At 68.9% G+C, this 56702-nt stretch carries 51 protein-coding genes (2 of these 51 running past the window's edge); 26 read left to right on the top strand and 25 right to left on the bottom strand.

Annotated elements, in window-relative coordinates; all coding sequences use genetic code 11:
- Positions 1-594 carry the 3' end of a DNA polymerase/3'-5' exonuclease PolX gene (polX, locus tag BLS50_RS19465; protein WP_074803553.1) on the top strand. The gene continues 1185 nt to the left of window position 1, outside the view, so the window shows 594 of its 1779 coding nt (coding positions 1186-1779); its start codon lies off the left edge, out of view; its stop codon occupies positions 592-594.
- 46 nt (positions 595-640) lie between these two features.
- Here the strand turns inward: polX and ald are convergent, their stop codons facing one another.
- Positions 641-1756: an alanine dehydrogenase gene (gene ald / locus BLS50_RS19460; RefSeq protein WP_074803552.1), complete on the bottom strand. Its 1116-nt coding sequence runs from the start codon at positions 1754-1756 to the stop codon at positions 641-643.
- 297 nt (positions 1757-2053) lie between these two features.
- Between ald and BLS50_RS19455 the strand changes: the two genes are divergently transcribed.
- Positions 2054-2470: a DUF3995 domain-containing protein gene (locus tag BLS50_RS19455; protein WP_074803550.1), complete on the top strand. Its 417-nt coding sequence runs from the start codon at positions 2054-2056 to the stop codon at positions 2468-2470.
- A gap of 19 nt (positions 2471-2489) precedes the next feature.
- Here the strand turns inward: BLS50_RS19455 and BLS50_RS36375 are convergent, their stop codons facing one another.
- The gene (locus tag BLS50_RS36375) at positions 2490-2627 is read right to left on the bottom strand and encodes an RNA 2'-phosphotransferase family protein (protein WP_256334094.1); all 138 of its coding nucleotides are present in this window, start codon (positions 2625-2627) and stop codon (positions 2490-2492) included.
- 572 nt (positions 2628-3199) lie between these two features.
- On the opposite strand from BLS50_RS36375, the gene BLS50_RS19440 reads away from it, so the two are divergent.
- The 4 genes from BLS50_RS19440 to BLS50_RS19425 all read left to right on the top strand — a co-directional run bounded on the left by BLS50_RS19440 (position 3200) and on the right by BLS50_RS19425 (position 9066).
- Positions 3200-3940 carry a gluconate 2-dehydrogenase subunit 3 family protein gene (locus BLS50_RS19440; RefSeq protein ID WP_074803545.1) on the top strand — a complete coding sequence of 247 codons (741 nt, stop codon included), beginning with the start codon at positions 3200-3202 and terminating at the stop codon, positions 3938-3940.
- On the top strand, positions 3940-5718 hold the full coding sequence (locus BLS50_RS19435; RefSeq protein WP_011547848.1) for a GMC family oxidoreductase: 1779 nt from the start codon (positions 3940-3942) through the stop codon (positions 5716-5718). The genes BLS50_RS19440 and BLS50_RS19435 overlap by 1 nt, the downstream gene beginning before the upstream one ends.
- Entirely contained in the window at positions 5715-7142 is a 1428-nt protein-coding gene (locus tag BLS50_RS19430) for a c-type cytochrome (RefSeq protein ID WP_074803541.1), read from the top strand. The genes BLS50_RS19435 and BLS50_RS19430 overlap by 4 nt, the downstream gene beginning before the upstream one ends.
- A 208-nt stretch (positions 7143-7350) precedes the next feature.
- Positions 7351-9066, top strand: coding sequence for a cation:proton antiporter domain-containing protein (locus tag BLS50_RS19425; RefSeq protein ID WP_074803539.1), 1716 nt, complete (start codon positions 7351-7353; stop codon positions 9064-9066).
- A 27-nt stretch (positions 9067-9093) separates the two neighbouring features.
- On the opposite strand, the gene BLS50_RS19420 is transcribed toward BLS50_RS19425, so the two are convergent.
- Positions 9094-10992: a peptidoglycan D,D-transpeptidase FtsI family protein gene (locus tag BLS50_RS19420; RefSeq protein ID WP_074803537.1), complete on the bottom strand. Its 1899-nt coding sequence runs from the start codon at positions 10990-10992 to the stop codon at positions 9094-9096.
- Between the two features lie 420 nt (positions 10993-11412).
- Positions 11413-11760: a DUF3564 family protein gene (locus BLS50_RS19415; RefSeq protein WP_027807850.1), complete on the bottom strand. Its 348-nt coding sequence runs from the start codon at positions 11758-11760 to the stop codon at positions 11413-11415.
- Between the two features lie 654 nt (positions 11761-12414).
- Here BLS50_RS19415 and BLS50_RS19410 point away from each other — a divergent pair.
- On the top strand, positions 12415-13629 hold the full coding sequence (locus BLS50_RS19410; protein WP_074803534.1) for an SDR family oxidoreductase: 1215 nt from the start codon (positions 12415-12417) through the stop codon (positions 13627-13629).
- Between the two features lie 72 nt (positions 13630-13701).
- On the opposite strand, the gene hpaR is transcribed toward BLS50_RS19410, so the two are convergent.
- Positions 13702-14142 carry a homoprotocatechuate degradation operon regulator HpaR gene (gene hpaR / locus BLS50_RS19405; protein ID WP_023476878.1) on the bottom strand — a complete coding sequence of 147 codons (441 nt, stop codon included), beginning with the start codon at positions 14140-14142 and terminating at the stop codon, positions 13702-13704.
- Positions 14143-14294: 152 nt separating this feature from the next.
- Between hpaR and BLS50_RS19400 the strand changes: the two genes are divergently transcribed.
- From BLS50_RS19400 to hpaI, 7 genes are read left to right on the top strand one after another with little or no spacing between them, the layout of a single operon-like run.
- The gene (locus BLS50_RS19400) at positions 14295-14981 is read left to right on the top strand and encodes a fumarylacetoacetate hydrolase family protein (RefSeq protein ID WP_069231041.1); all 687 of its coding nucleotides are present in this window, start codon (positions 14295-14297) and stop codon (positions 14979-14981) included.
- Positions 14981-15745, top strand: coding sequence for a fumarylacetoacetate hydrolase family protein (locus tag BLS50_RS19395; RefSeq protein WP_006479172.1), 765 nt, complete (start codon positions 14981-14983; stop codon positions 15743-15745). Before BLS50_RS19400 ends, BLS50_RS19395 begins: the two co-directional genes overlap by 1 nt.
- Before the next feature lie 26 nt (positions 15746-15771).
- Positions 15772-17235, top strand: a complete 1464-nt coding sequence (gene hpaE / locus BLS50_RS19390) for a 5-carboxymethyl-2-hydroxymuconate semialdehyde dehydrogenase (RefSeq protein WP_074803531.1) — start codon at positions 15772-15774, stop codon at positions 17233-17235.
- A 46-nt stretch (positions 17236-17281) separates the two neighbouring features.
- Entirely contained in the window at positions 17282-18130 is an 849-nt protein-coding gene (gene hpaD / locus BLS50_RS19385) for a 3,4-dihydroxyphenylacetate 2,3-dioxygenase (RefSeq protein ID WP_011547839.1), read from the top strand.
- Between the two features lie 44 nt (positions 18131-18174).
- Entirely contained in the window at positions 18175-18567 is a 393-nt protein-coding gene (locus BLS50_RS19380; RefSeq protein ID WP_011547838.1) for a 5-carboxymethyl-2-hydroxymuconate Delta-isomerase, read from the top strand.
- 20 nt (positions 18568-18587) lie between these two features.
- A complete protein-coding gene (gene hpaH / locus BLS50_RS19375; protein ID WP_006479168.1) occupies positions 18588-19391 on the top strand; it encodes a 2-oxo-hept-4-ene-1,7-dioate hydratase in 804 nt (267 codons plus the stop codon).
- A gap of 12 nt (positions 19392-19403) precedes the next feature.
- The gene (gene hpaI, locus BLS50_RS19370) at positions 19404-20210 is read left to right on the top strand and encodes a 4-hydroxy-2-oxoheptanedioate aldolase (protein ID WP_074803528.1); all 807 of its coding nucleotides are present in this window, start codon (positions 19404-19406) and stop codon (positions 20208-20210) included.
- Between the two features lie 76 nt (positions 20211-20286).
- Here the strand turns inward: hpaI and BLS50_RS19365 are convergent, their stop codons facing one another.
- Positions 20287-21078, bottom strand: a complete 792-nt coding sequence (locus tag BLS50_RS19365) for an AraC family transcriptional regulator (RefSeq protein ID WP_074803526.1) — start codon at positions 21076-21078, stop codon at positions 20287-20289.
- Between the two features lie 95 nt (positions 21079-21173).
- On the opposite strand from BLS50_RS19365, the gene BLS50_RS19360 reads away from it, so the two are divergent.
- Both BLS50_RS19360 and BLS50_RS19355 read left to right on the top strand, forming a co-directional pair.
- Entirely contained in the window at positions 21174-21425 is a 252-nt protein-coding gene (locus BLS50_RS19360; protein ID WP_006494967.1) for a hypothetical protein, read from the top strand.
- 32 nt (positions 21426-21457) lie between these two features.
- Entirely contained in the window at positions 21458-22420 is a 963-nt protein-coding gene (locus BLS50_RS19355) for a quinone oxidoreductase family protein (protein WP_074803524.1), read from the top strand.
- A gap of 143 nt (positions 22421-22563) precedes the next feature.
- On the opposite strand, the gene BLS50_RS19350 is transcribed toward BLS50_RS19355, so the two are convergent.
- From BLS50_RS19350 to pdxR (BLS50_RS19330), 5 genes are all read right to left on the bottom strand, one after another.
- On the bottom strand, positions 22564-23655 hold the full coding sequence (locus BLS50_RS19350) for a porin (protein ID WP_069231048.1): 1092 nt from the start codon (positions 23653-23655) through the stop codon (positions 22564-22566).
- A gap of 151 nt (positions 23656-23806) precedes the next feature.
- The gene (locus BLS50_RS19345; RefSeq protein WP_069231049.1) at positions 23807-24874 is read right to left on the bottom strand and encodes an ABC transporter ATP-binding protein; all 1068 of its coding nucleotides are present in this window, start codon (positions 24872-24874) and stop codon (positions 23807-23809) included.
- Positions 24867-26639, bottom strand: coding sequence for an ABC transporter permease (locus BLS50_RS19340; RefSeq protein WP_069231050.1), 1773 nt, complete (start codon positions 26637-26639; stop codon positions 24867-24869). The genes BLS50_RS19345 and BLS50_RS19340 overlap by 8 nt, the downstream gene beginning before the upstream one ends.
- Before the next feature lie 108 nt (positions 26640-26747).
- The gene (locus tag BLS50_RS19335; RefSeq protein ID WP_027811935.1) at positions 26748-27848 is read right to left on the bottom strand and encodes an ABC transporter substrate-binding protein; all 1101 of its coding nucleotides are present in this window, start codon (positions 27846-27848) and stop codon (positions 26748-26750) included.
- A gap of 193 nt (positions 27849-28041) precedes the next feature.
- Positions 28042-29523 (bottom strand): MocR-like pyridoxine biosynthesis transcription factor PdxR, encoded by a 1482-nt coding sequence (gene pdxR / locus BLS50_RS19330; protein ID WP_069231051.1) that lies wholly within the window; start codon positions 29521-29523, stop codon positions 28042-28044.
- Between the two features lie 101 nt (positions 29524-29624).
- On the opposite strand from pdxR (BLS50_RS19330), the gene BLS50_RS19325 reads away from it, so the two are divergent.
- The 3 genes from BLS50_RS19325 to BLS50_RS19315 all read left to right on the top strand — a co-directional run bounded on the left by BLS50_RS19325 (position 29625) and on the right by BLS50_RS19315 (position 33078).
- Positions 29625-30860 (top strand): multidrug effflux MFS transporter, encoded by a 1236-nt coding sequence (locus BLS50_RS19325; protein ID WP_069231052.1) that lies wholly within the window; start codon positions 29625-29627, stop codon positions 30858-30860.
- A 125-nt stretch (positions 30861-30985) separates the two neighbouring features.
- Positions 30986-31660, top strand: coding sequence for a response regulator (locus BLS50_RS19320; RefSeq protein ID WP_006479157.1), 675 nt, complete (start codon positions 30986-30988; stop codon positions 31658-31660).
- A complete protein-coding gene (locus BLS50_RS19315) occupies positions 31657-33078 on the top strand; it encodes a sensor histidine kinase (protein WP_074803522.1) in 1422 nt (473 codons plus the stop codon). Before BLS50_RS19320 ends, BLS50_RS19315 begins: the two co-directional genes overlap by 4 nt.
- A gap of 55 nt (positions 33079-33133) precedes the next feature.
- On the opposite strand, the gene BLS50_RS19310 is transcribed toward BLS50_RS19315, so the two are convergent.
- From BLS50_RS19310 to BLS50_RS19275, 8 genes are all read right to left on the bottom strand, one after another.
- The gene (locus tag BLS50_RS19310) at positions 33134-34000 is read right to left on the bottom strand and encodes an MOSC domain-containing protein (protein WP_074803520.1); all 867 of its coding nucleotides are present in this window, start codon (positions 33998-34000) and stop codon (positions 33134-33136) included.
- An 88-nt stretch (positions 34001-34088) separates the two neighbouring features.
- Positions 34089-35042, bottom strand: a complete 954-nt coding sequence (locus BLS50_RS19305; RefSeq protein ID WP_074803518.1) for an ABC transporter substrate-binding protein — start codon at positions 35040-35042, stop codon at positions 34089-34091.
- A 33-nt stretch (positions 35043-35075) separates the two neighbouring features.
- Positions 35076-36260 carry a c-type cytochrome gene (locus BLS50_RS19300; RefSeq protein ID WP_074803515.1) on the bottom strand — a complete coding sequence of 395 codons (1185 nt, stop codon included), beginning with the start codon at positions 36258-36260 and terminating at the stop codon, positions 35076-35078.
- Between the two features lie 50 nt (positions 36261-36310).
- Positions 36311-37132, bottom strand: coding sequence for an ABC transporter ATP-binding protein (locus tag BLS50_RS19295; protein ID WP_074803513.1), 822 nt, complete (start codon positions 37130-37132; stop codon positions 36311-36313).
- Positions 37126-38223: an ABC transporter permease gene (locus BLS50_RS19290; RefSeq protein WP_074803511.1), complete on the bottom strand. Its 1098-nt coding sequence runs from the start codon at positions 38221-38223 to the stop codon at positions 37126-37128. The genes BLS50_RS19295 and BLS50_RS19290 overlap by 7 nt, the downstream gene beginning before the upstream one ends.
- Before the next feature lie 4 nt (positions 38224-38227).
- Positions 38228-39262, bottom strand: coding sequence for an ABC transporter substrate-binding protein (locus tag BLS50_RS19285; protein ID WP_074803509.1), 1035 nt, complete (start codon positions 39260-39262; stop codon positions 38228-38230).
- A 31-nt stretch (positions 39263-39293) separates the two neighbouring features.
- A complete protein-coding gene (locus BLS50_RS19280; RefSeq protein ID WP_074803506.1) occupies positions 39294-40133 on the bottom strand; it encodes a class II aldolase/adducin family protein in 840 nt (279 codons plus the stop codon).
- A 32-nt stretch (positions 40134-40165) separates the two neighbouring features.
- A complete protein-coding gene (locus tag BLS50_RS19275; RefSeq protein WP_023476895.1) occupies positions 40166-41251 on the bottom strand; it encodes an LLM class flavin-dependent oxidoreductase in 1086 nt (361 codons plus the stop codon).
- A 246-nt stretch (positions 41252-41497) separates the two neighbouring features.
- Here BLS50_RS19275 and BLS50_RS19270 point away from each other — a divergent pair, with 246 nt between their 5' ends.
- Positions 41498-42856, top strand: coding sequence for an acyl-CoA dehydrogenase family protein (locus BLS50_RS19270; RefSeq protein WP_074803505.1), 1359 nt, complete (start codon positions 41498-41500; stop codon positions 42854-42856).
- A gap of 88 nt (positions 42857-42944) precedes the next feature.
- Here BLS50_RS19270 and BLS50_RS19265 read toward each other — a convergent pair whose 3' ends face one another.
- Positions 42945-43919: a LysR family transcriptional regulator gene (locus tag BLS50_RS19265; RefSeq protein WP_176934258.1), complete on the bottom strand. Its 975-nt coding sequence runs from the start codon at positions 43917-43919 to the stop codon at positions 42945-42947.
- Between the two features lie 17 nt (positions 43920-43936).
- On the opposite strand from BLS50_RS19265, the gene BLS50_RS19260 reads away from it, so the two are divergent.
- Positions 43937-44503 carry a cysteine dioxygenase family protein gene (locus BLS50_RS19260; protein ID WP_074803502.1) on the top strand — a complete coding sequence of 189 codons (567 nt, stop codon included), beginning with the start codon at positions 43937-43939 and terminating at the stop codon, positions 44501-44503.
- Between the two features lie 105 nt (positions 44504-44608).
- A complete protein-coding gene (locus tag BLS50_RS19255) occupies positions 44609-46234 on the top strand; it encodes a rhodanese-related sulfurtransferase (RefSeq protein ID WP_074803499.1) in 1626 nt (541 codons plus the stop codon).
- 70 nt (positions 46235-46304) lie between these two features.
- Here BLS50_RS19255 and BLS50_RS19250 read toward each other — a convergent pair whose 3' ends face one another.
- Positions 46305-47450, bottom strand: coding sequence for a glycerophosphodiester phosphodiesterase (locus BLS50_RS19250; protein ID WP_074803497.1), 1146 nt, complete (start codon positions 47448-47450; stop codon positions 46305-46307).
- A 394-nt stretch (positions 47451-47844) separates the two neighbouring features.
- Here BLS50_RS19250 and BLS50_RS19245 point away from each other — a divergent pair, with 394 nt between their 5' ends.
- Positions 47845-48912, top strand: coding sequence for a squalene/phytoene synthase family protein (locus tag BLS50_RS19245; protein ID WP_074803493.1), 1068 nt, complete (start codon positions 47845-47847; stop codon positions 48910-48912).
- Positions 48913-49392: 480 nt separating this feature from the next.
- Entirely contained in the window at positions 49393-50613 is a 1221-nt protein-coding gene (locus BLS50_RS19240; RefSeq protein WP_011547814.1) for a porin, read from the top strand.
- Between the two features lie 102 nt (positions 50614-50715).
- Here the strand turns inward: BLS50_RS19240 and BLS50_RS19235 are convergent, their stop codons facing one another.
- The 3 genes from BLS50_RS19235 to pdxR (BLS50_RS19225) all read right to left on the bottom strand — a co-directional run bounded on the left by BLS50_RS19235 (position 50716) and on the right by pdxR (BLS50_RS19225) (position 53164).
- On the bottom strand, positions 50716-51135 hold the full coding sequence (locus BLS50_RS19235; protein ID WP_074803491.1) for a cupin domain-containing protein: 420 nt from the start codon (positions 51133-51135) through the stop codon (positions 50716-50718).
- A 10-nt stretch (positions 51136-51145) separates the two neighbouring features.
- Entirely contained in the window at positions 51146-51583 is a 438-nt protein-coding gene (locus BLS50_RS19230) for a carboxymuconolactone decarboxylase family protein (RefSeq protein ID WP_006479143.1), read from the bottom strand.
- Between the two features lie 96 nt (positions 51584-51679).
- On the bottom strand, positions 51680-53164 hold the full coding sequence (gene pdxR / locus BLS50_RS19225) for a MocR-like pyridoxine biosynthesis transcription factor PdxR (protein ID WP_074803489.1): 1485 nt from the start codon (positions 53162-53164) through the stop codon (positions 51680-51682).
- Positions 53165-53330: 166 nt separating this feature from the next.
- On the opposite strand from pdxR (BLS50_RS19225), the gene BLS50_RS19220 reads away from it, so the two are divergent.
- Together BLS50_RS19220 and BLS50_RS19215 are read left to right on the top strand one after the other, a co-directional pair.
- Entirely contained in the window at positions 53331-54248 is a 918-nt protein-coding gene (locus BLS50_RS19220) for a LysR family transcriptional regulator (protein WP_074803487.1), read from the top strand.
- Positions 54249-54375: 127 nt separating this feature from the next.
- Positions 54376-55125 (top strand): SDR family oxidoreductase, encoded by a 750-nt coding sequence (locus tag BLS50_RS19215; RefSeq protein WP_074803484.1) that lies wholly within the window; start codon positions 54376-54378, stop codon positions 55123-55125.
- A 67-nt stretch (positions 55126-55192) separates the two neighbouring features.
- Here the strand turns inward: BLS50_RS19215 and BLS50_RS19210 are convergent, their stop codons facing one another.
- Positions 55193-56702, bottom strand: partial view of a glycoside hydrolase family 32 protein gene (locus tag BLS50_RS19210; protein WP_074803482.1) — the 3' portion only. Its footprint extends 128 nt past the window's final position; the window shows 1510 of its 1638 coding nt (coding positions 129-1638); the start codon falls outside the window, past its right edge; the stop codon is at positions 55193-55195.

Below are 56702 nucleotides of genomic sequence, written 5' to 3'. Positions count from 1 at the left end.
GAGATCGACCGCATCAACGCGACGTTCGACGATTTCGTGTTGCTCAAGGGCGTGGAAGCCGGCATTCGCGAGGATGGCAGCCTGGACGTGCCCGACGCGATGCTCGGCCGGCTCGATCTCGTGGTCGGTGCGGTACGCGACGGCTTCGACCTGCCGCGCGGCGCGCAGACCGATCGCATGCTGCGTGCGATGGAGCATCCGTATTTCACGATTCTCGCGCACCCGACCGGCCGCGTGCTCGGCGAGCGCGACGCGTGCGAACTGGACGTGCCGCGCGTGCTCGCGCAGGCCGCCGCGCGCGGCTGCTTCGTCGAACTCGATGCGCAGCCGCGGCGCTTCGACCTGCCGGACGTCTGGTGCCGCGAGGCCGCGAAGGCCGGCGTGCCGGTCGCGATCGGTTCGGATGCGTACGGCGCGGACGAGCTCGACCATCTCGCGTTCGGCGTCGATCAGGCGCGGCGCGGCTGGCTGACGCGGCAGGACGTGCTGAATACGCGCACGCTCGCGCAACTGCGGCCGCTGCTGGCACGCACGATGGGCGGTGCGGGCAGCGCGGGCGGCGGCGCGAAGCGGAGCCGGTCGAAGGGCGCGTGAACGCCACGCGGCCCGGCCGCGCTGCGTTCAGCTCATGCCGGCAGGGTCATGCGAGTACGCCGGTCGCCGGGACGTAGGGCAGGCCGAGCGCCAGCGCGACCGCTTCGTACGTGATGTGGCCGTCGCACACGTTCAGGCCCGCGCGCAGATGCGGATCGTCGAGCATCGCCTGCTTCCAGCCCTTGTCGGCGAGCGCGAGCGCATGGCCGAGCGTTGCATTGTTCAGCGCAAAGGTCGACGTGCGCGCGACCGCGCCGGGCATGTTCGCGACGCAGTAGTGGACCACTCCGTCGACCACGAAGGTCGGCGCCGCGTGCGTGGTCGCATGCGAGGTCTCGAAGCAGCCGCCCTGGTCGATCGCGACGTCGACGACGACCGCCCCCTTGCGCATCGTCGCGATCATGTCGCGCGTGACGAGCCGCGGCGCCGATGCGCCCGGCACGAGCACGGCGCCGATCACGACGTCGGCATCGCGCACGGCTTCGTCGACCGTATGCGCGTTCGAGCAGACGGTCGCGATCCGGTTGGCGAACACCAGATCGAGCTGGCGCAACCGGTTCACGTTGTTGTCGAGCACGGTGACGCGCGCGCCGAGGCCCACCGCCATCTGCAGCGCGCCGGTGCCCACCACGCCGGCGCCGAGCACGACCACGTGCGCGGCCGGCACGCCCGGCACGCCGCCCATCAGCACGCCGCGGCCGCCGCGCGGGCTTTCGAGGTGGGTCGCCGCGACCTGGATCGACATGCGTCCGGCCACTTCGCTCATCGGCGCGAGCAACGGCAGGCCGCCGCCTGGGCCCGTCACGGTTTCGTACGCGATGCAGACCGCGCCGGATTTCACGAGTGCGGCGGCCTGGTCGGGATCGGGCGCGAGATGCAGGTACGTGTAGAGGATCTGGCCGCGCCGCAGCATCGCGCATTCGGTGGGCTGCGGTTCCTTGACCTTGATGATCATGTCGGCGCGCGCGAAGATTTCTTCGGCGCCGTCGCTGAGCGACGCACCCGCGGCCGTGTAGTCGTCGTCGAGCAGGCCGATCGCCGTGCCCGCACCGCGCTGCACCAGCACGCGATGGCCGTGCCGCGTGAGTTCGCGCGCGCCGGCCGGCGTGAGGCCGACGCGGTATTCGTGGTTCTTGATCTCCTTCGGCACACCGATCAGCATGAGTCGCCTCCATGGCCTTCGTTATCGTCGTCGTGCGGGCAAGCCGGTTGAGCAGCGGCGTGCCGACCGCAGTACTGGAATAACAGGGTAGTAGTGCGCGGAGGGAAGTCAAGCGACTGGGCTGTGCGACGACGCATGCGCACTGCAACGCAGCATGCATCGCCGTCGGTTGCGACCGGACGTCGCAATGCGCGCGTGGCCGGGTTTCGGTATCGTCATGCGTGTCGCGGGCCGGGGCCGCGAGCCGAACATCTTTCGGCAAAACGACGAGACAACGAGACGAGGACCTTGATCGACATGACCGGTGCGTATTTCAGCGTGCCGACGCTTTGCGCCATCGCGTTCGTGCACGTCTACTGGGCGTTCGGCGGGCGATTGGGCAAGCGCGCGGCCATTCCGGAGCAGGATGGCGTACCGCTGTTGCGGCCGACTGCGCTCGGCACGCTGACCGTCGCGCTCGCGCTGCTGGGCGGGGCAGGCGTGGTCGCCGCGCGTGCCGGCTGGCTGGGGCGCAACGCGTATCCCTGCACGATCGCGTTCGCGGTCGTTGCGCTCGCATTGATCTTCGCGGTGCGCGCCGTCGGCGATTTTCGCTACGTCGGCTTCTTCAAACGGATTCGCGGGTCGCGTTTCGCGCGGATGGACACGCTGTATTACTCGCCGCTGTGTGCGGCGCTGGCGCTGTCGATCGCGTCGATGTTCTGGCCGTGGTGAGCGGGGCGCGGCGCGCGATTCAGTCCGCGCGCGTATCGATCAGCGTCAGGCATTCGGCCGGCACGGCATCGGTCAGCCGGACACCGTTTTCGGCGACGAAGAACGTGTGGCCCTGCCGGTGCATCCGGTGCGCCTCCACTGCGAGGACCGCGGGCACGCCGTGATGCGCCGACGGCCAGCGCCGTCCGGATCTCCGCCGACAGAGGCACGTGATGACGGGCGCCGGGCTCCGGCGCCGCCCGATCCTCGCTGTCCGCCATCACCTCATCCTTGCACATTCCGGCATCCGGTTTTCCCATTGTTGCTAATTTCGATGCACTGAATTGCATTGAACCCTCTAGCACTGGAACCGGTTCCATATATAATTCGCCGCACTCGTCGCCGGGCCCCGAAAGAGGGTCGTGCACGTTGCGCTTGCCGTCGGCGGACGCGACGTCTAAGTTGAACAAGGGTCATGGGCGATGAAGGAGAGATGCCGGCCGATGCCGGTATTTGTCCGACGATAGGGCCCGCCAAGAGGTCGATCCGCGCAACGCCGCCGGCACCGGGGCGAGCGCGGCTGCAATGACGGCGCCACCGCGAATCGCGGCCGGGCGCCTGCATCGAGGTTGTGCGCAACACACGAAAGAACAGGGCGACCGGCCGCCTGCGGCACGGCTGCCGTGCCGGGCACGCGGCATGCGGAATGCGCGCGTCCGAACCCCGATCCCCAACGATCAACACCCGACCATGTCCACGCCACCTGACAAACCCAATTCGCGTCGCCGTTTCCTGCGCACATCGGTCGCGCTCGTGCCGATCGCGTCGGTCGCCGGCTGCGACCTGCACTCGTCGTCGCCGTCCGCGACGACCGCCGGCAACGCGTCCGCTGCATCGGCCAGCGCCGAACGCGCGCCGTACAAGCCGACCTTTTTCGACGCGAAGGAATGGGCATTCGTCCAGGCCGCCGTCGACCGGCTGATTCCGGCCGACGCCGAAGGCCCCGGCGCGCTCGAGGCGGGCGTGCCCGAATTCATCGATCGCCAGATGGAGACGCCGTATGCGCACGGCGCGACGTGGTACATGCAGGGGCCGTTCCAGCAGGGCGTGCCCGAGCTCGGCTACCAGTTGAAGCTGGTGCCGCGCGACATCTACCGGCTCGGCATCGCGGCCTTCAACCGCTATTGCGAGAAGGCGCACGGCAAGGCGTTCGCGGATCTCGACGCGCCGACGCGCGACACGGTGCTCGGCGCGCTGGAGAAGGGCGGCGCGCAGATCGACGACGTCCCGCCCGGCGTATTCCTCGGCCAGTTGCTGCAGAACACGCGCGAAGGCTACTTCTGCGATCCGGTGCATGGCGGCAATCGCGACATGGCCGCGTGGAAGATGATCGGTTTCCCGGGCGCACGCGCGGATTTCATGGATTTCGTCAACCAGAGCGGCAAGCCGTATCCGTACGGCCCCGTCTCGATCAACGGGGAGCGCAGCTGATGGCCGCAGACAAGAAGCCGCACGTCGATGCGGTGATCGTCGGCTTCGGCTGGACCGGCGCGATTCTCGCGAAGGAACTGACCGAAGCGGGATTGAACGTCGTCGCGCTCGAGCGCGGCGAATATCGCGACACCTATCCGGACGGCGCGTACCCGAACACGATCGACGAGCTGACCTACAACATCCGCAAGAAGCTGTTCCTCGACCTGTCGAAGACGACCGTGTCGATCCGTCACGGCCTGCAGGACACCGCGCTGCCGTACCGGCAGCTCGCCGCGTTCCTGCCGGGCGAAGGCGTCGGCGGCGCGGGGCTGCACTGGTCGGGCGTGCACTTCCGGATCACACCGGAAGAGCTGCGCCTGCGCAGCCACTATGAAGAGCGCTACGGCAAGAAGTTCATCCCGGAAGGGATGACGATCCAGGATACGGGCGTGACCTACGACGAGCTCGAGCCGCATTTCGATTTCGCGGAGAAGGTGTTCGGCACGTCGGGGCAGGCGTACAAGGTCGGCGGCAAGGTGGTCGGCGACGGCAACGTGTTCGAGGCGAACCGCAGCGACAATTTCCCGCTGCCCGCGCAGCTCAATACGTATTCGGCGCAGCGCTTCTTCGATGCCGCGCATTCGCTCGGCCTGCATCCGTACCGGCTGCCGTCGGCGAACACGTCGGGCCCGTACACGAACCCGTACGGCGTGCAGATGGGCCCGTGCAACTTCTGCGGCTACTGCAGCGGCTACGCGTGCTACATGTATTCGAAGGCGTCGCCGAACCTGAACATCCTGCCCGCGCTGAAGCAGGCGCCGAACTTCGAGCTGCGCTCGAAGTGCCACGTGCTGCGCGTCGACCTCGACGACACGAAGAAGCGCGCGACCGGCGTCACCTACGTCGATCCGGCCGGGCGCGAAGTGCACCAGCCGGCCGATCTCGTGATCGTGGCCGCGTTCCAGTATCACAACGTGCACCTGCTGCTGCTGTCGGGCATCGGCAAGCCGTACGACCCGATCTCGGGCGAAGGCGTGGTCGGCCGCAATTTCGCGTACCAGAACCTGTCGACGATCAAGGCGTTCTTCGACAAGGACACCTACACGAACCCGTTCATCGGCGCGGGCGGCAACGGCGTCGCGGTGGACGATTTCAACGCGGACAACTTCGACCACGGCCCGCTCGGCTTCGTCGGCGGCTCGCCGCTGTGGGTGAACCAGGCCGGCGTGAAGCCGATCAGCGGCATCGCCACGCCGCCCGGCACGCCGCAGTGGGGCTCGGCGTGGAAGAAGGCCGTCAAGGACAACTACGCGCACACGATCTCGATGGACGCGCACGGTACCAACATGTCGTACCGCGACGTGTATCTCGATCTCGACCCGACCTATCGCGATTCGTACGGCCAGCCGCTGTTGCGGATGACGTTCGACTGGAAGGACAACGACATCAAGATGGCGCAGTACGTGACCGGGCAGATGAAGAAGATCGCGGAAGCGATGGGGCCGAAGGCGATCGGCGTGTCGACGCGCGAATTCGGCAAGCACTTCGACTCGCGCCAGTACCAGACGACCCACCTCGTCGGCGGCGCGATCATGGGCACCGACCCGAAGACGAGCGTGCTGAACCGCTACCTGCAGTGCTGGGACGTGCACAACGTGTTCGTGATGGGCGCGTCCGCGCTGCCGCAGGGCATCGGCTACAACCCGACCGGCATCATCGCGGCGCTGGCCTACTGGTCGGCACGCGCGATCCGCGAGCAATACCTGAAAAATCCCGCCCCGCTGGTGACCGTATGAAGAGGACGATGAACCACCACAACGCCGCGCGTCCGGTGTCCCCGCTGCGGCGCGCGCTGGCGATCGGCGCGGCATGGGCGGCATTCGGTCTGGCAGGCGGCGCCGCGTTCGCGCAGCCGGCGTCCACGCCGGCCGCGGCTTCGGGCGCGGCGGCTGCGCCTGTCGCCCAGTCCGCCGACGCGGCGCTCGTCAAGCGCGGCGAATACCTCGCCCGCGCAGGCGACTGCATCGCCTGCCACACCGCGAGCGGCGGCAAGCCGTTCGCGGGCGGCCTGAAGTTCGACACGCCGATCGGCGGCATCTACTCGACGAACATCACGCCGGACCCGAAGACGGGCCTCGGCGGCTGGACTTACGAGGACTTCACCCGCGCGGTGCGCGAAGGCGTGCGCAAGAACGGCGACACGATGTATCCGGCGATGCCGTTCCCGTCGTACGCGCGTCTGACCGACGACGACATGAAGGCGCTGTACGCGTACTTCATGCACGGCGTCGCGCCGGTCGAGCACGAGAACCGCAAGGTGGACATCGTGTGGCCGCTGTCGATGCGCTGGCCGCTCGGCATCTGGCGCAAGATGTTCGCGCCGTCGCCGAAGCCGTTCGACGCGGCGTCGTACACCGACCCGGTGGTCGCGCGCGGCGCGTATCTGGTGCAGGGGCTCGGCCACTGCGGCGCGTGCCATACGCCGCGCGCGCCGACGATGCAGGAGCGCGGGCTGACCGACGCGGACGGCCTCGACTTCCTGGCCGGCGGCGCGGCGATCGACGGCTGGGTGCCGACGAGCCTGCGCGGCGAGCCGCGCACGGGCCTCGGCACGTGGAGCGAAACCGAGATCGTGCAGTTCCTGAAAACCGGCCGCACGCTGCGCACGGCCGCGTTCGGCGGGATGACGGACGTGGTCGGCCACAGCATGCAGCACATGACCGACGACGACCTGAATGCGATCGCGCGCTACCTGAAGACGCTGCCGCCGCGCGTGCAGGGCGAGCAGCCGCACGTGTACGACGCGGCCGCGGCGAAGGCGCTGCAGACCGGCGACGCGAGCAAGCCGGGCGCGGCCGTCTATCGCGACAACTGCATGGCCTGCCACCGCAGCGACGGCCACGGCTACACGCGCGTGTTCCCGGCACTCGCCGGCAACCCGGTCGTGCAGGGCGACGATCCGACCTCGCTAATCCACGTCGTGCTCGAGGGCAGCGCGCTGCAGGGCACGCGCACCGCGCCGTCGACCTTCACGATGCCGCCGTTCGGCTGGCGCCTGTCGGACCAGGAAGTCGCGGACGTGTCGAACTTCGTGCGCACGAGCTGGGGCAACACGGGCGCGCCGGTGACGGCCGCGCAGGTCGCGAAGGTGCGCAAGAGCGTGCCGTCGACGCGGCCCGAGCCGCCGCCGGGCGCGCGCTTCCCGCAAGCGTCGCGCTGATGGGAGCGGCGGGGCGTCCGCCCCGCCTGCCGCCCGGCCCACGTCCACGTGCGGCCGGGTGCGCAACGCTTTTCCCTTCGCCGGGGTCGCGCCCCGCAACCCGCGCCGCCGCGCGAAATTTTCGCGGCTGCGCGCCATTTTTCCGCCTCATCCCTTATCCTTTCACTCTTGAACCTTACTAAATAGTTACAAGAGCTTGGGAGGGGGGATGCCTCATGACGTCAGCCTGATTGCGTTGCTCGCGGCCGGTTTCGGTCTCGCGATGATCTTTGGTTACCTCGCGTCGCTGCTGAAAATGCCGCCGCTCGTCGGCTATCTGCTCGCCGGGATCGTGATCGGCCCCGGCACGCCCGGTTTCGTCGGCGACCTGTCGCTCGCGCAGCAGCTCGCGGAAGTCGGCGTGATGCTGCTGATGTTCGGCGTCGGCCTGCATTTCTCGCTCGGCGATCTCCTCGCGGTGCGCAAGATCGCGCTGCCGGGCGCCATCGTCCAGATCACCGTCGCGACGCTGCTCGGCGGCGGGCTCGCGCTCACGTGGGGCTGGAGCCTCGGTGCGGCGCTCGTGTTCGGGCTGGCGCTGTCGGTCGCGAGTACCGTCGTGCTGCTGCGCGCGCTCGAAGGGCGCGGGCTCGTCGAGACGGTCAACGGGCGCATCGCGGTGGGCTGGCTGGTCGTCGAGGATCTCGTGATGGTGCTCGTGCTGGTGCTGCTGCCGCCGGTGGCGGGGCTGCTCGGCGGCACGCCGCCCGGCGACGCGCATGCGGCCGGCGGCAGCGTGTGGGGCACGCTCGGCGTCACGATGCTGAAGGTCGCCGCGTTCATCGCACTGATGCTGGTGGTCGGCAAGCGCGTGTTCCCGCGCATTCTGTGGCTCGTCGCGCGCACCGGCTCGCGCGAGCTGTTCACGCTGTGCATGATCGCGGCCGCGGTCGGCATCGCGTTCGGCGCGGCGAAGCTGTTCGACGTGTCGTTCGCGCTCGGCGCGTTCTTCGCCGGGATGATGATGCGCGAGTCGGAATTCAGCCGGCGCGCGGCCGACGAGACGCTGCCGCTGCGCGACGCGTTCTCGGTGCTGTTCTTCATCTCGGTCGGCATGCTGTTCGACCCGAAGGTGCTGCTCGACGAGCCGCTGCACGTGATCGAGGTCGCGGCCATCGTGCTGATCGGCAAGACGGTCGCGGCCGTCGCGCTCGTGATCGCGTTCCGCTATCCGCTGAACACCGCGTTGACGGTCGGGGCGGGCCTCGCGCAGATCGGCGAATTCTCGTTCATCCTCGCGGGGCTCGGCCGTGCGCTCGGGCTGCTGTCGGCCGAAGGGCAGAGCCTGATTCTCGCGGTCGCGCTGATCTCGATCGCGATGAACACGCTGCTGTTCGCGATGATCGATCCGGCGCTCGCGTGGATTCGCAAGCATTCGGCGTTCGCGCGCAAGCTCGAGGCGCGCGACGATCCGCTCGCCGCGCTGCCGATGTCGACGCCGCAGACGCATCTGACCGGGCAGGTCGTGATCGTCGGCTACGGCAAGGTCGGCACGCGGATCGCGCATGCACTGGACGAGCGCGGGATCGCGTATGTCGTCGTCGAGCAGAATCGCGAGCTCGTCGAGAAGCTGCGTGCGGACGGCATCGCGGCCGTGTCGGGCGACGCGATCGAGCCGATCGTGCTCGTGCAGGCGCATATCGCCCGCGCCGGGATGCTGGTCGTCACGCTACCCGACGTGTTCGACGTGCGGCAGATCGTCGAGATTTCGCGCACGCTCAACCCGGCGCTCGAGGTCGTGCTGTGCACGAACAGCGGCGACGAGGCCGCGCTGCTGTCGAGCGAGGGCATCGGCACCGTGTTCATGGGCGAGACCGAACTCGCGCGTGGGATGACCGAGCACGTGCTCGGCCGGATGGTGAAGCCGGTCGCGGCCGCGCATTGACGGCGCGCGGCGGCGCGCCTGGCGTCGTCAGCCCGCTGCGGCCATCTTCGCGGGCGCGGGGCGGCTGGATTGCGCAGCCGTCTTGAGTTGGGCCGACGGTTTCTGCGCGACGGTCGCCGTGGCCGGCGCCCCCGCTTTCGGCGCCGCGACCGTCTTCTGCGGCGCGGCGGCCTTCGCCGGTGCATTCTTCTCGGGCTCGACCGGTGCATCGGGCGGCACGCCGAGCAACTGCAGCGAGCCGCTCGTGACCGACGCGAACACCGGGCCGGCTACCGTGCCGCCGTAGTAACCCTTGCCGCGCGGCTCGTCGATCATCACCGCGACGATCAGGCGCGGGTTGCTCATCGGCGCCATCCCCGCGAACAGCGCGCGGTACTTGCCCTTCGCATAGCTCGCGCCGACCTGCTTGCGCGCGGTACCCGTCTTGCCGCCGATCCGGTAGCCGTCGACGCGCGCGCGGCGCCCCGTGCCGCCTTCGCCGACCGCCATCTCGAGCATCGAGCGGATCGCGGCGGCCGTTTGCGGCGACGTCACGCGGTGGCCGCGGTGCGCGTCGATCGTCTGCTGGTCGGTGCCGTTCTTCAGCAGCGACACCGGGTGCAGCGTGCCGTCGCCCGCATACGCGGTGTAGGTCTGCGCGATCTGCAGCAACGACATCGACAGCCCGTAGCCGTACGCCATCGTCGCCTGCTCGATCGGCCGCCAGCGCTTGTAGCCGCGCAGGCGCCCCGACGCGACGCCCGGGAACGTCAGTTCCGGCGCGCGGCCGATCCCGTACTCCTGGTATTTGTTCCAGATCGTTTCGGCGGGCAGGTTCAGCGCCAGTTTCGCGAGCGCGACGTTGCTCGACTTCTGCAGCGCCTGCGATACCGTCAGCGACCCGTGGTTGGACGTGTCGTGGATCACCGCCGGGCCGATCTTGTAGGTGCCCGGCGACGTGTTGATGATCGTGTTCGGCGTGACCTTGCGCTCGTCGATCGACAGCGCGACGACGAGCGGCTTGATCGTCGAGCCCGGTTCGAACGTGTCGATCACCGCGCGGTTGCGCAATTGCTGGCCGGTGAGTCGGGCGCGGTCGTTCGGGTCGAAGGTCGGATAGTTCGCGAGCGCGAGAATCTCGCCGTTCTGCGCGTCGAGCACGACGACGCTGCCGGCCACCGCGTTGTTCTCGATCACGGCCGCCTTGAGCTGGCTGAAGGCGAGCTGCTGGATGCGGCGGTCGATCGTCAGTTCGATCGTCGCGCCGTGCTGCGCGGGGACGAGCGGCCGCGTGTCCGACACGATGCGGCCGAGCCGGTCGCGGATCACCTCGCGCTGGCCGGAGGTGCCTTGCAGGCGCGCATTCGCCGCGAGCTCGACGCCTTCCTGGCCCTTGTCCTCGACGTTCGTGAAGCCGACCACGTGCGCGGCCGATTCGCCTTCCGGGTAGAAGCGCTTCGAATCGGCGATCTGCGTGATGCCGTCGATCGCGAGCTTGTCGAGCCGGCTCGCGGTGTCGGCGTCGACCTGCCGCTTGAGCAGCACGAACGTCTTGTCGTTGCCGAGACGCCGCTTCACCTCGACGAGCGGCAGGTCGAGCAGCTTCGCGATCTGCGGGTAATCGGTGTCGGCGACCTGTTTCGGGTTCGCCCAGATTTCATAGGTCGACAGGCTGACCGCGAGCATCGCGCCGTTGCGGTCGACGATGCGCCCGCGCATCGCATCGAGCTCGATCGTGCGCTGGTAGCGCTTCTGGCCCTGACCGACGTAGAAATCCTGGTTCGCGACCTGCACCCAGAAAGCGCGCGCGATCAGCGCGGCGAACGCGAGGAACACGACGACCACGATCAGCCTCGAGCGCCACATCGGCAGGCGCGACGCGAGCATCGGATTCTTGGTCGCCGCCGCGTATGGATCGGCAGGGTGGGTCTTCTTTTTCACGCTCATGCAATGGCCGGGTCGGGCCGCCGGGCGGCGGCGGGTCAGTCTGAATAATGCGATTGTAATAAATGAGTAAACATCGTGTGGGGAAAGTATGTTCCGGCCCTTCAAAAAGGCGAAGGTCAGGCCATCTGGAACAGGGGAGGGGAACCGGCAGGAAAGGTGGGGCCAACGCGGGATTCGGCGGCGGCGGATGAGGACGAAACCTGCGCGATCATCGCATGCCGATTCGGGCAGGCGGTTCGGGATATCGCTCGATCGCGATCGCCCGCGGCGCGCGATCAATTGCCCGGACGTCGGTTATTTCTTTAATCCCGAAAATGAAAAGCGCCTCGAGTCGAGGCGCCATTAATGCTGAATATCGAAATGAATATCACTACTACCGGAATAAACCCGAAAACCGCAGACGATTCACGTCAATAATACCTACCGCGCAACGGAAATAAATTCCCGGTATTCCGGCTGGGTCGTGCAGGTATCGACCGCCTGCAGGCGCCACGCGCCGTCGGGATGCTCGCCGGCGAGCACCGCGGGGCCCTGTTCGCGGCGCATCGCATCGAACGACAGCCCCTTCAACTGACAGACGGCATTGCCGCTGTCGGCCGCGCACAGCGCCATCGCGCCTTCGACGTCGCGGACCTTGCCCCAGGTCGGAAGATCGATGCCCTGATGTGCCTCGCGCGACCACAGCCCTTCGTCGGTATCGACCCACAAGACCGCGAAGGAATGCCGGGTTGCCGATTCGCTGCCATTAATCCGAATGGTGAGGCGCATTGGATCGTCTCCTGAAAAAGATGACACATTCGACCGTTTTGACTTGAACAGTCTAGATAGACTGGTGTGAAACGCAAGTGATAATCCGCAATAAACCCGGATCGAGTCTATTTCCGTTTCAGATGAAACGATGTCTGACGATTCATGGTCATTCCCGAGGCGTCAGCCCACGCGGGCGATAGCGGCGACCAGCGGTGGCCGGGCCGGCGCGCGCGGCGGTCCAGACATGGGATGACAGGGCCGCCGGCCGCGGCGATCGGTCGCGCGCCGACCGATCGACGGAAAGCGGGGCGAAGGACACGCTCTGGCGCATTCTCGGATGCAGCCGGACCGAACCTTTCAGCGTGTTGACGCGGCGGCCGGCACGACACACTCCGACAATCGCGTACAAATCGGCACACTTTCACGAAACTTTCGGGACAGACTTGCATGCGGTCGGGCCCCACACTGGGAACTTCCCGATCCTGTGCCGCGGACGCCCGTCCGCGCCGGCTGCCGCCGCCTCGTGCCGGAGCGCGATCGACGCGATCGCAGGCCGCACGCCGGATCGGGAGGCGCCGGGGCGCGCGTCAGCCCCGGCCCGGCCGGTGAGCCGTGCGCCGCCCGCAACCGCGGGCACCGCGCCGCCCGGCCGACTCTTCGAAGGAGACTATCGTGCTGATCTGGAAAACCGCGTTGTCGCTCAACTGGCGGACGAGCCTCGTGTCGCCGGCCAGCGCACCGGTCGCGGCGGCGAACGTGGGCCGGCTGGTGCTGACCGGCGCAACCGGCTTCATCGGCAGTACCGTGCTGACGGCGCTCGTCAATGCGGGGCTGCTCGAACGCATCGTGTGCGTCGTGCGCGCGCAGGACCGCGGCCATGCGGTCGCGCGGCTGCGGGAAGCGGTGTTGCGCGCGGGGCTCGCGCCGTACTGGGCGTCGCGCCTGACCGATGCGAACGTGATCGTCGGCGCGCTCGGCGACGTGTGGCACGGCGCCGATGCGCCGCGCCTCGCCGGCGCGACGCACGTGATTCACTGCGCGGGCCATGCGTCGCCGGCCGACGGCGCGCATCTGCAGGCCGACATCGCCGACGCGGTGCACTTCGCCGAACGCTTTGCCCGCGCGCCGCGCCTGCAGCGCTTCGTGTACGTCGGCACGGCCTACGCGCATGCGGGCCGCGGCGGGATCGTGCAGGAAGAGGCGGAACGCGACGCGGAGAACGACGTCGCGCCGCAGGCCGACGAAGGCCTGCCCGGCGCGGTGCTGGCGGCCGACTACCTGCATGCGAAGGCCCGGACGGAGCAGCGTCTGCGCGCGCTCGGGCTGCCGCTCGTCGTCGTGCGGCCGTCGCACGTGGTCGGCCATACGGTGCTCGGGACGCGTCCTGCGCCGAATTCGTTCTGGATGTTCCGGCTCGCGCATGCGGCGCGCCGCTTCACCGCGCGGCCGATGACGCGCATCGACATCGTGTCGGTGGACGACGTGGCGCGCGCGACGATGCTGCTGGCCGTCAAGCCGACGCTCGCGCACGACGTCTATCACGTGTCGGCCGGCGACGAGGCGCCGCAGGTCGCGCAGATCGTGCGCGCGATGGACGAGGCGGCGGGGATGACCGGGGCGCCGCGCTACGCGGCGTGCGCGCCGGCGGAACTGCCGCTCGTCGTGCGTGATGTGCTGGGGCGCCCCGATCCGGCACTCGAGCGCGTGATCGGCCGGGCCCTGCAGCGCTGCGGGGAATTCGCGACGGTCGATCGCGTGTTCGACAATCGCCGCGTGCGCGACGAAATCGACTTCGAGCCATTGCCGTTCATCGATTACGTCGAGGAGTGCATGCGCACGTCGCGCGGCGTGGCCGTGACCGAGCTGATGCGCGGCGCGATCCACTGATACTGATCGCCCGCTGACCGCCCGCGTCGCATTGGCGTCCGCTCCCGCCCATGACGGGGGCGGGCGCCGTCTTTACGCCTGGCTGCCGAGCTCGATGAGCCGGTCGAGCGCGCGGTAGATGTCTTCCAGGCCGTCCTGGCCGAAGCGCGACTCGAGCTGACGATATTGCTCGTCGATGCGCGGCCCGATCTCCGTCACCAGTTTCCTGCTTTGCGGCGTCAGGCTGACCAGCAGCCGGCGCTGATCCTCCTGCGCGCGCGTGCGGGTGATCAGGCCGTCGCGCTCCATCCGCTCCAGCACGCCGGTCAGGCTCGGGCTCAGGATGCAGCAGCGTTTCGCGATCTGTCCGGCTTCGAGCGCCTCCGTCGGTTCGCCGTCGAGCACGCGGATGATCCGCCATTGCTGTTCGGTCAGCGAAAATTCCTTGAGAATGGGGCGAAACAGACCCATCAGCGTTTCGCGGGCCTCGAGCAGCAGCATGGCCAGGTTGCGATGGTCGAGCGTACGGTTCATCGGGATGAGCAGAGGACGGGGACGCATCAATCTTAACAGCCGAAGCTGATGAATTTCGCATCTCAGGGTAATCGAGGTTGCCAGCGCCCGATTGTTTACTTAAGATATTAACTATTGACGATGCGCCGCGACGCGCGGCAGGGGAATGACGCATGGAGCTGTCTTGCACGACCGCCGCGGCGCCGCCGTTGCCGGTCGCCATCGGTACCGTCTACGGCGCGCTGCTCAACGAGCGCGCGGCGCTCGACGCGCTCGGCGATGCGGTGAACGCACCGCCTTACGGCCGCCCGCCGCAGGCGCCGATCCTGTACATCAAATCCGCCAACACGCATGCGGCCGACGGCGCCGCCGTGGTCGTGCCGGCCGGTGTCGACGCGCTGGAGATCGGTGCGTCGGTGGCCGTCGTGTTCGCGCGGCGCGCGACGCGCGTGACGGCCGCGCGGGCGCTCGACTACGTGCACGGCTTCACGCTCGCGAGCGACGTGTCGGTGCCGCATCCCGATTACTACCGTCCGGCCGTGCGCTTCAAGTGCCGCGACGGCTTCTGCCCGCTCGGGCCCACGATCGTGCCGGCCGCCGCGCTCGCCGATGTCGACGCGATCGGCCTGACGGTGCGGATCGACGGCGAAGTGGCGGCATCCGCGTCGACCGCGACGCTGATTCGTCCGGTGCGCGCGCTGATCGCCGACGTGACGGCCTTCATGTCGTTCGACGCGGGCGACGTGCTGTTGCTCGGCGTCGCGGGCGGCGCACCGCATGCCCGCGCGGGCAGCACGATCGAGATCGCCGCGGCCGGCATCGGCACGTTGCGGCATACGCTGATGGCGGAGGAAGCATGATGAAGACGGCGCGCGTGATCTACAACGGCGCACTGCATGCGGCCGAACCGGCCGGCGACGGCGCGATCCGCCTCGATACCGGGCGCGTGGTGGCCGAGGACGCGGTGGCGTGGCTGCCGCCCGTCGCGCCGCGCACGACGTTCGCGCTCGGCCTGAACTACGCCGACCATGCGAAGGAACTCGCGTTCAACGCGCCGAGCGAGCCGCTGATTTTCCTGAAGGGGCCGAATACGTTCGTCGGCCACCGGTCGCTGACCGTGCGCCCCGCGGACGCCACGCACATGCACTACGAGTGCGAACTGGCCGTCGTGATCGGCCGGCCCGCGCGCCACGTGAGCCGCGCGCAGGCCATCGACTACGTGGCCGGCTATACGGTCGCGAACGACTACGCGATTCGCGACTATCTGGAGAACTACTACCGCCCGAACCTGCGCGTGAAGAACCGCGACACCTGCACGCCGCTCGGGCCGTGGTTCGTCAGCCGCGACGAGATCGGCGACGCGGGCGACCTGACGCTGCGCACGACGGTGAACGGCCGGGAGACGCAGCGCGGCAGCACGCGCGACATGGTGTTCGACGTGCCGGCGCTGATCGAGCACATCAGCAGCTTCATGACGCTCTCGCCGGGCGACCTGATCCTGACCGGCACGCCCGAAGGGCTGGCGGACACGCAGCCGGGCGACGAGGTCGTGACCGAAATCGAAGGAATCGGCCGGCTCGTGAACACGATCGTCGGCGAGGCAGACTACTATCGCGCCGGCTGAGCCCGTCGCCCAAGGAAGGAGAGCACATGACCATCAAGCACTGGATCGGCGGCCGCGAAGTGGAGAGCCGCGAAACCTTCACGACGCTGAACCCGGCGACGGGCGACGTCATCACCGACGTCGCGTCGGGCGGCGAGGCCGAGGTCGACGCGGCCGTGCGCGCGGCGAAGGAAGCGTTCCCCAAATGGGCGAACACGCCGGCGAAGGAGCGCGCGAAGCTGATGCGCAAGCTCGGCGAGCTGATCGAGAAGAACGTGCCGATGCTCGCCGCGCTGGAAACGCAGGATACCGGCCTGCCGATCGCGCAGACGAGCAAGCAGCTGATTCCGCGCGCGTCCGAGAACTTCAACTTCTTCGCCGAAGTGTGCGTGCAGATGAACGGCCGCACCTATCCGGTCGACGACCAGATGCTGAACTACACGCTGTACCAGCCGGTCGGCGTGTGCGCGCTGGTGTCGCCGTGGAATGTGCCGTTCATGACCGCCACGTGGAAGACGGCGCCGTGCCTCGCGCTCGGCAACACGGCCGTGCTGAAGATGTCGGAGCTGTCGCCGCTGACGGCCGACCAGCTCGGCCGGCTCGCGCTCGAAGCGGGTATCCCGCCGGGCGTGCTGAACGTCGTGCAGGGTTACGGCGCGACGGCCGGCGATGCGCTCGTGCGACATCCGGACGTGCGTGCGGTGTCGTTTACCGGCGGCACGGTCACCGGCAAGCGGATCATGGAGCGCGCGGGCCTCAAGAAGTATTCGATGGAGCTCGGCGGCAAGTCGCCGGTGCTCATTTTCGACGACGCCGATTTCGACCGCGCGCTCGACGCGTCGCTGTTCACGATCTTCTCGATCAACGGCGAACGCTGCACCGCGGGCTCGCGGATCTTCGTGCAGCGCACGATCTACGATCGCTTCGTGCAGGAATTCGCGCGCCGCGCGAACAACCTGGTGGTCGGCGATCCGACCGATCCGGGCACGAATCTCGGCGCGATGATCACGCGCCAGCACTGGGAGAAGGTGACGGGCTATATCCGCATCGGCGAGCAGGAAGGCGCGCGCGTGGTCGCGGGCGGCGCGGACAAGCCGGCGGGGCTGCCCGATCATCTGCGCAACGGCAACTTCGTGCGGCCGACCGTGTTCGCCGACGTCGACAACCGGATGCGCATCGCGCAGGAAGAGATCTTCGGGCCGGTCGCGTGCATCATCCCGTTCGAGGACGAAGACGACGGGCTGCGGCTCGCGAACGACACGGCGTACGGCCTGGCGTCGTACATCTGGACGCAGGACGTGGGCAAGGTGCACCGGCTCGCGCGCGGTATCGAGGCCGGGATGGTGTTCGTGAACAGCCAGAACGTGCGCGACCTGCGCCAGCCGTTCGGCGGCGTGAAGGAATCGGGCACCGGGCGCGAGGGCGGCGAGTACAGTTTCGAGGTGTTCGCGGAGATCAAGAACGTGTGCATCTCGATGGGTTCGCATCATGTTCCGCGCTGGGGCGTGTGACGGGCGCCGGCCGTGTTGTCGCAAGAACGATAGGGAGACTTGAACGATGGGCAAACTGTCCCTCGCCGCGAAGATCACGCACGTGCCGTCGATGTACCTGTCGGAACTGCCCGGCAAGCATCACGGCTGCCGTGAAGCGGCGATCCGCGGCCACCAGCTGATCGGCGAGCGCTGTCGCGCGCTCGGCGTCGACACGATCGTCGTGTCGGACGTGCACTGGCTCGTCAACGCCGGCTATCACGTGAACTGCAATGCGCGGTTCGCGGGCACCTATACGAGCAACGAGCTGCCGCATTTCATCCGCGACATGCAGTACGCGTATCCGGGCAACCCGGCGCTCGGCCGGCTGATCGCGGAAACGGCCACCGAGCGCGGCGTCGCGACGCGTGCGCACGAGATCGACAGCCTCGAGCTCGAATACGGCACGCTCGTGCCGATGCGCTACATGAACGGCGACCAGCACTTCAAGGTCGTGTCGATCGCCGGCTGGTGCATGTGGCATCAGCTCGACGAAAGCCGGCGCTTCGGCGAGGCGCTGCTCGAGGCGATCGAGAAGAGCGATTCGAACGTCGCATTCCTCGCGAGCGGCTCGCTGTCGCACCGCTTCAACGACAACGGCAGCCCCGAGGAATCGATCCACCAGATCAGCCGCGAATTCTTCCGGCAGGTCGACCTGCGCGTGGTCGAGCTGTGGAAGCAGGGTGATTTCAAGACCTTCTGCGCGATGCTGCCCGAATACAACGTGCATTGCCACGGCGAAGGCGGCATGCACGACACGGCGATGCTGCTCGGGCTGCTCGGCTGGGATCGCTACGACAAGCCGGTCGAGATCGTCACCGACTATTTCGCGAGCTCCGGCACCGGGCAGATCAACGCGATCTTCCCGCTGCCCTGAGCGTTGCCGCCCGCCACGCCTTCGAATCCGACCGGAGAGTTGCCATGCCACACATCGTCGTCGAATACACCGCGAACATCCGCGACGACGCTCGCATTCCCGCGCTGCTGCGCACGATCAACGCGACGCTGATCGCACAGGGCGGCGTGTTTCCGACCGGCGGCATCCGCTCGCGCGCGATCGAGCTGCACGATTATTGCGTCGCGGACGGCACGGAGGACGACGCGTTCGTCCACGTGACGCTGAAGATCGGCGCGGGCCGCAGCGACGAAACGAAACAAGCCGCGTGCGACGCGCTGTTCGACGCGATCAAGGCCCATTTCGCCGAGCTGTACGCGAAACGCTACCTCGCGCTGTCGATGGAACTGACCGAGTTCAGCGAAAGCGGCTCGTACAAGCACAACAACATCCACGCCCGCTACAAGCGGGCCGGCTGAACCCCATTCCCGATCCGACCATGCTCGAACCCGCCCTCATCGACCAGCTCGCGCACCGTCTGCACGACGCCGAGCGCGCCCGCACGCAGATCCGCCAGATCTCGCTCGACCATCCCGACATCACGATCGACGACGCGTATGCGATCCAGCGCGCGTGGGTGACCCTCAAGCTCGCGGAAGGCCGCACGCTGAAGGGGCACAAGATCGGCCTCACGTCGAAGGCGATGCAGAACACGTCGCAGATCGACGAGCCCGACTACGGCGCGCTGCTCGACGACATGTTCTTCGACGACGGCGGCACGATCCCGACCGGCCGCTTCATCGTGCCGCGCGTCGAGGTCGAGCTCGCGTTCGTGCTCGGCAAGCGGCTCACGGGGCCGAACTGCACGATCTTCGACGTGTACGACGCGGTCGATTACGTCGTGCCGGCGCTCGAGATCATCGACGCGCGCAGCCAGTCGATCGACCCCGATACGAAGCGGCCGCGCAAGGTGTTCGACACGATCGCCGACAACGCGGCGAACGCGGGCGTCGTGATCGGCGGCCGGCCGGTGCGCCCGCAGGACGTCGATTTGCGCTGGGTCGCCGCGATCATGTCGCGCAACGGCGTGGTCGAGGAAACCGGTGTCGCGGCCGGCGTGCTGAACCATCCGGCGAACGGCGTCGCGTGGCTTGCGAACCGGCTGTCGCGTTTCGACGTCGCGCTGGAGCCGGGGCAGATCGTGCTCGGCGGGTCGTTCACGCGGCCCTGCGCGGCGCGATCGGGCGATACGTTCAGCGTCGACTACGGCCCGCTCGGGACGATCCAGTGCTACTTCGAGTGAGGTGAGCGAACGATGCAGATTCCGTCGAATGTCTTCAAGGCCGCGCTCGCGCGCGGCGACGCGCAGATTGGCTTGTGGCTCGGCCTCGCGAATCCGTACAGCGCCGAAGTGGTCGCGGGCGCCGGTTTCGACTGGCTGCTGATCGACGGCGAACATGCGCCGAACACGGTGCCGACGATCCTCGCGCAACTGCAGGCGATCGCGCCGTATCCGTCGCATCCGGTCGTGCGCGTGCCGTGGAACGATCCGGTGATCGTCAAGCAGGTGCTCGATCTCGGCGCGCAGACGCTGCTCGTGCCGATGGTGCAGAGCGCGGACGAAGCGCGCGCGGCGGTGGCGGCGACCCGTTACCCGCCGCACGGGATTCGCGGTGTCGGCAGTGCGCTGGCGCGCGCATCGCGGTGGAATCGCGTCGGCGAGTATCTGCATCGCGCGAACGACGAGATGGCCGTGCTCGTGCAGGTCGAGACGCGCGCGGGGCTGGAGGCGATCGATGCGATTGCGCGGGTCGACGGCGTCGATGGCGTGTTCATCGGGCCGGCTGATCTTGCGGCCGATCTCGGCTATCTCGGCCATCCGGAGCACCCGGACGTGCAGGCCGCGATCGATGGCGCGATCCGCGCGATCAAGGCGGCCGGCAAGGCGCCGGGCATCCTGAGCGCGGATGAAGCGGCCGCGCGGCGCTATCTGGAAGCGGGCGCGTTGTTCGTCGCGGTCGGTGTCGATACGACGCTGCTGGCACGGAGCGCGGAGCGGCTCGCCGCACAGTTCAAACGGAAGGGCGACGACGCCGTGAAGCAGGGCGACGGCACGTATTGATGCGGCGCCGGGCGGTTTTCCCCGTGCCGACCGCCGGCTTTTCGCCGTGCGGCGTCATGCCCGAGCATGGCCTCACCTATCGCTGTACCGGGCTTCCCGCCTCCATATATTTCCCCGGCGTCGTGCCCAGCGCACGCCGGAACATGTCGATGAACGCGCTCACGTTGTCGTATCCGAGATCGAGCGCGATCGTCGTCACCGGCACGCCGTCGGCAATGCGCTCCAGCGCCCGCAGCAGCCTGGCCTGCTGACGCCACTGCGCGAACGTCAGCCCCGTCTCGGCGACGAAGCGGCGGCTCATCGTCCGTGCGCCGATGCCGGCCCATTCGGCCCATTCCTCGAGCCGGCGGTCGTTCGCGAGATCCGCGGCCAGCGCATCGGTGATCTTCACGAGCCGCGGGTCCCGCGGCCGGACCAGCCCCAGCGCTTCAGCTTCCGACGCCGCGATTTCATCGAGGATCACGTCGGCGATCCGGGTCTGCGCGGCATCCAGATCGGCATCGCCCCAGCTTGCCGCACGCTGCACGGCTTCGCGCAGCAGCGGCGTCGTGCGGATCGCGCGCGGCGTGGCCGGCAGCGTCGCGCAGCGGGCTTCGGCGATGAACGCCGACCAGCCGGCGATCGGCCCGAACGAGCGCAGCGAATGCCGGCAATGCGGCGGAATCCAGATCGCATGGATCGCCGGCACGACCCACTCCTGATCGTCGAGGCCGATCGTCACCAGCCCGCTCAGCGCGCCGACGAGCTGGCCGCGCGCATGGGAATGCGGCGCGGTGATACGCGGATCGCGTTGCGACAGGACGGCGGCGACCACGAACGGGCCGTCGTCGGACGTGACGAAGCGGGCTGGCAGGAGCGGATCGGACATGGCCGGATATCGGTATCGAATGGCTATTATACCGGAGATCGGCCGGTTTCGCACGCCTACACTGCGTCCATCGATGACAACCGGAGTAAGACGCGATGCGAGCCGAACAGATGCTTCCCGACCATGCCAACCAAGTCGATGCCGGCGGAACGACGATCCGCAAGGGGACCGTCGGCGCGTTTCTGGTCAATGCGCGCGTATTGATCGACCCGAACGCCGCGCCGGCCGAGAGGGCGCGCGCGGAGGCCGATGCGATCGACGCATTGCCCGCGCTGCGTGCGCTCGGCCTGTTCGACGTGCTGGAAGTACGCGATCCCGCGCTGCGCGCATGGCTCGATGCCCGATAAAGGTCCACCCCTCCAGAATTGAAGGAATCACCATGAAAGCAGCAGTCGTTGAAGGCGCTGGACAACGTCCGATCTATACGGAGTTCGAACCGCCGAGCGCAATGCCGGGCCACAGCCTGATCGACGTGACGGCGTCCGCGCTGAGCCGCATCGCGCAGGGGCGTGCGGCGGGGACGCATTATTCATCCGTTGGCGGTTATCCGTTCGTCGTCGGTGTCGACGGCGTGGGCCGTCTCGACGATGGTCGGCGCGTCTACTTCTTCGGTGCGCCCGCGCCGTTCGGCGCGATGGCCGAACGTACGATCGCGCCCGATACGCAGTGCGTGCCGCTGCCGGACGCGCTCGACGATGTCACGGCGGCGGCGATCGCGATTCCGGGGATGTCGTCGTGGGCGGCGCTGACCGAACGCGCGAGGTTCGTTGCGGGCGAGACGGTGCTCGTCAACGGCGCAACGGGGACGTCGGGGCGGCTCGCAGTGCGGATCGCGAAGCATCTCGGCGCGGCGAAGGTGATCGCGACAGGCCGTAACGCGGCCGCGCTGCAGGCGTTGCTGAGTGCCGGCGCGGACGCGGTGGTGTCGCTGCAGCAGGACGACGTGCATCTGGCGCGGGCGCTCGAGCCGCATTTCCGCGCGGGCGTGGACGTCGTGCTCGATTATCTGTGGGGCGCCAGCGCGCAGACGCTGCTGGTTGCCGCCGCGAAGGCGACCCCCGGCGGACGGCGGGTGCGTTTCGTGGAGATCGGCTCGATCAGCGGCGCGGACGTGCTGTTGCCGGGCGCCGTGCTGCGCGCGACCGCGATCGAGCTGATGGGCAGCGGCTTGGGCAGCGTGCCGTTGCCGCGCTTGCTGGCGTCGGTGCGCGGCGTGTTCGAGGCGGCCGGGGATGCAGGCCTCACGATCGACACGCGCACGGTGCCGCTATCGGCGGTCGGTGAACATTGGGGCGATGCGAGCAGCGTCGTGCGGTTGGTGTTCACGATGCGTGGCGAGTGAGCAGCGCATCGCCAGGCAGCGGGCCGGATGCGGCGTGAGCGTCGAGTTGCGCGGCAGCGTTCGGACGTTCGCCGTCATGCCGCCGCGCGTAGCGTGAAAGCAGCGGGGCGGCCGATCAACCGCTGCCGCTCGTCACGTCAGCGTCAAAACCGCTGCTGAATCCCCGCCGTCACCCCGACCTGCGTGGTGCCATACCCGTTGAAATCGCGCGACACGCCGACCTTCTGGTCGTGTTTCGCGATCGCGAACGCCCCGGCGGCATACAGCACCGTGCGCTTCGACAGCGCGTACTGCGCGCGCACCGACACCAGCGTCGGATCGGCATCCGTGCCGCCCTTGATGTTCTGGTGATAGACGGCCGCGATCAGCGAGAACGTCGGCGTGAACTGGTACGACCCGCCGAGCCAATACATGTCGCTCAACTGGTTCGCCGCCGTGGTGTGGAACGTGCGCTTGTAATTGCGGTATCCGGCCATCGTCTTCAGGTTGCCGAAGTCGTAGCTCAAGCCCGCGTGGATGCCCTGAATGTAGTTGACTGTATCGGCCGGCGTGACGCTGTCGGCCGCGCCGTTCTGCCGGTCGAACGTGACGACCGCCGCGAATGGCCCCGTCTCGTAGCCCACCGCGAAATCGTATTTCGAGCTGGTCTTCATGCTGCCCGGCACGTTGCCGAACCCGTACAGCGCGCCGAACTTGAAGCCGCTGAATTCGCCGTCGTAGCGCACCGCGTTCGACGAGCGCGTGAACAGGCCGTCCTTGCGGCCGCCGGTTGCCATCGACGAGGTCGCCCACGAGTAGTTCTGCGCGTAACCCATCGGATCGAACGGCAGCATGTAATCGTAAGTGACGGTGAAGTTGCGGCCGAGCGACAGCTCGCCCCATTTCCCTTTCAGGCCGACCGTCGCGCGGCGCGCGAAGATCGAGTCGGGGCCGTCGTCGGACGCGCCGTTCGCGAGGTCGATTCCGCTTTCGAGCCGGAACACGGCCTTCAGCCCGCCGCCGAGATCCTCGACGCCGCGCAGGCCCCAGCGCGACGTGTTCTTGTTACCCGACTTCAGCTTGACCGAATTGCCGCCTTGCGGCGCCGCATGGTTCGTGAATTCGATACCGGCGTCCATGATCCCGTACATCGTGACCGACGACTGCGCGTGCGCGGCCGGCGCGGCGAGGCAGGCGGCCGCGGCTGAACCGGTGAGGACTACTGTTCGAATCGAACGTTCTGCGCGTGACTTCATTGACGGTGTCTCCTTGGTTCTTGTGGGTTGGGTGAAACGGATACGGCGCGCAACCGCGCAATCGCCCGCGGCGGACGCCGGGAAGCGTCCGCCGGGCAGGAAGGCGGCGGCGTGGAGAACAGGCGGCGGCACGCTGGCCGCCGCGTTCGGGTCAGCCCGCTTTCGCGAACGCCCAGCAGTCGTTGGTCGGGAATTCGATCCAGTGCTTGCCGGCCGCGCGCGGTACATGGCCGAACGCACGCAGGCGCATCTCGCCGCAATGGAACAGGTACTCCCAGCGATCGCCGAGATACATCGACGTGACGAGGTCGGCCTGCAGGCGGTTCGCGCCCGGGCCATCGGTGACCTGCACGCGTTCGAGACGGATCACGGCCTGCGCATCCTGGCCCGGCGCGAGCGTGTCGCGGGCAAGCGCCTGCAGCTCCCAGCCGTCGCCGGCGAGCGTCACGCATTCGCCGTCGATCGCGGCGACGCGCGCGTCGATCCGGTTGTTGCTGCCCATGAATTCGGCGGTGTACAGCGAGCGCGGCGCGCCGTACAGCTCGGCCGGTGTGCCTTCCTGCTCGATGCGGCCATTGCGTAGCAGCAGGATGCGGTCGGACATCGCCATCGCTTCGGTCTGGTCGTGCGTCACGCACAGGGCCGACAGCCCGAGCGACACGATCAGCTCGCGCAGCCACGCACGCGCTTCCTCGCGCAGCTTCGCGTCGAGGTTCGACAGCGGTTCGTCGAGCAGGATTACCGGCGGGTTGTAGACGAGCGCGCGGGCAATCGCGACGCGCTGCTGCTGGCCGCCCGACAGCTGATGCGGAAAGCGTTCCGCGAGATGGCCGAGGCCGAGCTGGTCGAGCGCGGTCTGCACGCGGTGCTTCTGTTCGGCCGGTGCGACGCGGCGCAGCTTGAGGCCGTAGCCGACGTTGTCGGCGACGGTACGGTGCGGCCACAGCGCGTACGACTGGAACACGAGGCCGAGCGAGCGTTGTTCGACCGGCAGGTCGACGCGCCGAGCACCGTCGAAGAACACGCGCTCGTCGAGCTGGATGCGGCCGTCCGACGGCTGTTCGAGGCCGGCCACCGCACGCAGCAGCGTGGTCTTGCCGCTGCCCGACGCGCCGAGCAGGCACACGACTTCGCCGGCCTTCAGTTCGAACGACACGCCCTTGAGGATCGGGTTGGCGCCGTAGCTGAGGTGCAGATCGTCGACGATGAGCTTATCCATGAAGTTTCACTCCGAAGCGCAGGGCCACGCCGAGACCGGCGCCGACCATCGCGATGTTGATGACAGAGAGCGCCGCGACCTGGTCGACGGCGCCGGTCGCCCACAGCGACACGAGCAGCGCGCCGATCACTTCGGTGCCGGGCGACAGCAGGTAGACGGCGGTCGAGTATTCGCGCTCGAAGATCATGAAGATCAGCAGCCACGCGGCGAGCAGGCCGAAGCGCACGAGCGGCAGCGTCACGTCGAGCGACACGCGGCTGCGCGTCGCGCCGACGCTGCGGCCGGCTTCCTCGAGTTCCGGGCCGACCTGCAGCAGCGCGCTCTGGATGAGCCGCATCCCGTACGCGAGCCACACGACCGTGTACGCGATCCAGATGCTCCACATCGAGTTCTTCAGCTCACGAAGGCCGGGCACGAACAGGAAGATCCACAGGAACGCGAGACCGGCGAGGAGACCCGGCACCGCGCGCGGCAGCAGCACGAGGTAGTCGAGCAGCTTGGTCGCCCAGTCGGGGCGGCGGTGGCCGGCGAACGCGACGAGCGAGTAGAAGCCGATCGCGAGCGCGCCGCCGATCACGCCGATGCCGAGCGTGTTGACGATCGCGCGCACCAGGTTGTCCTGCTCGAACAGTTCGATGAAGTTCGACAGCGTCAGTACTTCGGCGAGCGCGACACCTTCGCCCCAGTTGGTCACGAACGCACGCAGCACGATGCCCGAGATCGGCACGATCACGGTCAGCATCAGCCACAGCGCGACGATCGCGAGCGCGACCCAGCGCCACACGCCGAGCGGCAGCACGGTCGCGCGGCCGGCCTTGCCCTTCACGGTGACGAAGCGGCTCGCGGTCTTCAGCAGGCGGCGCTGCAGCAGCACGAGCGGGAACGTGATCGCGACGATGCACACGGCGACTGCGGCCATCAGGTGATACGACGGCACGCCGAGCTTGTTGGTCAGCTTGTACAGGTAGGTCGCGAGCACGAGGTGGCCTTCCGGATCGCCGAGCACGAGCGGCAGCCCGAACACCTCGAAACCGAGGAAGAACACCAGCACGCCGGCGAACAGCAGCGCGGGCATCGTCATCGGCAGGCTCACGTCGAGCGCGACGCGGAACGGGCGGGCGCCGGTCACGCGCGCGGCTTCCTCGACGTCCGAGCCGAGGTTGCGCAGCGCGGCCGACGAATACAGGTACACGTGCGGCACGTGCGTGAGGCCCACGATCACCGTGATCGCGAAGATCGAATACACGTTCCAGGGTATGTTCTGTACCCCGAAGAGTTCCTTGAACCACACCGAGTAGAAGCCGACCGGGCCGGCCGCGACCACGTAGCCGAACGCGAGCACCATCGGCGACACGAACACCGGCGTGAGCAGCAGCGGTTCGAGCCAGCGGCGGCCGGGCAGGTCGGTGCGCACCATCAGGAACGCGAGGATGCCGCCGAGCGGGATCGAGATGAACAGCATCCCGCCGGCGATGATGAACGAATTCTTCACGGCCGACCAGAAGTCGGGATCGCTGAAGATGAAACGGAAGCCTTCGATGCCGAGCGTCTTGTTCGCGTCGAAGAACGGCGCGGACAGCAGGCTCTGGAACAGGATGAAGCCGAGCGGCAGCGCGACCGCGACGGTCAGGACCGCGACGACGATCCAGCGCAGCATGCCGGCGAGCGGCTGCAGGCTGCTGACCGGCAGTGCGGGAATCGCGTCGCGCGGGCCGGTGGCGGGCGGAACGGCCGGTGCCGTGCCGCGTGTGCTGGTTGAAAGCATGAGTTCGCCCCTGCGGCCATCCGGATGGCCGCCTCAAGGAAGTCGGTAAGGGGAAGGGGCCGCCCGCGCGCGGTGCGGCGGGCGGCCCGAGGTCAGCGGCTCAGCGCATCAGCGCTTGATCGCCTGCTGCCATTGCTTCAGGAACGCGAGGCGCTTCGACTGGTCGAGATAGACCAGCAGGCCGGTGCCGATCTGGATCGGCTTCAGCGAATCGCCGAGTTCCTTCGTGAGGCTCGCCGCCGACGTTTCGCCGGTCACGTCCGCGCGGATCGCGTACAGGTTCGCCTGGTTCGCGATCAGCGTCTGGCCGCGCTTGGACAGCAGGTAGTCGACCCACAGCTTCGCGGCGTTCGGGTTCTTCGCCTTCTTCGACACTGTGGCGAGACGGCTCACGACCTGCGTGTAGTCCTTCGGAAACACGTAGCCGATCGACTTGTCCTTCTTCGCCTTTGCGTAGGCATACGAACCGATGATGTTGTAGCCGATCAGGTTCTCGCCCGACGAGATGCGCTCCATCATCGCGCCCGTGCTCGACTGCAGCTTCGGGCCGGTCGCGCCGATCGCCTTGACGAGTTCCCACGTGACCTTCTCGTTCACGTGCGCGTCCTGGGTCAGATAGTTGAAGCCGACGCCCGATTTCTCGATGTCGTACGTCGTGACCTTGCCCTTGAACTTGTCGGCCTGCGTGGTGAGCAGCTTGATCAGGTCGGCGCGCGTCGTCGGCACTTCGTTCTCGGGGATCAGCCGCTTGTTGTAGACGATCGCGAGCGGCTCGAACGTCGTGCCGTACGCCTGCTTCTGGTACTGCGCCCATTGCGGCACGTTCGGGCTTTCGGGCGAATCGTAGGACGCCATCAGGCCGTCGTTGACGAGCTTGACCTGCAGGTCCATCGCCGAGCTCCACAGCACGTCGGCGCTGGTGCTGCTCGCCGCGTTCTCGCTGATGTAGCGGTTGTACAACTCGGTGCTGTTCATGTCGTTGTACTCGACCTTCACGCCGTACAGGCTTTCGAAGTCCTTGATCAGCGGACGCACGAGGCCCGTGTCGGTCGTCGAGTAGACGATCAGCTTGCCTTCCTTCTTCGCGGCGTCGATCACGCCCTGGTAGTTCCCCGGGTAGCCGGCCGGAACCTGCGCGGCGGCGCTGCCGGCGGCAGTGCCCAGAACGATCGCCAGCGCGGCGGCGAGTTGCTTCGGTGCAAACGGCATGTCTTCCTCCAGTGATGCGTGGGTTTTGTTCGAGTGACGCGGATGTTAATTGCGGGGCACTTTCAGCCTGCTTTCATTCCGGTTCGCAATCGCGCCGTTCGTGTCATGGATTTCCCGAGGTCGACGCGGCGCCGGCCGCGGGTTTCGCGGCGCGCGGCAGGGCTTGAGAGGCGGGGCGACGCGGGGTCGCGGGCTACGCGGAAGTGGCCAGCAGTTGGCCGAGGAGGCGGCCGCCATGCCGCGCGTGGGCGGCCGTCAGCGCGGCATAGCCCACGACGACGCCCGCTTCGCGGCGGGCGCTTCGACAGAAGCCGCGGACCGGTTGCAGCTCGACGCCGGCCGCGCGGGCTTGCGCGACATACGTTGCGTCGTCGATGCCGGGCGGCAGCCACAGCACGAAATGAAAGCCCGCGTGCTCGCCGGTCACCGAGTAGCGGCCGCCGGCATGTTTCTCCAGCTGGTCGAGCACGATGTCGCGCCGCTGGCGGTACGCGTGGCGGGCGGCGCGCAGGTGCTTCGCGAAATCGCCTTGACCGATGAAGCGGGCCAGCGCCAGTTGCGGCGCGACGCCGACCGAGCGTGCGGTCGCGTGCCACACGGCGGACAGCGCCGGCCGCAGCGCCGCCGGCACCACCATGAAGCCGATGCGCAGCCCGGAAAACAGCGTCTTGTTGAACGACCCGCAATAGATCACGCGGTCGCACGCGTCGAGCGATTTCAGCGCGGGCAGCGGGGCGGTGTGGTAGCTGAATTCGCCGTCGTAGTCGTCCTCGATGATCCACGTGCGGTTGCGCTGCGCCCAGTCGAGCAGTTCGAGCCGGCGCGAGACCGACATCGTGACGCCGAGCGGCGCCTGATGGGCCGGCGTCACGTAGGCGGCGCGCGCATCGGGATGGCGATTCAGCGATACGGTGTCGATGCCTTCCCGATCGACCGGCACGTCGATCACGGTCGCGCCCGCGATCGTGAAGATCTGCCACGCCGACGCATAGCCGGGGTCCTCCATCAGCACCGTCGAGCCGGGCGCGAGCAGCGTGCGTGCGACGAGGTCGATCGCGTGGCGGATGCCGGTCGTGATGACGATGTCGCCGGCCTCGCACGGGATGCCGCGGTATTCCCGCAGGTACGCGGCGATCTCGGCGCGCAGGCTTTCGACGCCCAGTGCCGGTGTCGCGCCGAGATCGTCCGCCGTCGCGGCGAGCAGGCTGGCGCCGAGCGCCTTCTTCCATTGCTGGATCGGCAGCAGGCCGGGGTCGGCGAGCCGCGCGACGAACGGGACGCCCGGACGCACGCCGTGCTCGGGCTCGGCCGGGGTGGTGGGCGCCGGGGGCGCGATGGTGGCGGGGAGCGGGCTGCCGTCTCGCGACCGCGCGGCCGCGCGCAGATAGCTGTCCGGCACCACCGCGCACACGCGTGTGCCGGAGCCTTGCGTGCGGGCGATGTAGCCCTCGGCGCACAGGATGTCGTACGCCGCTTCGACGGTGCCGCGCGCGACATCCCAGCGCGCGGCCAGCGTCCGGCTGGATGGCAGCGGACTGTCGCCGGGCAGCAGGCGTTTCAGGATCGCGTCGCGAATCGTATCGGCGATGCATTCCTGCTTCGAGTGCGGGCTGCCGCCCGACAGCCCGGCAGGGCGCGGCAGGTCCAGCGGAATCGCGGCTTTGCCTCGCGGCATAGTGGTCCAGTCAACAGTCGATTTAATGGTCCTTCAGCTTATATCACTTTCGCCTTAGATTGCTGTCGACCCCACTCATCCGGCCGATCCGGACTTACCGCATGAAGACGCGTTCATTACCCCGCCGGGGCTGGCTGTTCCTGTTGATGCTCGTCGTGTGCTTGCCGCGCATCACGATCGACGCGTACCTGCCGTCGCTGCCCGCGATGGCGGATGCGCTACACGGCACCGACGCGCAGCTGCAACTCACGCTGACCCTGTACATGGTCGGCTATGCGCTGTCGATGTTGGTGTCGGGGCCGCTGTCCGACCGCTACGGCCGACGGCCGGTGCTGCTCGGCGGCCTGTGCGTGTACGTCGTCGCGAGCGTCGCCTGCGCATGGTCGACCAGCATCCCGGCGCTGATCGCCGCGCGCGTGTTCCAGGCGCTGGGCGGCTGCAGCGGCACCGTGATCGGCCGCGTGATCGTGCGCGAACGCTTTCCGGCCGCGACGCAGGCCACGATGCTCGGCCATATTTCGGCGGGCATGGCGCTGTCGCCGGTGGTCGCGCCGCTGGCCGGCAGCGCGATTGCCGAGTGGCTCGGCTGGCGCGGCGTGTTCGGCTGGCTGGCGGCGGGCGGGCTGGTCGCGACCGCGATGGTGCTGCGCTACCTGCCCGAGACCCGCGAGCGCGAGACGCGGCCGGCAGCCGGCGCCGGGCTGCTGCGGACCTACGCCGGCCTGCTGCGCGAGCGGCGGTTCCTGCGCTATTCGCTCGCGATCAGCTTCGCTTACTGCACCTACTATCCGTTCATCGCGGAATCGTCGACGCTGTTCCAGCGGCACATCGGCGTGTCCGGCCCGGTCTATGCGGCGATCTTCGGCGTGACCGTGCTCGGCTACCTGATCGGGTCGAGTGCGTTCGCGCGGACCAGTACGCGCCGGACGGCCGATTCGGTCATCGCGGTGGCGGCGGCCGTCAATCTGGTCGGCGCCGCCGTGCTGTGGGTCGGCGGCGCGCTCGCGCCGGCTTCGGTGACGGCGCTCGTCGCACCGATGTTCGTCGTGATGATCGCGGTCGGCATCGCGATTCCGGCCTGCCAGTTCGCGGTGATGCAGCCGTACACGAAGATCGCCGGCACGGCGTCGGGGCTGTTCTTCTTTATCCAGATGGCGATCACGGCCGCGTGCGGTGGCGTGCTGGCATGGCTGTCGGACGGCACCGCGCATCCGATGATCGTCGTCACGGTCGGCGCGAGCGTCGCGTTCGTCGCGGTGGTGGCCGGTTTCCGCGAGCGGCGCGTGACCGGCGACGCGCGCATCGTGGCGCGCAACCGGCCGGCTGCCGAGCGCTGAGCGGCTGCCGCCGGCATCGCGCGCGGCGGCTTCGCGACACCCGCGCAACCCGTGTTTGCGCGAGGCGTGGAGACGGAAAGGATCATGTAATGTAGCGGGCTGTCGCTGACCTTACCGGAATCCCCATGCGTGTGCTGCTCGTCGAAGACAACCCGAACCTGGCCCAGTCGCTGAACGATGCGCTGAGCGCCGCGCGCTTCGCGGTCGATCACATGGCCGACGGCGAGGCGGCGGACCACGTGCTGCGCACGCAGGATTACGCGCTGGTGATTCTGGACCTCGGGCTGCCGAAACTGGACGGGCTCGAGGTGCTGCGACGGCTGCGCGCGCGCCGCAACCCGGTGCCGGTGCTGATCCTCACCGCGCACGGGTCGGTCGAGGACCGCGTGAAGGGGCTCGATCTCGGCGCCGACGACTATCTCGCGAAGCCGTTCGAGCTGACCGAACTGGAGGCGCGCGCCCGCGCGCTGATCCGGCGCAGCCTCGGGCACGAGCATTCGCGCGTCGAGTGCGGGCCGCTTTCGTACGACAGTATCGACCGCAGCTTCCATCTGGCGGGCGAGCCGCTGTCGCTCACGCCGCGCGAGCGCTCGGTGCTCGAGGTGCTGATCCTGCGCAACGGCCGCGCGATCAACAAGGACACGCTGTCGGAGAAGATCTTCGGGCTCGACGAGTCGGTCAACGCGGACGCGATCGAGATCTACGTGTACCGGCTGCGCAAGAAGCTGGAGAACACGGGCGTCGCGATCGTCACGCTGCGCGGGCTCGGCTATCTGCTCGAAGCGAAGGCGGAAGGATGACCCGCCCGAACCTGCGCGCGCAGGTCGCGCTGTGGCTGCTGCTGCCGCTGCTGGGCCTGCTCGCGCTCGACTCGTGGCTCACGTACCAGCGTGCGATGAGCGCCGCGCACGTCGCATTCGACCGCACGCTGTCGTCGTCGCTGAAGTCGATCCGCGAAGGCGTGCGGCTCAACGACGGCGAGATCGAGGTCGACCTGCCGTATCTCGCGCTCGAAATGCTCGAATCGAGCGACGGCGGCAAGATCTACTACCTGATCCGCGAGGACAACGGCCACACGATCACCGGCTATCCGGACCTGCCGCTGCCGCAGGGCCGCGACGCGGGCGACGGCGCGTTGTTCGTCACGCGTTACTACGACGTCGTGTATCGCGGCGAACAGTTGCGGATGGCGGCGCTGCGCATCCCGGTGCACGACGTGCCGACCGCGCAGTCGCGCATCGTATGGGTGATGGTCGGCGAGACGATCGAGGCGCGCCAGGCGCTCGCGCGCGAGATCCTGATCGGGTCGCTGTTGCAGGAAGGGCTGCTCGTCGTGCTGGCGCTCGGGATCGTGTGGCTCGGCGTCGGCCGCGGGCTGCGGCCGCTGAACCGGCTGTCGGCCACCGTCGCCGCGCGCAGCGAGGACGACACGACGCCGCTCGACACGGGCGCGATGCCGAGCGAACTCGCGCCGCTCGTCGATTCGATCAACCAGTACATCGGCCGCACGCAGCGGATGCAGGTGGCGCGGCGGCGCTTCTTCGCCGATGCGGCCCATCAGTTGAAGACGCCGCTCGCGGCCGTCCAGGCGGGCGTCGAACTCGCGCTACGGCCGGACGAGCAGCCGCGCGCGAACGTGCACCTGCGGCGCGCGAACGGCGCGGTGCGGCAGGCCGCGAAGATCGTCCAGCAACTGCTGTCGCTGTCGCGGCTCGATTCGGACAGCGGTCATGCGGTTGCGCACAAGCCGGTCGCGCTGCACCGGCTTGCCCGCAGCGTGACGCTCGACTGGTCGCCCGTCGCCCGCGCGCGCGACATCGATCTCGGCTTCGAGCACGAGGCCGACGTCGACGTGCTCGGGCAATCCGACTTGCTCGGCGAGATGATCGGCAACCTGATCGACAACGCGATCCGTTATGCGGGCGACCATGCGGTGATCACGGTGCGTATCTCGCGCGACGGCGAACAGGCGCGGCTCGACGTGATCGACAACGGGCCGGGCATTCCGGCCGACGAACGCGATGCGGTGTTCGAGCGCTTCCATCGCGGCAGCAAGACGCAGACGGTCGAAGGGACGGGGCTCGGGTTGTCGATCGTGAGGGAAATCGCGCGCGTGCATCAGGGCAGCGTGACGCTGACCGATGCGGCCGGCGGCGGCCTCGTCGTGACGATCCGGCTGCCGGCGGCGGCGAGTGATGCGATGGCGCGCGCCGCGTGATGGCGCGCGACGAGACGGCGCGGGAAGGGGCCGGGCGGCGCTGTCCGGCTCCGGCTCAATCGCCGAAGCCGATCTCCGCTTCGACCGGCTGGCCGACTTCGAGCCACGCGCCGGCGCCTGCGACGACGATCGCATTGATGCCGAACGTCAGCGCGCCGTCGTAGTTCGGGTTCGCGCGATAGGTCTGCATCGTGTCGGTCGGCTCGTGCGGCCATGCCGGATCGGGCGCGCCGGTGGCCTGGTCGATCGTCGGCATCGGGCAGCGCGTGCACAGCTTCACGAGCCGCAGCCGCACCGGCGTATCGCCGTCGACGTCGAGATGCTCGACGAAATCCTCTTCGTACGCATCGAGATCCGACACGACGATGTTCGGCCGGAAGCGGTTCATCGGAATCGCCGGCGCGCCTTTCGCGGCGAGCCGCGCGTTCAGGTCGTCGAGCGACGACTGGCCGATCACCAGCAGCGGATAGCCGTCCGCGAACTGCGTATGCGTATCGATCTCGCCGGTCCATTTGCGGTTGCAGCTGCGGCGCGCGTCGGGGCCGAAACGCGCGAGCTTCGTCGGCGCGCCGAGGAATTCGGTGAGCCACGCTGCCGTGTCGGCGCCGGTGTCGATCGCGTCGACGGTGTCGCGCCACACGGTCGCGGCCATCTTCGGCGTGGCGGCCGTCGCGTCGCCATCGAGCGGCGTGCGGATTTCCGGCATGCCCGGCGCGTTCAGCACGAGTGCATCGCCGTCGAGCGTCGGGCGAATCAGCGCGAGGCGCGGGTGCGTGCGCTGCGTGAGCATCTGCCCGTGTGGATCGGTGATCAGCCAGTGGCGGTCGTACGCGAGGCCCGTTTCCAGCAGTTGCGCGCGCGTCAGCGCGATGCCGGCGCAGGATTTGATCGGGTAGGCGAAGAGTTCGGTGATGGCTGGCATGACGCTGGCTGGAGGCGGGATGGTCGAAGCGCGATTGTGCCAGATCATGCCTGAGCCGTTTGGGCGGCCGCGCGCCGCCACGCGCCGGTCAAGCGAGCGGGAAGCCCGTGTCGAAGGTCGTGCGTACGTCGAGCGGCTGGCGCAGCAGCCCGGCCTTCAGGTAGAAGTCGGCCGTGCGCTGCTGTTCGGCGATCACCGTCGCGTCGATCGGCAGCCAGCGCGTGCCGCGGCGCTCGAATTGCAGCTTCGCGGCGGCCGGCGGAATGCCGATGATGCGCGCGAGCGCCGCCGAATACGCGTCGACGTGCCGGTACGACCAGGCCTGCGCGCGCACGACGCGTCGCAGGAAATCGTGCAGCACGTCGCGTTTCGATGCGATCGCCGCGTCGGTCGCCGCCAGATAGCTGAGGCCCGACCACAGCCCGCGGCCGTTGACCAGCACGCGCGCACGGCCGCTCGTTTCGGCGAGCGCGGTATAGGGCTCCCAGGTCGCCCATGCGTCGATCGAACCGGTGGCGAGCGCCAGCATCGTGTCGGCCGGCGGCAGGAAGCGGAACGACACGGCATCGGGCGGCAGGCCGGCCGCGTCGAGCGCCTTCAGCGTGACGAAATGGCCGATCGAGCCGCGCGTGGTGCCGATGCGCTTGCCCTTCAGGTCGGCTGCGCCTTTCAGCGTGGCGTCGGGCTGCACGAGCACGGCCGTGCCGTACGGATCGGAACGGTTCGCGCCGATCACCTTGATGCGGGCGCCAGATGCGAGCGCGAAGATCACCGGCGCGTCGCCGATCGGCCCGCAGTCGACGGCGGCCGCGTTCAGCGCTTCGGCGAGCGGCGCGGCGGCCGGAAATTCGGTCCACGCGATGTCGTACGCGAGGCCGTTCAGTTCGCCGGCCGCTTCGAGCAGTGCGCGCAGCCCGCCTTTCTGGTCGCCGGCGCGCAGCAACGGGCGTGCGCCCGATTGCGCGCGCACGACGGCGGGGGCGGCGGCGATCGTGGCAAGGGCGCTCGCCTGGGCGAGGAAGTGGCGTCGGGTCGGATTCATCGTGAAGTTCGGTTGAGGGAAGGGTTCAGGGATTCAATGCGGGAGGCCGGCCTGTACGTCGCGCACGGGTTCCCGATCGACGCGCAGCAGCAGTGCGGTCAGTGCGTCGCCGCGGGCGGCCCGCGTGGACGGCCGGACAGCCGCCGTATCCGAGCGGCACAGCAGGTCGGCATCCGACCAGCCGGCGCTGCCCGGCAACGCACGCGCGCGCAGCCAGCCGCGTCGATCCGCAAGCAGTTGCGTGCCGCCGAGCGCATCGGGCGCGACGCCGGCAATCGTCGCGAACGCGCGCCACGCATCGGCGGTCGTCGCGACGCAGTTCGCACGCGCGGCGGTTGACGGCGGCACGGGCGCGCCGCGTTCGGTGACGAGCAAGGTCTGCCAGCGCGCGTCTTCCGGCGGCGGCGTCGCGCCCGGCGCGAGCGCGACGACGCGCACGTGCTGGCCTTCGCGCCAGTGCTCGAGCGCCTGAGGTGCGGCGTCGCCGCACCGCACGTCGAGGGCCGGCAGCGGGACCGGCACCGGCCACGCGCCTTCCGCCTGCGCGCCGCTGCCGGCGGCCAGCGCTTTCAGGTAGTCGAGCACGGCCCAGGTGTCCTGCGGGCCGAGTGTTGCCGCGAAGCCGGGCATCGTCGGCGCGCCGTGCTCGTCCTGCGTGCCGTGGCGCACGCGCCAGAACAGTTCGCCGTCGAGGCGACGCGCGAGCAGCGCGCCGGCGAAGGTCGGCGGCCAGTGCGCGAGCGTGGCCGCGAGCGGCCCTTCGCCGCGTCCGTCCGCGCCGTGGCAGGCCGCGCAATGTTGCGTGTACAGGTGCGCGCCGCGCATCACGTTCGATACGGAAAACGGCGCGGGATCGCGCTGAAAGCTGGTCGGCACGGCCGGCGCGAGCCACAGCGCAGCGGGCGGCCACGGCGCGAACCACGCGACGGCCAGCGCGGCGATGGCCAGCACGACACGCCGCTTGCGCGAAGCCAGCGCGGTGCACGCGAGCACGACGGCCAGCGCCGTCGCGCCACAGGCGAGCGCGAGCTGCCGCGTGAGCCCGGCATCGATGCGCAGCGTTTCGAGCGCGATGCGATGCGCCCACGGCCACGCGGCCTGGCCGTCGGCGTCGCCGGTCAGGCCGATCGCGTGCAGCCCACGCGCCAACGCGATTTGCGCGCGATACAGCAGTTGCAGGAACGCGATGGCCCAGTCGGCGAACGGCGGCGCGTTCATCGCGCGCGTCCCCGGCGGATCGCGGTCAAACGTCGAACGGCATCCGGCATCTACCAGCTCGCATCGAGCCCGAGATACCGCAGCGCGTCGTGCCGCAATTCGGCGAGGCGCGGGTCGCCGCGATGGCGCGGGTAGGGCAGGTCGACGCGCAGTTCGGCGACGATCGTTGCCGGGCGCGGCCCGAACACGATCACGCGCTGCGCGAGGAACAGCGCTTCTTCCACGTCGTGCGTGACGAGCAGCGCGGAGAAACCGTCGCGTTGCCACAGCGCGGTCAACTCGGCCTGCATCGTGAGCCGCGTCAGCGAATCGAGCTTGCCGAGCGGCTCGTCGAGGATCAGCAGGCGCGGATCGTTGACGAGCGCGCGGGCGAGCGCGACGCGCTGCGCCATCCCGCCGGACAACTGATGCGGAAACACGTTCGCGAACTCCTGCAGCCCGACGCGCGCGAGCGCATCGTCGACGCGATGCTGCGCGGTACGCGCCACGCCGCGTGCTTCGAGGCCGAGCGCGACGTTCGCGCGCACGCGCCGCCACGGGTACAGCGTCGGGTCCTGGAACACGACGATGCGCGACGGATCGGGGCGCTCGATCGGCACGCCATCCTGCGCGATGGTGCCTTGCCGCGCGGCGTCGAGCCCCGCGACGAGGCGCAGCAGCGTCGATTTTCCGCAGCCGCTCGGGCCGAGCAGTGCGACGAATTCGCCGGCCGCGACCGACAGCGACACGTCGTCGAGCACCGGCAGCGCGCCGCCGGGGCCGTCGAACGCATGGCTCACGCGGCGGATGTCGATGCGCGCGCCGCGCGGCGGCGTGACGGCGGGCGCCGCGGCAGTGGCCGCGGACGGTTCGAGTACGGCGGCGCTTACCATTTGACGGTTCCTTTCTGCCAGGCGAGTACACGGTCGCGCACCGCGAACAGCAGCGCGATCAGCCCGGAAAACAGCAGCGCCATCACGATCAGCGCCGCATACATGTTCACGTACGACGCCCAGCCCTGCGCCCAGCTCAAATACCAGCCGAGCCCCGACTTGACGCCGATCATCTCGGCGACGACCAGCACCGTGAACGACGCGCTCAGCCCCATGAAGATGCCGACGAACACGTGCGGCAGCGCGGCCGGAATCGCGACGCGCAGCACGAGGAAGCGTGCGTTCGCGCCGAGCGTGCGTGCGACGTCGTAGTACTGCTTGTTCACGCTCGCGACACCGGACCACGTCAGCACGGCAACCGGGAAGCCCGTCGCCAGCGCGATCAGGAACGCGGCGGCCGAATAGCTCGACGGGAAGAAGTAGAACGTGAGCGGCAGCAGCGCGGTGGCCGGCACCGGCCCGAGCACGCGCAGCACCGGATGCACCCAGTAGCCGATCCGCCGCGACCAGCCGATCGACACGCCGACCGCGAAGCCGACCGTGACGCCGTACGCGAAGCCGAGCGCGAGCAGCTTCAGCGTGTTGGCGGCGCTGCCGGCGAGGCGCGGCCAGTCGTCGACGTAGACCTCGATCAGCGCCTGCGGCGGCGCGAAGAACGGCGTCGGCAGCCAGCCGGTTTTGGCGGTGACGATTTCCCACGCGGCGAGCACGAGCGGCAGCGCGACGAGCCACGGGCCGGCCGGCCGTACCCGCGCGAGCCGCGTGCGGGTCGCCGCAACCCGATGGCCGAGCGTCGCGGCGACGAGCAGCAGCGCGGCGATCGTCCACGCGGCCGTGCCGAACGTGTCGGTGTACGCCCAGTCGCTGAAGCCGACGATCCGGTTCGGCCACAGTTGCGTCAGTGCGCCGAGCGCGGCCCATGCGAATGCGGCGGCGATCCCGGTCGGCCAGATGCGCTCGCGCCGCGCCTCCGCGGCCAGCGTGGCTTCGCACGTCGTGCAGGCCGGGCGTGCGGAAGCTGGAGCGTTGGCGGCGGCGCCGGCCGGAGCCGATGCGGTGCGTGCGGCGGAAGCGTGTTCGATCGTCGACATCGCGTTACCCCAGTACGTTCGCATAGACCTGCTGCGCGAAGCGCTGCGGGTCCGTGCTCTTCTTCAGCACGCTGATGCGGCGGAAATCGTCCGCATAGAACGCGATTTCCTGCTGCAGGTCGACATTGGTCGGGTGATGCGTGTAGGTGAGCGTCGCATACAGCTTGCGCAGATCCTCGGGGCTGATCTTCGGCGAATACTTCGCGAACACCTTCGCGGCTTCGTTCGGGTTGTCGTGCGTGTACTCGGTGGCCTGCACGATCGAGCGCGCGAGCGCGGCGGCCGACGGCCGGTCGTTGCGCACGAGGTCGCCGCGCGCGCCGATCACGCAGCACACCTTGCGCGCGTATTCGCCGGACAGGTTGGTCGCGAGTTCGGTGTACGCGCCGTTGCTGCGCTTTTCGAGCAGATACAGATTCGGGTCGCCGTCGGCGATCGCGTGGATCTCGCCCTTGTCGACCGCGACGCCGAGCAGGTCGGCCGGATACTGCCGCCACGTGATGTCGCGCTCCGGATCGACGCCGTTCTTCGCGAGCAGGATCGAGAAAAAGTGCTTGCCGGGCGCGGCGAGATCGCTGACGCCGACCGTCTTGCCCTTCAGCGCCTGCAGCGTCGTGACGCCGGCCGCCTTCGCGCCGAGCAGGCGCACGCAGCCGCCGTGCGAACTGCCGATGATCTTCACGTCGAAGCCGGCTTCGAGCGGCTTCAGCCAGCGGTGGATCATCCCGACCGCCGCATCGGCCTTGCCGGTCGCGATCGATTCGAGCAGTTGATCGGTCGAGCCGCTGTAGTTGACCAGCTCGACCTGCAGCCCGTTTTTCTCGAAGAAGCCGCGCTCCTGCGCGACGACGATCGGCGTCAGGCAGAACGCGTTCTGGTTCCACGCGAACGTGAGTTTCTTCAGCGGCGGCGCGGACCACGCCTTGCGGCCGAGCGTGATCGCAGGGACGGCGAGCGCGGCGGCGCCGGCCGCGCGCAGCAGCCGGCGGCGTTGGTCGTCGTGCGTGTCGGCGGGCGCGGGTGCGGTGGTGTGGGTCATTGTGTGGTCTCCGGGGTGGCGCAAGGGTGGCTCAGTCGAGCAGATCGGGTTCGTCGGCGACGACGCGCGCGAACAGGCTGTCGAACGCATGCAGCGCACCGTCGGGGCCGCCGATCTGGCCGTGCGTATGGCGCGCGGTCGCGTGATCGATCGGCTGCGGCGTGCCGGCCGCCTCGGCCAACAACTGCGTGTGCGCGACGTTGTCGAGCGCGATGTACCACCACGCGGCGGCCTCGACCGTCGGGCCGGCCGTCAGGATGCCGTGGTTCTTCAGGATCACGCCCTTGTGCGTGGTGCCGTCCGGCTTCGCGAGCGCATCGGCGATTCGCGCGCCTTCGCTGGTGTCGACGACCATCCCCGTGAAGTCGTCGAACAGCGCGTGGTCTTCATAGAACACGCACGCGTCCTGCGTGAGCGGATCAAGCGGGCGGCCGAGCGTCGACCAGGCCTTGCCGTAGGTCGAATGCGTGTGCGCAGCGGCGACGACGTGCGGATGGGCTTCGTGGATCGCCGCATGGATCGCGAACGCGGCCTTGTTCAGCGGCCGTTGGCCGATCGCGGTTTCGCCGCGCGCGTTGACGAGCAGGAGGTCGGAGACCTTGATCTGCGAGAAATGCACGCCGAGCGGGTTCACCCAGAAATGATCGGGCAGTTCCGGATCGCGCGCGGTGATGTGGCCGGCGAGGCCCGACGCGAAGCCGAAGCGCGCGAACAGGCGGAACGCGGCCGCGAGCCGCTCCTGCCGGTGGCGGCGCTCGGCGGCGACGTCGATGCGCGGCACGGGCGGATCGAACCAGAAATGCTGGCGCGGGGTATCGGCGAGCACGAGGCCGGATGCGGTACGGTCGGGCGACGAAAGGACGGCGGACATGGTGGCGTAGGGCTCCGTATGGTTCCGTGGGCTCAGGCGGCGCGGCGGGCCGCGTCGCGTGCGGCGACGGCGCCGCGCACGCGCGGAATCAGTTCGCGGCCGTAGTCGATCGCGTCTTCCAGCGGATCGAAGCCGCGGATCAGGAACGTCGTCACGCCGAGGTCGTAGTAGTCGAGCAGCGCGTCGGCGACCTGTTCGGGCGTGCCGACGAGCGCCGTCGAATTCGAGCGCGCGCCGGTGAGCTTCGCGATCTCGGTCCACAGCCGCTTGTCGACGCGCGAGCCGCGCTCGGCCGCGGCGAGCAGGCGGCGCGCGCCTTCGCTCTGCTGCGGGCCGCCGGCGCCGAGCCCGGCCGCTTCGCGCAGCCGGCGCGTTTCGTCGAGGATGCGGTGCGCACGCGCCCATGCTTCGTCCTCGGTCGCCGCGAGGATCGGGCGGAACGACACGGAGAAGCGCACCTGGCGGCCATGCTTCGCGGCTTCGGCGCGCACGCGCGTCGTCAGGTCGCGCACCTGGTCGAGCGATTCGCCCCACAGCGCGTAGACGTCCGCGTGCTTGCCGGCCACCGCGAGCGCCGCGTCCGACGCGCCGCCGAAGTAGATCGGCACATGCGGCTGCTGGAACGGCTTCACTTCCGAGAAACCCTGCTTGAACCGGTAGTGCGCGCCGTCGTGATCGAACGGCTGCGGTTCCGTCCAGATCCGCCGCAGGATGCCCAGGTATTCGTCGGTGCGCGCATAGCGCGCGTCGTGATCGAGGAAATCGCCGTCGCGCTGCTGCTCGCTGTCCGAGCCGCCGGAGATGAAGTGCACGGCGAGCCGGCCGCGGCTGAACTGGTCGAGCGTCGCGATCTGCCGCGCGGCGAGCGTCGGCGCGGTGAAGCCCGGGCGATGCGCGAGCATGAAGTGGATGCGCTCGGTCGCGGCCGCCGCGAACGCGATCGTCAGCGTCGCCGACGGGCCGGTCGAGTGATGCGGCACGAGGATCCGGTCGAAGCCGGCCGTTTCGTGGGCGCGGGCAAAGTCGCGCACATAGTCGGGATCGACCACGGGGCCGGACGCCGGGTGGATTTCCGACTGTTTCTGGCTCTGGATCATGCCGATGAATTCGACGCTCATCTGGGTCTCCGGTGCAGGGATGTCCCGGCGCACGGCCGGGCGGGAATGGAGCGCAGGTTAACGCCGCGATCATGCGGAATGGAAATAATCAATCCCGATTTGAATATCAGATTTGCATGGTTTGGGGGCGCATGCGTTGCGCATACGCTGTGGGCTCGTGAATGATCGGGCGCGCGTGGGTGCCGCGTTTGCCGCCTTTGTCGCCATTTCGCCGCCGTGTTCGACCTACCCAGGGAATCCGTTTCGATGTCCGCCAGCCTTGCCGCTTCCTCGCCGTCACCGCAACCTTCGCTGCGCCTCCTGTCCGCCGATGCGGCCGGCACCGCTGACGTTGCAGACGCCGACGAGACGAACGACGCGCGCCTCGCCGCGCTGCTCGAGCGCCTCGCCCCCGAACTCGCCGCCGATGCGGCCCGCAACGACGTCGACGGCCGCTTTCCGCACGAGAACTTCGCGCGGCTGCATCGTGCCGGGCTGATCGCGCAGGTCGTGCCGCGCGAGCATGGCGGCGCCGGGGCGACGCTCGCGCAGGCGAGCCGGATCGTCGCGGCCGTCGCGCGGGCCGATCCCGCCACCGCGCTGGTGCTGACGATGACGTATCTGCAGCATCGCGCGCTCGGCCGCGCCGACAACCGCTGGCCGGCGCAGGTGCGGCGCGCGGTGTTCGACAGCGCGGTCGCGCACGGCGCGCTGATCAACGCGCTGCGCGTCGAGCCGGCGCTCGGTTCGCCGTCGCGCGGTGGGCTGCCGGCAACCATCGCGCGCCGCGACGGCGACGGCTGGCGGCTGTCGGGCCACAAGCTCTACAGCACCGGCATTCCGGCGCTGCGCTGGCTGGCCGTGTGGGCGCGCACCGACGAACCGGCGCCGCGCGTCGGCGTGTTTCTCGTGCCGCGCGACCCGGAGGCTGACGGCGAGCGCATCCGCGTGATCGAAAGCTGGAATCACCTCGGCCTGCGCGCATCGGGCAGCCATGAAGTCGTGTTCGACGACGTGCCGCTGCCGGCCGAATATGCGGTCGACGTGCGCGCGCCGGACGCATGGGTCGTGTCGGCCGCCACCCATGCGGATGCCGACGCGCAGGCCGATCAGCAGGCGTGGATGGTCGCGCTGCTCGGCAGCCTGTACGACGCGGTGGCGCGCGCATCGCGCGACTGGCTGGTCGAATTCGCGACGACGCGTGCGCCGAGCGGGCTCGGCGCACCGCTCGCGACGCTGCCGCGCGTGCAGGAGGCGGTCGGCGAAATCGAGGGCTGGCTGCACACGAACCGGGTGCTGCTCGACGATCACATCGCGCGCACCGACGCCGGCAACGCGCCGTCGGTGACGACCAGCGGTCTCGTCAAGCGCACCGTGACCGAGCAGGCGATCCGGACGGTCGAGCAGGCGCTGAAGCTGTCGGGCAATCACGGGTTGAGCCGCACCAATCCGCTGGAGCGCCACTATCGCGACGTGCTGTGCAGCCGCGTGCATACGCCGCAGGACGATGCGATCGCGGTGGCGGCGGGGCGGGCGGTGCTCGATGCGGCGCCGCGCGGGCAGACGCACGCGGCGGCGGACGCAGCGTCACGCAACGGGGGCGAACGCGGTCGACATGATGCGTGAGCCGGGCCGGGTTGCCGGGCACGGCAACGGCGTGGCGCGCCGCAGGCGCCGCGCGGCCGCCGTGGCCACGACGGCCGCTACAGTCAGGTCAAGCGGCCTTGTCGTGCGATCGCTCCGGCAGCGCGAACGCGGCGCGCGCATGCGCGGCGATGGCCGCGAGCGGCGCGTCGAAACGGGCCGCATCGTGCCGGCGCAGCAGCCACAGATCGATCTGCGGCTTGAAATCGGCGAGCGGCACGATGTCGAGCGCGTCGCGCAGCGGGCTGCCTTCGACGAGCGGCAGCGGCATCAGCCCGAGGCCGAAGCCGTTGGCAACGCTCTGCAGTTGCAGGTCGCGGCCGTACGCGTCGAGCGTGACCGGCATCGGCAGACCCTGCGCGTCGAGCGCGCGCCGCAGGCCCGCACGAAAACCGCAGCCGTCCGGATTGAGCACCCAGCCGCGCGCATGGCAATCGGCGAGCCGGTAGCTGCGGCGCGGCCAGTCGCCCTTGCGGCCGACCGCGACGAGCCGCGTGTCCAGCAGCCGAACGCCTTCGACCTGCGCCGGCAGCACCATTTCGCGGGCAAGGAAGACGAGCGCCGCATCGAGTTCGCGGCGGGCGATGCGTTCGACGAGCAGGCCGCCCCATGCGGTCGTGACCTGCGTCGCGAGCGCGGGCCATTGCGCGGCGAGATCGCCGATGAGCGCCGGCAGCATCAGCTCGCCGAGCCCCTGCGTGAGCCCGATCCGGAATTCGCCGGCTGGCGGCTGCTGGCCGGCCGTCAGTTCGCGCAGCGCGTCGACCTCGCGCAGGATCGCGCGACACTGTTCGAACACCTGCCGGCCGATGTCGGTCGGGCGCGGCGGCTTCGTGTTGCGGTCGAGCAGTGTCACGCCGAGCGCTTCCTCGAGATTCTGGATGCGCCGCGTGATCGCGGGCTGCGTCATCCCGAGCTCGGCCGCGGCCTGGCTCAGGGTCTGGCAGCGCACGACCGCTGCAAAAGCGTCGATATCGCTAATTTTCATGTTTGTTCTGCATGGTCTTTCAGGTGCATCATGACGATCCATCATATTCGGCATCATATTCGAGGAGACGGCCGATGAGTACGCTTTCGTTGCAACAGACGCCGCTGCGTCCGTTCGTCGAGAGTCTGGATGCGCTGCTCGCGTCCGGCGCGAACGAGGCGCGCATTCTCGACGAGGGCGGCGCGCTGCTCGCCGCGCTCGTCGAACACGACGACTGGTTGCCCGACGCGTTCGCGCAGCCCGATCCCGAGCGCTACCGGCAGTACCTGCTGCATCTCGACCCGGACGAACGTTTCTCGATCGTCAGCTTCGTGTGGGGGCCCGGCCAGGCGACGCCGATCCACGACCACACGGTGTGGGGGCTGATCGGGATGCTGCGCGGCGGCGAGTTCTCGCAGCCGTACCGGTTCGACGCGGCCGGCAAGCCGGTGCCTGCCGGCGACGCCGTGCGGCTGCGGCCGGGCGAGGTCGAGGCCGTGTCGCCGCGCATCGGCGACGTGCATCGCGTGACCAACGCGTTCGCCGACCAGGTATCGATCAGCATCCACGTGTACGGCGCGAACATCGGCAAGGTCGAGCGCGCGGTGTACCTGGACGACGGGACCGTGAAGCCGTTCGTGTCGGGTTATTCGAATGCCTGACGCACGGCCCGCTCGCGCGGCCCGTTGCGGGTGCGCGCCGGCAGGGCCACGCTTGCTCCGTTCCGCTTCATTCATCGATTTCAACGCATTCAACATAAAGACATCGTGACGCAATCCGCCGATTCCATTTCCCGCTTTCCCGTCGCGTCGTACCAGGACGTACGCGCACGCCTGCTGGCCCGCGACGAGATCGCGCTGATCGACGTACGCGAGGAAGATCCGTACGCACAGGGCCACCCGCTGTGGGCCGCCAACTTTCCGTTGTCGAAGCTCGAACTCGACGCATGGACGCGGATTCCGCGCCGCGACACGCCGATCGTCGTGTTCGGCGAAGCGGGCGGCGAGGATCTCGCGCCGCGCGCGGCCGCGACGCTCGCGCGGCTCGGCTACACCGACGTGCGGCTGCTCGACGGCGGCCTCGCGGGCTGGGTCGCGGCGGGCGGCGAACTGTTCATCGACGTGAACGTGCCGAGCAAGTCGTTCGGCGAATGGGTCGAGGCCGTGCGCCATACGCCGTCGCTGTCCGCGCAGGAGGTGCAGGCGCTGATCGACGCGAAAGCCGATGTCGTGATCGTCGACGCGCGCCGCTTCGACGAGTACCAGACGATGAACATCCCGACGTCGACCAGCGTGCCGGGCGCGGAACTCGTGCTGCGCGTGCGCGCGCTCGCGCCGGATCCGAAGACGCAGGTGATCGTCAACTGCGCGGGCCGCACGCGCAGCATCATCGGCACGCAATCGCTCGTCAACGCGGGGCTGCCGAATCCGGTCGCCGCGCTGCGCAACGGCACGATCGGCTGGACGTTGGCCGGCCAGACGCTCGAGCGCGGTGCGGCGCGTCGCTTTCCGGACGAGATCGACGCGACGCAGCGGGCCGATGCGCGTCAGGCCGCCCGCGCGGTGGCCGAGCGCGCGGGCGTGCCGCGCATCGCGATCGAGGACGTCGCCGCGCTCGACGAACCGGGCCGCACGCTGTACCGCTTCGACGTGCGCACGCCCGAGGAATACGAAGCCGGGCATCTGCCGGGCTTCCTGAGTACGCCGGGCGGCCAGCTCGTGCAGGAGACCGACCATCACGCGGCCGTGCGCGGCGCGCGGATCGTGCTGGCCGACGACGACGGCGTGCGCGCGGACATGACCGCTTCGTGGCTCGCGCAGATGGGCTGGGACGTGCGCGTGGTCGAGCCGGCCGGCACCGCGGCATTCACCGAGCGCGGCCAGCCGCCGCGCGACGTGCCGGCGACGCCGCCCGCCGCCGACGTGTCGCCCGCGACGCTCGCCGGCTGGCTGAAGGAGGCCGCGCCCGGCGAGCTCGCGATCGTCGACGTGACGGCCAGCGCGAACTACGTGAAGCGCCATATTCCCGGCGCGTGGTTTGCCGTGCGCGCGCAGTTGCGCGACGCACTGGCGACGATTCCGCCCGCGAAGCGCTACGTGTTCACGTGCGGATCGAGCCTGCTCGCGCGGTTCGCGGCGGATGACGCGCGTGCGCTGCTGCCGGCATCGGCCGAGATCCGGGTGCTGGCCGGCGGCACGGCCGCGTGGATCGACGCCGGGCTGCCGCTGGAGAGCGGCGAGACGCATCTGGCGTCGCCGCGCGTCGATCGCTACCGGCGTCCGTACGAAGGCACCGACAACGCGGCCGCCGCGATGCAGGCGTATCTCGACTGGGAATACGGGCTGGTCGACCAGTTGAAGCGGGACGGCACGCACCACTTCAACGTGATCTGAGCGATGCGGGGAAACCGGGCGCGGCACGTCGTGCGCGGCGCCCGGTCACGAAGCGGATCGGCGCTTGGTATCAGCGCTTGAACGTATCGACGGCCGTGCGGCCGACGGCCGGATCGTCGGTGAAGAAGCCGTCGATCCCCGCGCGCAGGTATGCCTGAATCTCGCGCACCGAGCCGGCCGTGTTGCGCGTGGCCGGCGTGCCGCCGTCCTTCAGCGACGCAGGCAGGAAGTTGTTCTCCGGACGGAACGTGTACGGATGCACGACGAGGCCGGCCTCGTGCGCGTAGCGCACGTACGGCGTCGGCTGCTGCAGCGTGCCGTCCGCGGCGACCGCGATGATCGACGTCTTGTACGGCCCGACGCCGTTCGCATAGGTCGCGATCTCGCGCATGCCGTCGCGCGTCGACAGGTCGCCGTAGGTGCGCGTGTCGTTCGCCTTCACGAAGTCGTACGGGCGCTGCTGCGCTTCGTCCATCAGCTGCACGAGCTTCCAGTTCGGCTGGCTCGACTTGATCCGGTTGCGGATCGTCTTCAGGTTCGCGACTTCGAACGACTGGATGTAGACGGTCGCCGTGCGCGACGTGTACGCATCCTTCAGCAGCGCGTCGACGAGGCGATCCTCGAGCGGCAGGCCGATCGACTGGAAGTAGGTCGGATGCTTGGTTTCCGGGTACAGGTGGATCGTGCGGCCGGTCTGCGTGGACATCTGCTTCGCGAGCGCGACGATCTCGTCGAACGTCGGAATCTCGAACTGGTCGTTGTACGCGGTATTGGCGGGGCGTACCTGCGGGATGCGCTCGCGCGCCCGCAGCGTCTTCAGCTCGGCGAGCGTGAAATCTTCGGTGAACCAGCCCGTCAACTGCGCGCCGTCGATCGTCTTGGTCGCCTTGCGGCTCGCGAATTGCGGCAGCGCGGACACGTTCGTCGTGCCCGAGATCTCGTTTTCGTGGCGCGCGACCAGCACGCCGTCGCGGGTCGACACGAGGTCGGGCTCGATCACGTCCGCGCCGTCCTCGATCGCCTTGCGGTACGACGCCAGCGTGTGTTCGGGGCGCAGCGCGCTCGCGCCGCGATGGCCGACCACCTGGACCTTCGCGGAAATCGGCTGCGTGGGATCGCGCGTCAGATCGTCGTCGCCCCCGCACGCGGCGAGCAGGAACGCGGCGGCGCAGGCGAACGGGACGTAGCGCAGAGAGGTCGGGCGCTTGAGGAGCATGTCGATGAACCTTCGAAAACGGAGTCGGAAAGGAGTCGGAAAAGGGCGCTCGCGCCGGCGGCCCGGCGGGCAGCCCGGGCTGAACGGAGTCGAACGGAGTCGAACGGTGCGCGATCGTCGCATCGAATGATTACATATGTATTACTTCGACCTTTCCGTTCTGTTTTGAAGGCGCGACGTGCAGGGCAGCGCGAGTGACGGCGGGCTGCCGCGCACCGCATTCCGGCCGTCGCAACGAGTTCGTGCGCCGGATGCACTAAACTTGCGGGAATTTTGCATCGCCGCAACGGGGCCGAGGCCCGCCTGGCGCGACGATGCGGCGACTCGCGGGCCGGCGCGGGCGCCCGGCGCCCGTGTGCGTCCGGGGCCCGCGCCGGCCGATTTTTCCCGACCCATGACGACCCATACCGATCCCGCCTATCTGCTCGGCGAGCTGCTGAAGAACGTTTCCCGCTCCTTCTACCTGACGCTGCGCGTGCTGCCCGACGGCATGCGCGACCCGGTCGGCCTCGCGTATCTGCTCGCGCGCGCGGCCGACACGATCGCCGACACGGCGCTCGTCGCGCCCGATCGCCGCGCGGCGCTGCTGACCGACCTGCGCGACGACATCGAACGGCTCGGCGACGGCGCGGCGCTGTCGCGTTCGCTCGAGGACGTGACGCGGATGCAGACCGATTCGCACGAACACCTGCTGCTCGGTTCGATGGAGCCGATGCTCGCGCTGCTGCGCGCGCAGCCCGAGGCCGATCGCGCGTCGATCCGCAAGGTCGTCGCGACGCTCACCGCGGGGATGGAGTTCGACCTGCGCACGTTTCCGCACGAGCAGTCGGGGCAGGTCGCATCGCTGCCCACGCGCGACATGCTCGACCGCTACACGTACCTGGTCGCGGGCTGCGTCGGCGAATTCTGGACCGACATGACGGGCGCGCACACGCGCGCCGCGCGCGGCTGGGATCTGCCGGACATGCGCGAGAAGGGAATCCGTTTCGGCAAGGCGCTGCAGATGACCAACATCCTGCGCGACTGCGCGAAGGACCTGCGCATCGGCCGCTGCTACCTGCCCGACGACGTGCTGGGCGCACACGGGCTCGTGGTGGCCGACCTGATGCAGCCGGAAGCATCGGAACGTGCGCGCGGCGTACTGGTCGACCTGCTGCGCGTCGCGCTCGACCAGTATCGCGACGCCTGCCTGTATACGCTCGCGATTCCGCGTCGTTTCGTGCGGCTGCGGCTCGCCTGCCTGTGGCCGATCATGATCGGCCTCGAAACGCTCGAACTGCTGGCCGGCCACGCGGCGTGGCTCGACCCGGCGAAGCCGGCCAAGGTGCCGAGAAAGCGCGTCTACCGGATCATGGCCGCGTCGCTCGCGCTGGTCGGTTCGAACACGGCGGTCCGTTCGCGTCTGACCGCGCTCGCCGATGCGGTGACCGCGCGGCTCGCGCGCCCCGCGACGCAGCACTGAAGATCGCCGGCGCGGCAGGCACCGGCATCGCCTTCCGGCCCGCGTTCGTCGGGCCGTTCCCGTCCGGCCTCCGGCACGCCGACTAAAAACGTTTTCATGATTTCGTGTCTCGAAATGTGGGTGTCACGAACGTGGGCGATCCTGCGCGGCGGCGTGAATCGCGGCGTCAGCTTCGATCGCGCATTTGTAAGATCTTTTGTCGCCGAAGGCGTCTGACGACATCGGACGGACGTGTTGCACCCGTAAAAATGTAAAGCTAGGGTTTTCACCGGCAAATGCCGGAAACGCCCGCCGCACAAGCTTTTCGGGCTGTCATGTAACCGTTTGGTGAACCCGTGCGTTGCGTCGATCATACGATGACCGACTGCACATGTTGGGAAACAATTGGTAATCCGTCAGAATCGCGTCGGCATGTACTCGCACATGTGTCGGTCATAAAACCACACCAGAAAAGAAACATTCTTTGAGGACGGAGAATCAATGAAAAAGCGCGTCGCTTTCGCCATGACGGCAGTCGGTCTCGCAGCCGCTACCGCCGCCCACGCCCAGAGCAGCGTGACCCTGTACGGTATCGTCGACAACGGTATCGCTTGGCAGAACAACTCGTCGGCAGTCGGCGCAACCTCGGGTGGTCACTCGAAGGTGCAGATGTCCACCGGCGTGTGGGCAGGCAGCCGCTTCGGCCTGAAGGGCAGCGAAGATCTCGGCGGCGGCACGAAGGCGATTTTCCAGTTGGAAGCCGGCGTCAACACGGCTAACGGCTCGTCGCAGTGGACCAACGGCATCTTCACGCGTCAGGCATGGGTTGGCCTGACCAACGCCACGTACGGTACGCTGACGGCCGGCCGCCAGTACACCGCGTACTACACGCTGCTGTCGCCGTACAGCCCGACGACCTGGCTGACCGGTTACTACGGCGCGCACCCGGGCGATATCGATTCGCTGGATACCAGCTACCGCGCGAACAACTCGCTCGTCTACATGTCGCCGAAGTTCTACGGCTTCACGGTCGGCGGTTCGTACTCGTTCGGCGGCGTCGCAGGCGCGACGAACCGCGGCTCGACGTGGAGCGCGGCGATCCAGTACCTGAACGGCCCGGCAGGCATCGCGGTCGGCTATCAGAAGGTCAACAACTCGACGCTCGGCGGCGGCGTGTGGGGCGCGAACTCGACGGTCCAGAACGGCCTGACGGCAGCGGGCGACGGCAACCAGCCGGCAGTCTCGTCGATCAACAACGGCTACGCGACCGCGCAATCGCAGCAGCGTATCGCCGTGACGGCGGGCTACCAGTTCACGCCGGCATGGGATATTTCGGCGTCGTACTCGAACGTCCAGTACACGCCGGGCACGGGTTCGTTCTTCCGGAACAAGGCAATCTTCAACACGGCTGGCGCCGTGCTGCACTGGAAGGCAGCTGCTCAGTGGGACTTCGCGGCAGGCTACTCGTACACGGCCGCAACGCAGTCGAACGGCATCACGAGCTCGGCCAAGTACCACCAGGTCACGCTGTCGCAGTACTACAGCCTGTCGAAGCGCACGGGCCTGTACGCGGTTGAGGCTTACCAGCACGCAAGCGGCAACACGCTGAACGGCCGCGGCAACGCAATCATCTCGGCGACCACGTCGATCGGTGACGGCGTGGGCGCAGGTTCGAAGCAGAACCAGATCGGCGTCGGCGTCGGCATGATCCACCGCTTCTGATGTCGCGCGGCGCGCGAGCGCCGCTCACGGCATGCGGTATGAAAACCGGCCTTCGGGCCGGTTTTTTCGTTTACGTCGCGAGTCGATGCGCGATCCGTCGGATCACTGATCGATCGGCGACTTCAGCGGCTGATGCTCGCCCGTCAGCCCGAACACCACGAGCTGCGCGGGCTCGGTCGCGCTCGCGTTGCGCGACACCTGATGGCGCGAGCCGGGCGGCTCGTACCAGCCTTCGCCAGCGCGATAGCGGCGCAGCGGGCCGCCGTTCACCTGCGACAGCACTTCGCCTTTCGACACGACGGCGAACACCGAGCCGAGGTGCTTGTGCGCTTCGGACGCCTGACCGGGCGCATAGTCGACCGTCGCGACGATGGCGAGCTTGCCTGGCGCTTCGGGCACGGCCTGCTGCATGATCGCGTGCACGTTGTCGCCGGCGTTGTGCGCATGGGCGGCGGCCGGCAGCGCCGCGGCGAGCATGAGCCCGGCGCACAGCGCGACGCGAGGGAGCGGGGAACGGATCATCGTCGCCGCCTCACTCGGGCATCTTGCGGAACGCGATCGCGAAGCGGTTCCACGAGTTGATCGTCGCGATCAGCATCGACAGGTCGAACAGCTCCTCGTCGGTGAAATGCGGCTTCACGGCTTCCCAGACGGCGTCGGGCACGTGGTTGCTGGCCACCAGCGTCAGTGCCTCGGTCCATTCCAGCGCCGCGCGTTCGCGCTCGGTGAAGAACGGCGTTTCGCGCCACGTGACGACGGTCGCGAGACGGCGGTCGGTTTCGCCGCCCTTGCGCGCGTCGGTCGTGTGCATGTCGACGCAGAACGCGCAGCCGTTGATCTGCGACGCGCGCAGGCGGACGAGTTCGGCGAGCGGCTTCTCGATCGAGCTCTTCGCGAGGAATTCCTCGGCGTTGCGCATCACCTTGATCGCATTCGGGCTGGCGGCATAGAAGTTCAGGCGCGGTTGCATGGCAGGTCCTTTTCGGTGGGGTAGCGCCGGGGTGGCGCGACAGGACCTACTTTACGAGTCGTACTGGCCTGCTTGAATAGCCAGTTCCACGGAAATTCAGGTAACCAGTGGCGACCCAGCCGCCGTGCCGGCATCCAGCAATCCCGCCAGCTTCGCGAGCGCCGTGTCGATGCGCAGCGCGTCGATCCCGCCATAGCCGAACAGCAGCCCGGCGCGCACCGGCACGCCCACGTGGAACGCGGAGATCCCGTACAGGCCGATGTCCTGCGCCCGCGCGGCGCGGACCAGCGCCGCTTCGTCGAGCCCCGGCTTCAGGTGCGCGGCGAGATGGATGCCGGCGGTCGGCACGATCGCGTCGAACCACGGCGCGAGTGCGCCGCGCAGGTGCGCGATCAGCATCTTGCGGCGCGCGTCGTAGTGCTTCTGCACGCGTTTCAGGTGCCGCGCGAAATCGCCTTCGTGCATGAAGCGCGCGAGCGCCGCCTGCGTCAGCGTGCAGGTGTGCCAGTCGACGATCTGCTTCGCCTTGGCCAGCGCGCCGCGCAGCGCGCGCGGCGGAATCGCGTAGCCGATCCGCAGTTCGGGAAAGATCGTCTTCGAGAACGTGCCGACGTACGCGACGAGGTCCGTGCGGTCGAGGCTCTTCAGCGATTCGACCGGCCGGCCCTCGAAGCGGAATTCGCCGTCGTAGTCGTCCTCGATGATCAGCGCGCGGCGGCGCTGCGCCCATTCGAGCAGCGCGACGCGGCGCTCGAGCGTCATCGGCATGCCGAGCGGGAACTGATGCGACGGCGTCACGTAGACGAGCCGGGCGTCGTCCGGCAGCCGTTCCGTGACGAGTCCCTGCGCGTCGACCGGCACGCCGATCACCGTCGCGCCGAGCGACGCGAACGCGGCGCGCGCGGGTGGATAGCCGGGGTCCTCGACCGCGACGACGTCGCCCGGCCGCACGACGACGCGCGCGAGCAGGTCGAGCGCCTGCTGCGCGCCTTGCGTGACGAGCACGTCGTCCCAGCTGCAGGCGACCGCGCGGCTGAATCCCGCGTAGCGCGCGATCGCGCCGCGCAACTGCGGATCGCCGGCCGGATCGTGGTACTGGCCGGGGCCGCGCGCCTGCTGGCGCAGCGCGTGATGCAGGCAGCGCCGCCATGCGTCGAACGGGAACAGCGTCTTGTCGGTCACGCCGCCGCGGAAGTCGAAGCCGGGCGAATCCTGCGGCGCGGGCATCGCGAGCGCGTCGGGCAGGTCGTTCCACAGCGCGCGCGCATCGACCGCATCGATGCGCGGCCGCTCGTCGACGATCGACGACGCCGACGTCACCGCGGCGTGCGGCACGCGCGCGAGGCCGTCGGCGACGAACGTGCCGTCGCCGGCGCGCGTAGTCAGGTAGCCCTCGGCCACCAGGCGCTCGAACGCGTCGAGCGTCGTCTTGCGCGACACGCCGAGTTGTTTCGCGAGATCGCGCGTCGACGGCAGCCGCGCGCCGCCTTCGAGACGCCCGTCGACGATCGCGGTGCGCAGTTGCCGGAAGATTTGCCCCGTCAGGTCGTGACGGCCTTCGATGCGGATCGCGATGTCCATCGCAGTGGTTACCTCGATTCGTGTAATTTCGCCTCGATCAGCATACCGGAACTCGACCGCGCCGGCGGCGGTTCGGGGGCTCGCAGCCGCGGCCGCCATCGCGCGATTGGACCGCCGTGCGCTGCTGCCTTACGATCCACCACAAACCTCACCGCGGAGCGACCTCATGCTGTCCGAAGACGAACTGGCGCTGCTCGACGCGATCCGCGCCACCGGCAGCCTGTCGCGTGCCGCCGCGCGGCTCGGCAAGGCGCCGTCGACGGTGTCGCATGCGGCGCGCCAGCTCGAAACGCGGTTCGACGCGCTGCTGTTCGACCGGCGCGGCTACCGGCTGCAGCTCACGCCGGCCGGGCAATTGCTGACCGACGAGGCGGCGCGGCTGGCGCTCGACGTCGCCCGGCTGACGCAGCGCGTACGGCAGGTCGCGAGCGGCTGGGAGGACCGGCTGTGGATCGTCAGCGACGAGGTGCTGGAGTTCGATACGCTCCTGCCGGTGGTCCGCGCCTTCGACGCGCTCGATTCGGGCGTGTCGCTGCGCTTCACGCACGAGGTGCTCGGCGGGACCTGGGAAGCGTTGCGCGACGGCCGCGCGGATCTGGTCGTCGGGGCGACCAACGAGCCGCCGGCGATGCCGGGCCTCAAGTGGTTCGAGCTCGGCGCGATGGAGTGGGTGTTCGCGGTGTCGCCGCGCCATCCGCTGGCAGCCGCGAGCGGGGTGCTGACGCGCGACGCGATCGGTGCGTACCGCTCGGTCGTCGTCGCCGATTCGTCACGGCGGGCGGCCGGCCGCGCGTATGGCCTGCTCGGCGGGCAGGCCGTGCTCGCGGTGCCGTCGATGCGCGCGAAGATCCTCGCGCAGCGCGATGCGCTCGGCGTCGGCTGGGTGCCGCGCCGGCGCGTCGCGTCGCTGCTCGCGCGCGGCGAACTGGTCGAGAAGCCGACGGCCGATCCGCGCGAGCCGAATCTGCTGTACGTCGCGTGGCACGGCGATCGTGACGGCCGCGCGCTGCAATGGTGGCTCGAGCAACTGCGCGAGCCGCGACTCGCGCAGCGGCTGCTCGACGGGATCGATGTGATCGGCTGAGCGCGCTCCCGCCAACATGTTCGACGTTTTCGAACATGTTCGTCGTGCCCGTCGCACGGCAAGGCCGCGCGCCGCGCGCATCCTGTGTTCACGGTCAACTCACCGGTTCACATCACAGGAGAACATCATGCAACGCTTCGAAGGAAAGACGGTCCTCGTCACGGGCGGCAACAGCGGCATCGGCCTGGCGGCCGCCCGCGCATTCGCGGCCGAAGGCGCGCGGGTCATCATCACCGGGCGCGACGCCGACACGCTGGAAGCCGCCCGTCAAACGCTCGGCGAAAGGGCGCTCGCGATTCGCAACGAAGCCGGCAGCGTCGCGTCGGCTCGCGCGCTGGCCGACGCGCTCGCCGCCGCCGGCGTGCGGCTCGACGCCGTATTCGTCAACGCGGGCGTCGCGAAACTCGCGCCGTTCGCCGACAGCGACGAAGCGATGTGGGATCTCGTGTTCAACACCAACGTGAAGGGCGCGTATTTCCAGATCCAGTCGCTCGTGCCGCTGCTGAACCGCGGCGCATCGATCGTGATCAACGGCTCGATCAACGCGCATATCGGGATGCCCGGCTCGTCGGTGTACGCGGCGAGCAAGGCGGCCGTCAATTCGTTCGCGAAGACGCTGTCGACGGAACTGCTGCCGCATGGCGTGCGCGTGAACGTGGTGAGCCCGGGGCCCGTGCAGACGCCGCTGTACGGCAAGCTCGGGCTCGACGCGGCGACGCTCGACGCGACGGCCGACAAGATCAAGGGCCTCGTGCCGATCGGCCGGTTCGGCACGCCGGACGAAATCGCGTCGACGGTGCTGCACCTGAGCGCGCCGGAATCCGCGTTCATCGTCGGCGCGGAAATCATCGCGTCGGGCGGGATGGGGTTGCTCTAAGGGGCGCGGCGGGCGGGGCCCGTAACCGGCGATGCGATGCCGGGCGAGCGGGCCCCGTCACCTGCACCTATCGCGGTGCACAAGCGCCGCGCGTGTCGTCGCCGGTTTTCAACTGCGTCACCGTCAACCCCGCGAACGTCGCGCGGCCTTGCTCGGCGAACACGGCCACGCGATCCGCGTCGAGCGGCGGAAAGATCAGGTCGGTCAGCGCGACACGGCCACGGTTCGCGAACACTTCGACCGAGCCGCGATCGACGACGATTTCGAGCCGCAGTTGCCCGTGTTCGAGCGGCAGATCGACGATGTGCTCGCGGCTGAACGTGCCGGCGAAATTCGCTTCGCCGGATTGCGAGCGGTCGAGCGTCAGCGTGCGCTTTGCCGTGTCGTACACGATCCGGGTGCCGATCGAGCCGTCGGCCGAGCGCCGGACGATCAGGCCCGCGCGCGCGGCACGCTGCGGCGAGATCGTCACCGTGATGCGCTGGACGACGCCGCGCGTCGCCGCCGACAGCGCGCGGGTGGCGGAGTCGACCGTCAGGTCGCCTTCATGCACGGCGGGCCGGCCGTCGGCCCATGCGTCGAAGGCGGCGGCCGGCGCGACGATGAGGGTCGGCTCGCCGTCGATCGTCTTCAGCGCCAGTTCGCGCGGCAGCGTGGTCGCGCCGCGCCATGGGGTGGTCGGCACCTTGGCCGCGTAATCCCAGTTGCTCATCCATGCGATCGCGACCGGCCGGGCGCCGGGTGCGCCGGAGAACGTGCCGGCCGCGTAAAAATCGGCGCCGTGATCGACCCAGCGGAATTGCGCGGGGTCCGAACCGGCTGGCGCGACGCGGTCCGGCGTAAACATGCGGCCGTCGAAGTTGCCGACGAAGTACATCGCGCCGGAACCGCCGGCGATCGACCACGGATTCACGTTGACGATCATCACCCACTTGATGCGGCGGGGATCGCCGTCGAGCGGTAACGGTACGAGGTCCGGCATTTCCCACAGCGCGCCCGCATGCGGCACGTCAGGCAGCGTGAAGTCGCTCAGGAACGACCAGTGGATCAGGTCGTCGGAACGATAGAGCTTCACGACGTGCGCATCGGCGACGACCGTCGTCATCAACCAGTAGCCGCCCGCCGCATACCACGACACTTTCGGGTCACGAAATTCCTTCGATTCCGGATCGAGCGTCAGCACCGGGTTGTGCGCATACGGCTGCCAGGTCGTGCCCTGATCGAGGCTGTACGCGAGCGATTGCGCCTGGATGCCGGGTGCGTGACCCGAGCCGGGCTTGTAGACGCTCGTATAAAGCGCGACGAGCGGCGTGTGGCCCGGCGTGCCGAGGCCGGACGTGTTCAGGGTGTCGGCGACGATCGAGCCCGAGAAGATTTCCTCGGTGGCGTTCGCGCGCATCGCGACCGGCTGCTCGCGCCAGTGAACGAGATCGGTGCTGGTCGCGTGCCCCCACGACATGTTGCCCCAGTCGTTGCCGAGCGGGTTGTACTGATAGAACAGGTGATAGCGGCCGTTCGCGTAGACGAGCCCGTTCGGATCGTTCATCCAGTTGCGTTGCGGCGTGTAGTGGAGGGCG

Source organism: Burkholderia orbicola (genome assembly GCF_900100915.1).
Classification (GTDB): Bacteria; Pseudomonadota; Gammaproteobacteria; order Burkholderiales; family Burkholderiaceae; genus Burkholderia; species Burkholderia orbicola.
Note: the sequence above shows the minus strand (reverse complement) of the source record. Positions and strands in the feature narration are given on the sequence as shown.

Bases quoted from the DNA above. Each gene is read 5' to 3' on its own strand.
- hpaR (WP_023476878.1), bottom strand. From the start codon at position 14,142: ATGAACCGTACGCTCGACCATCGCAACCTGGCCATGCTGCTGCTCGAG.
- BLS50_RS19305 (WP_074803518.1), bottom strand. From the start codon at position 35,042: ATGAATCCGACCCGACGCCACTTCCTCGCCCAGGCGAGCGCCCTTGCC.
- BLS50_RS19230 (WP_006479143.1), bottom strand. From the start codon at position 51,583: ATGCAACCGCGCCTGAACTTCTATGCCGCCAGCCCGAATGCGATCAAG.
- pdxR (WP_074803489.1), bottom strand. From the start codon at position 53,164: ATGGACATCGCGATCCGCATCGAAGGCCGTCACGACCTGACGGGGCAA.
- BLS50_RS19325 (WP_069231052.1), top strand. From the start codon at position 29,625: ATGAAGACGCGTTCATTACCCCGCCGGGGCTGGCTGTTCCTGTTGATG.
- BLS50_RS19270 (WP_074803505.1), top strand. From the start codon at position 41,498: ATGTCCGCCAGCCTTGCCGCTTCCTCGCCGTCACCGCAACCTTCGCTG.
- BLS50_RS19250 (WP_074803497.1), bottom strand. From the start codon at position 47,450: ATGCTCCTCAAGCGCCCGACCTCTCTGCGCTACGTCCCGTTCGCCTGC.
- BLS50_RS19395 (WP_006479172.1), top strand. From the start codon at position 14,981: ATGAAGACGGCGCGCGTGATCTACAACGGCGCACTGCATGCGGCCGAA.
- BLS50_RS19320 (WP_006479157.1), top strand. From the start codon at position 30,986: ATGCGTGTGCTGCTCGTCGAAGACAACCCGAACCTGGCCCAGTCGCTG.
- BLS50_RS19220 (WP_074803487.1), top strand. From the start codon at position 53,331: ATGCTGTCCGAAGACGAACTGGCGCTGCTCGACGCGATCCGCGCCACC.
- BLS50_RS19260 (WP_074803502.1), top strand. From the start codon at position 43,937: ATGAGTACGCTTTCGTTGCAACAGACGCCGCTGCGTCCGTTCGTCGAG.
- pdxR (WP_069231051.1), bottom strand. From the start codon at position 29,523: ATGCCGCGAGGCAAAGCCGCGATTCCGCTGGACCTGCCGCGCCCTGCC.
- BLS50_RS19430 (WP_074803541.1), top strand. From the start codon at position 5,715: ATGAAGAGGACGATGAACCACCACAACGCCGCGCGTCCGGTGTCCCCG.
- BLS50_RS19420 (WP_074803537.1), bottom strand. From the start codon at position 10,992: ATGAGCGTGAAAAAGAAGACCCACCCTGCCGATCCATACGCGGCGGCG.
- BLS50_RS19360 (WP_006494967.1), top strand. From the start codon at position 21,174: ATGCGAGCCGAACAGATGCTTCCCGACCATGCCAACCAAGTCGATGCC.
- BLS50_RS19275 (WP_023476895.1), bottom strand. From the start codon at position 41,251: ATGAGCGTCGAATTCATCGGCATGATCCAGAGCCAGAAACAGTCGGAA.
- ald (WP_074803552.1), bottom strand. From the start codon at position 1,756: ATGCTGATCGGTGTGCCGAAGGAGATCAAGAACCACGAATACCGCGTC.
- BLS50_RS19245 (WP_074803493.1), top strand. From the start codon at position 47,845: ATGACGACCCATACCGATCCCGCCTATCTGCTCGGCGAGCTGCTGAAG.
- BLS50_RS19280 (WP_074803506.1), bottom strand. From the start codon at position 40,133: ATGTCCGCCGTCCTTTCGTCGCCCGACCGTACCGCATCCGGCCTCGTG.
- hpaD (WP_011547839.1), top strand. From the start codon at position 17,282: ATGGGCAAACTGTCCCTCGCCGCGAAGATCACGCACGTGCCGTCGATG.
- BLS50_RS19295 (WP_074803513.1), bottom strand. From the start codon at position 37,132: ATGGTAAGCGCCGCCGTACTCGAACCGTCCGCGGCCACTGCCGCGGCG.
- BLS50_RS19285 (WP_074803509.1), bottom strand. From the start codon at position 39,262: ATGACCCACACCACCGCACCCGCGCCCGCCGACACGCACGACGACCAA.
- BLS50_RS19435 (WP_011547848.1), top strand. From the start codon at position 3,940: ATGGCCGCAGACAAGAAGCCGCACGTCGATGCGGTGATCGTCGGCTTC.
- BLS50_RS19310 (WP_074803520.1), bottom strand. From the start codon at position 34,000: ATGCCAGCCATCACCGAACTCTTCGCCTACCCGATCAAATCCTGCGCC.
- BLS50_RS19455 (WP_074803550.1), top strand. From the start codon at position 2,054: ATGACCGGTGCGTATTTCAGCGTGCCGACGCTTTGCGCCATCGCGTTC.
- BLS50_RS19235 (WP_074803491.1), bottom strand. From the start codon at position 51,135: ATGATCCGTTCCCCGCTCCCTCGCGTCGCGCTGTGCGCCGGGCTCATG.
- hpaE (WP_074803531.1), top strand. From the start codon at position 15,772: ATGACCATCAAGCACTGGATCGGCGGCCGCGAAGTGGAGAGCCGCGAA.
- BLS50_RS19440 (WP_074803545.1), top strand. From the start codon at position 3,200: ATGTCCACGCCACCTGACAAACCCAATTCGCGTCGCCGTTTCCTGCGC.
- BLS50_RS19290 (WP_074803511.1), bottom strand. From the start codon at position 38,223: ATGTCGACGATCGAACACGCTTCCGCCGCACGCACCGCATCGGCTCCG.
- BLS50_RS19315 (WP_074803522.1), top strand. From the start codon at position 31,657: ATGACCCGCCCGAACCTGCGCGCGCAGGTCGCGCTGTGGCTGCTGCTG.
- BLS50_RS19345 (WP_069231049.1), bottom strand. From the start codon at position 24,874: ATGGATAAGCTCATCGTCGACGATCTGCACCTCAGCTACGGCGCCAAC.
- BLS50_RS19350 (WP_069231048.1), bottom strand. From the start codon at position 23,655: ATGAAGTCACGCGCAGAACGTTCGATTCGAACAGTAGTCCTCACCGGT.
- BLS50_RS19240 (WP_011547814.1), top strand. From the start codon at position 49,393: ATGAAAAAGCGCGTCGCTTTCGCCATGACGGCAGTCGGTCTCGCAGCC.
- BLS50_RS19340 (WP_069231050.1), bottom strand. From the start codon at position 26,639: ATGCTTTCAACCAGCACACGCGGCACGGCACCGGCCGTTCCGCCCGCC.
- BLS50_RS19355 (WP_074803524.1), top strand. From the start codon at position 21,458: ATGAAAGCAGCAGTCGTTGAAGGCGCTGGACAACGTCCGATCTATACG.
- BLS50_RS19380 (WP_011547838.1), top strand. From the start codon at position 18,175: ATGCCACACATCGTCGTCGAATACACCGCGAACATCCGCGACGACGCT.
- BLS50_RS19415 (WP_027807850.1), bottom strand. From the start codon at position 11,760: ATGCGCCTCACCATTCGGATTAATGGCAGCGAATCGGCAACCCGGCAT.
- BLS50_RS19365 (WP_074803526.1), bottom strand. From the start codon at position 21,078: ATGTCCGATCCGCTCCTGCCAGCCCGCTTCGTCACGTCCGACGACGGC.
- BLS50_RS19400 (WP_069231041.1), top strand. From the start codon at position 14,295: ATGGAGCTGTCTTGCACGACCGCCGCGGCGCCGCCGTTGCCGGTCGCC.
- hpaI (WP_074803528.1), top strand. From the start codon at position 19,404: ATGCAGATTCCGTCGAATGTCTTCAAGGCCGCGCTCGCGCGCGGCGAC.
- hpaH (WP_006479168.1), top strand. From the start codon at position 18,588: ATGCTCGAACCCGCCCTCATCGACCAGCTCGCGCACCGTCTGCACGAC.
- BLS50_RS19425 (WP_074803539.1), top strand. From the start codon at position 7,351: ATGCCTCATGACGTCAGCCTGATTGCGTTGCTCGCGGCCGGTTTCGGT.
- BLS50_RS19265 (WP_176934258.1), bottom strand. From the start codon at position 43,919: ATGATGCCGAATATGATGGATCGTCATGATGCACCTGAAAGACCATGC.
- BLS50_RS19300 (WP_074803515.1), bottom strand. From the start codon at position 36,260: ATGAACGCGCCGCCGTTCGCCGACTGGGCCATCGCGTTCCTGCAACTG.
- BLS50_RS19335 (WP_027811935.1), bottom strand. From the start codon at position 27,848: ATGCCGTTTGCACCGAAGCAACTCGCCGCCGCGCTGGCGATCGTTCTG.
- BLS50_RS19215 (WP_074803484.1), top strand. From the start codon at position 54,376: ATGCAACGCTTCGAAGGAAAGACGGTCCTCGTCACGGGCGGCAACAGC.